This window comes from Novipirellula herctigrandis, assembly GCA_007859835.1.
Taxonomy (GTDB): domain Bacteria; phylum Planctomycetota; class Planctomycetia; order Pirellulales; family Pirellulaceae; genus Novipirellula_A; species Novipirellula_A herctigrandis.
Genome location: SJPJ01000001.1, coordinates 524477 through 582147, shown reverse-complemented (window position 1 = coordinate 582147; position 57671 = coordinate 524477). Strand labels below are relative to the sequence as shown.

General features: G+C 52.7%; 37 protein-coding genes (1 of these 37 cut by a window edge). 21 read left to right on the top strand and 16 right to left on the bottom strand.

Annotation, left to right across the window (positions count from 1 at the left end):
- Positions 1-41 precede the first annotated feature (41 nt).
- Together CA13_RS01995 and CA13_RS01990 are read right to left on the bottom strand one after the other, a co-directional pair.
- Positions 42-1016 (bottom strand): NAD-dependent epimerase/dehydratase family protein, encoded by a 975-nt coding sequence (locus CA13_RS01995; protein ID WP_146394308.1) that lies wholly within the window; start codon positions 1014-1016, stop codon positions 42-44.
- Between the two features lie 4 nt (positions 1017-1020).
- A complete protein-coding gene (locus CA13_RS01990) occupies positions 1021-2322 on the bottom strand; it encodes a nucleotide sugar dehydrogenase (RefSeq protein WP_146394306.1) in 1302 nt (433 codons plus the stop codon).
- A gap of 324 nt (positions 2323-2646) precedes the next feature.
- Between CA13_RS01990 and CA13_RS01985 the strand changes: the two genes are divergently transcribed.
- The 5 genes from CA13_RS01985 (at position 2647) to CA13_RS01965 (ending at position 10282) form a co-directional block, all read left to right on the top strand.
- On the top strand, positions 2647-3099 hold the full coding sequence (locus CA13_RS01985; RefSeq protein ID WP_146394304.1) for an RrF2 family transcriptional regulator: 453 nt from the start codon (positions 2647-2649) through the stop codon (positions 3097-3099).
- A 154-nt stretch (positions 3100-3253) separates the two neighbouring features.
- Complete coding sequence (locus CA13_RS01980) at positions 3254-4636, top strand: RidA family protein (RefSeq protein ID WP_146394302.1); 1383 nt, start codon at positions 3254-3256, stop codon at positions 4634-4636.
- Between the two features lie 83 nt (positions 4637-4719).
- Entirely contained in the window at positions 4720-6510 is a 1791-nt protein-coding gene (locus CA13_RS01975; RefSeq protein ID WP_146394300.1) for a DUF1553 domain-containing protein, read from the top strand.
- Positions 6511-6596: 86 nt separating this feature from the next.
- A complete protein-coding gene (locus CA13_RS01970) occupies positions 6597-7979 on the top strand; it encodes a DUF1501 domain-containing protein (protein WP_146394298.1) in 1383 nt (460 codons plus the stop codon).
- Positions 7980-7987: 8 nt separating this feature from the next.
- Entirely contained in the window at positions 7988-10282 is a 2295-nt protein-coding gene (locus CA13_RS01965; protein WP_146394295.1) for a peptidase, read from the top strand.
- 147 nt (positions 10283-10429) lie between these two features.
- Here CA13_RS01965 and CA13_RS01960 read toward each other — a convergent pair whose 3' ends face one another.
- Positions 10430-12019, bottom strand: coding sequence for an Hsp70 family protein (locus CA13_RS01960; protein WP_419193833.1), 1590 nt, complete (start codon positions 12017-12019; stop codon positions 10430-10432).
- Between the two features lie 38 nt (positions 12020-12057).
- Positions 12058-13830, bottom strand: a complete 1773-nt coding sequence (locus CA13_RS01955; RefSeq protein ID WP_146394291.1) for a DUF4339 domain-containing protein — start codon at positions 13828-13830, stop codon at positions 12058-12060.
- A 136-nt stretch (positions 13831-13966) separates the two neighbouring features.
- Here CA13_RS01955 and cyaB point away from each other — a divergent pair, with 136 nt between their 5' ends.
- Positions 13967-14524: a class IV adenylate cyclase gene (gene cyaB, locus CA13_RS01950; protein ID WP_146394290.1), complete on the top strand. Its 558-nt coding sequence runs from the start codon at positions 13967-13969 to the stop codon at positions 14522-14524.
- A 105-nt stretch (positions 14525-14629) separates the two neighbouring features.
- On the opposite strand, the gene CA13_RS01945 is transcribed toward cyaB, so the two are convergent.
- From CA13_RS01945 to CA13_RS01930, 4 genes are all read right to left on the bottom strand, one after another.
- Positions 14630-24112 (bottom strand): putative Ig domain-containing protein, encoded by a 9483-nt coding sequence (locus CA13_RS01945; protein ID WP_146394288.1) that lies wholly within the window; start codon positions 24110-24112, stop codon positions 14630-14632.
- Positions 24113-24385: 273 nt separating this feature from the next.
- Positions 24386-24847, bottom strand: coding sequence for a flagellar assembly protein FliW (gene fliW / locus CA13_RS01940; protein WP_146394286.1), 462 nt, complete (start codon positions 24845-24847; stop codon positions 24386-24388).
- A gap of 248 nt (positions 24848-25095) precedes the next feature.
- On the bottom strand, positions 25096-27051 hold the full coding sequence (locus CA13_RS01935; protein WP_146394285.1) for a flagellin N-terminal helical domain-containing protein: 1956 nt from the start codon (positions 27049-27051) through the stop codon (positions 25096-25098).
- A gap of 240 nt (positions 27052-27291) precedes the next feature.
- The gene (locus CA13_RS01930) at positions 27292-28404 is read right to left on the bottom strand and encodes a TIGR03032 family protein (RefSeq protein WP_146394283.1); all 1113 of its coding nucleotides are present in this window, start codon (positions 28402-28404) and stop codon (positions 27292-27294) included.
- A gap of 460 nt (positions 28405-28864) precedes the next feature.
- Here CA13_RS01930 and CA13_RS01925 point away from each other — a divergent pair, with 460 nt between their 5' ends.
- The gene (locus CA13_RS01925; protein WP_146394281.1) at positions 28865-29449 is read left to right on the top strand and encodes a hypothetical protein; all 585 of its coding nucleotides are present in this window, start codon (positions 28865-28867) and stop codon (positions 29447-29449) included.
- 159 nt (positions 29450-29608) lie between these two features.
- On the opposite strand, the gene CA13_RS01920 is transcribed toward CA13_RS01925, so the two are convergent.
- Together CA13_RS01920 and CA13_RS01915 are read right to left on the bottom strand one after the other, a co-directional pair.
- Positions 29609-30358 (bottom strand): sulfite exporter TauE/SafE family protein, encoded by a 750-nt coding sequence (locus CA13_RS01920; RefSeq protein WP_146394280.1) that lies wholly within the window; start codon positions 30356-30358, stop codon positions 29609-29611.
- A complete protein-coding gene (locus CA13_RS01915) occupies positions 30348-31160 on the bottom strand; it encodes a 3-keto-disaccharide hydrolase (protein ID WP_146394278.1) in 813 nt (270 codons plus the stop codon). Before CA13_RS01915 ends, CA13_RS01920 begins: the two co-directional genes overlap by 11 nt.
- A 388-nt stretch (positions 31161-31548) precedes the next feature.
- Between CA13_RS01915 and CA13_RS01910 the strand changes: the two genes are divergently transcribed.
- On the top strand, positions 31549-33087 hold the full coding sequence (locus CA13_RS01910; RefSeq protein ID WP_146394276.1) for a Re/Si-specific NAD(P)(+) transhydrogenase subunit alpha: 1539 nt from the start codon (positions 31549-31551) through the stop codon (positions 33085-33087).
- Between the two features lie 12 nt (positions 33088-33099).
- Complete coding sequence (locus tag CA13_RS01905) at positions 33100-34548, top strand: NAD(P)(+) transhydrogenase (Re/Si-specific) subunit beta (RefSeq protein ID WP_473087437.1); 1449 nt, start codon at positions 33100-33102, stop codon at positions 34546-34548.
- Between the two features lie 77 nt (positions 34549-34625).
- On the opposite strand, the gene CA13_RS01900 is transcribed toward CA13_RS01905, so the two are convergent.
- Entirely contained in the window at positions 34626-35831 is a 1206-nt protein-coding gene (locus CA13_RS01900; RefSeq protein WP_419193832.1) for a PEP-CTERM sorting domain-containing protein, read from the bottom strand.
- 174 nt (positions 35832-36005) lie between these two features.
- Entirely contained in the window at positions 36006-37478 is a 1473-nt protein-coding gene (locus CA13_RS01895) for a type VI secretion system contractile sheath domain-containing protein (RefSeq protein WP_146394272.1), read from the bottom strand.
- Between the two features lie 738 nt (positions 37479-38216).
- Here CA13_RS01895 and CA13_RS01890 point away from each other — a divergent pair.
- From CA13_RS01890 to CA13_RS01845, 10 genes are all read left to right on the top strand, one after another.
- Entirely contained in the window at positions 38217-39080 is an 864-nt protein-coding gene (locus tag CA13_RS01890; protein WP_146394270.1) for an RnfABCDGE type electron transport complex subunit B, read from the top strand.
- An 81-nt stretch (positions 39081-39161) separates the two neighbouring features.
- Positions 39162-44129: a 2-oxoacid:acceptor oxidoreductase family protein gene (locus CA13_RS01885; RefSeq protein WP_419193831.1), complete on the top strand. Its 4968-nt coding sequence runs from the start codon at positions 39162-39164 to the stop codon at positions 44127-44129.
- Positions 44129-45490 carry an electron transport complex subunit RsxC gene (rsxC, locus tag CA13_RS01880; protein ID WP_419193830.1) on the top strand — a complete coding sequence of 454 codons (1362 nt, stop codon included), beginning with the start codon at positions 44129-44131 and terminating at the stop codon, positions 45488-45490. Before CA13_RS01885 ends, rsxC begins: the two co-directional genes overlap by 1 nt.
- Positions 45388-46509, top strand: a complete 1122-nt coding sequence (locus tag CA13_RS01875) for an RnfABCDGE type electron transport complex subunit D (protein WP_473087436.1) — start codon at positions 45388-45390, stop codon at positions 46507-46509. The genes rsxC and CA13_RS01875 overlap by 103 nt, the downstream gene beginning before the upstream one ends.
- Positions 46506-47189: an RnfABCDGE type electron transport complex subunit G gene (locus CA13_RS01870; RefSeq protein ID WP_146394266.1), complete on the top strand. Its 684-nt coding sequence runs from the start codon at positions 46506-46508 to the stop codon at positions 47187-47189. The genes CA13_RS01875 and CA13_RS01870 overlap by 4 nt, the downstream gene beginning before the upstream one ends.
- A 3-nt stretch (positions 47190-47192) precedes the next feature.
- Complete coding sequence (gene rsxE, locus CA13_RS01865) at positions 47193-47843, top strand: electron transport complex subunit RsxE (protein ID WP_146394264.1); 651 nt, start codon at positions 47193-47195, stop codon at positions 47841-47843.
- The gene (locus CA13_RS01860) at positions 47840-48421 is read left to right on the top strand and encodes an electron transport complex protein RnfA (protein ID WP_146394263.1); all 582 of its coding nucleotides are present in this window, start codon (positions 47840-47842) and stop codon (positions 48419-48421) included. Before rsxE ends, CA13_RS01860 begins: the two co-directional genes overlap by 4 nt.
- 123 nt (positions 48422-48544) lie before the next feature.
- Positions 48545-48742 carry a hypothetical protein gene (locus CA13_RS01855; protein ID WP_146394262.1) on the top strand — a complete coding sequence of 66 codons (198 nt, stop codon included), beginning with the start codon at positions 48545-48547 and terminating at the stop codon, positions 48740-48742.
- Between the two features lie 90 nt (positions 48743-48832).
- Positions 48833-49693: a ferredoxin reductase domain-containing protein gene (locus CA13_RS01850; protein ID WP_146394261.1), complete on the top strand. Its 861-nt coding sequence runs from the start codon at positions 48833-48835 to the stop codon at positions 49691-49693.
- A 5-nt stretch (positions 49694-49698) separates the two neighbouring features.
- Positions 49699-50991 carry a sodium:calcium antiporter gene (locus tag CA13_RS01845; RefSeq protein ID WP_146394260.1) on the top strand — a complete coding sequence of 431 codons (1293 nt, stop codon included), beginning with the start codon at positions 49699-49701 and terminating at the stop codon, positions 50989-50991.
- Between the two features lie 60 nt (positions 50992-51051).
- Here the strand turns inward: CA13_RS01845 and CA13_RS01840 are convergent, their stop codons facing one another.
- From CA13_RS01840 to CA13_RS01830, 3 genes are all read right to left on the bottom strand, one after another.
- Entirely contained in the window at positions 51052-52368 is a 1317-nt protein-coding gene (locus CA13_RS01840; RefSeq protein ID WP_146394259.1) for a Gfo/Idh/MocA family protein, read from the bottom strand.
- Positions 52369-52405: 37 nt separating this feature from the next.
- On the bottom strand, positions 52406-53233 hold the full coding sequence (locus CA13_RS01835) for a sugar phosphate isomerase/epimerase family protein (protein WP_146394258.1): 828 nt from the start codon (positions 53231-53233) through the stop codon (positions 52406-52408).
- 286 nt (positions 53234-53519) lie between these two features.
- Positions 53520-54389 carry a homocysteine S-methyltransferase family protein gene (locus CA13_RS01830; protein WP_146394257.1) on the bottom strand — a complete coding sequence of 290 codons (870 nt, stop codon included), beginning with the start codon at positions 54387-54389 and terminating at the stop codon, positions 53520-53522.
- Between the two features lie 207 nt (positions 54390-54596).
- On the opposite strand from CA13_RS01830, the gene CA13_RS01825 reads away from it, so the two are divergent.
- Complete coding sequence (locus CA13_RS01825; protein ID WP_146394256.1) at positions 54597-55796, top strand: uroporphyrinogen decarboxylase family protein; 1200 nt, start codon at positions 54597-54599, stop codon at positions 55794-55796.
- Between the two features lie 322 nt (positions 55797-56118).
- Here the strand turns inward: CA13_RS01825 and CA13_RS01820 are convergent, their stop codons facing one another.
- On the bottom strand, positions 56119-56298 hold the full coding sequence (locus CA13_RS01820; protein ID WP_146394255.1) for a hypothetical protein: 180 nt from the start codon (positions 56296-56298) through the stop codon (positions 56119-56121).
- Positions 56299-56630: 332 nt separating this feature from the next.
- On the opposite strand from CA13_RS01820, the gene CA13_RS01815 reads away from it, so the two are divergent.
- Positions 56631-57671, top strand: the 5' portion of a protein-coding gene (locus tag CA13_RS01815; protein WP_146394254.1) for a prenyltransferase/squalene oxidase repeat-containing protein. It continues 615 nt past the right edge of the window; 1041 of the gene's 1656 nt are visible here — the first part of the coding sequence; its start codon is at positions 56631-56633; the stop codon falls past the right edge of the window.

Genomic DNA, 57671 nt, shown 5'->3' with positions numbered 1-57671 from the left:
CAACCTAGAAGTTCGGTTCATAGCCGAGCGGGGCAACCCGCTTACGGTAACACTAGCTCGCTTGACCAAGGCTTGTTCTGCAAGTGCCAATCGACGCATTTTTGCAGTCCCTCGTCGAGACTGATTTGGGGATGCCAACCGAGCATCGCCTTCGCTTTCTCGATGTTCGCTTGCGTCGTGACGATGTCCGCTTTGTGGAATGTTTTGTGCGTCAGTTCGGCTTTTTTGCCAAGTCGCTCTTCCAAACTCGCAATCACCGTGTTCAGCGAGACTGGCTCGCCACCGCCACCCAAGTTGAACACTTCGTATCCAACCGGTTTGACGGCAAGGATTGTTCCGTTGGCAATATCGTCGACATAGGTAAAGTCGCGTGATTGTTCCCCGTCGCCGAACAATTCGATCGGCGTCCCTTCGTCGATCCACTTGATAAACCGAAAGATACACATATCGGGCCGGCCCGCGGGCCCATAGACAGTGAAATAGCGGCAAACGGAAACGTCAATGTCGTAAAGGTGGTGGTAAGAATATGCCATTGCCTCCGCCGCTTTCTTGCTCGCGGCGTACGGCGAGATCGGCGTGTTGACGCTCAGCGTTTCAAGAAACGGCATCGGTTGGCCCGCATACAGCGATGACGTTGATGCCAGAACGTACTTCTTCACTCCGGTCCGCTGCATTTCGTCAAGTAAGTTCAGCGACCCCATTGCGTTGGTGGTCATGTAGACATGCGGGTTGGCCATGCTGTATCGCACACCCGCGCGAGCTGCCAAATTCAGCACGGCCGCGAACGAGTGGTCGTCAAAGACTTTCCTAAGCAATGCACGGTCTTCGATGTCACCTTTGATGAACGTGAAATTCGGGTGCGAGAGCTTGTCGAGACGGTGTTGCTTTAACCGCACATCATAATAGTCGTTAAGGTTGTCAATACCGACGACCGTGTGGCCCTGTTCGATAAGCTTTGCGGCGACACGGTTGGCGATAAAGCCGGCGACGCCGGTGACGAGATAGGTTTCAGGCATCGAATTAGGCTTTCACGACGTGTTGGCGGTTGCTGCAATTGGCGGTAGCGTTGCGGGTGTCGATCACCAATTGCGACCAATCGACTAGTTCTTGGTGATCTACGTTGGCGTGCGCAGTGGAGATGATTGCTACATCAAAACTACCCACCGTCTCGTTGTCCCAAGCGATGCTCGGAGTACCAGCCCAATGGCCATGTTCTCGACTGGGCCGGATGACGGGGACATAGGGGTCGTAGTAGCTTACCTCAGCCCCAGACGCTTTCAATAGATCCATTAATACATACGTCGGCGATTCGCGATCGTCATCAACATTCGCTTTGTAGGCGAGTCCGACAAGGAGGATCTTGCTGCCATTGATTGGCTTTTTCACTCCGTTTAGTGCTTCGGCAACCCTGTTCACGACGTGCTGGGGCATTGAAGTATTGATTTCGCCCGCCAACTCGATGAACCGAGTCGCTTGACCGTATTCGCGTGCTTTCCATGTCAGGTAAAACGGATCGATCGGAATACAATGACCGCCAAGACCGGGACCGGGGTAGAAGGGCATGTAGCCGAAAGGTTTCGTCTTGGCTGCTTCAATTACTTCCCAAACATCGATTCCCATTGCGGCGTATACGATTTTCAACTCATTGACCAACGCAATGTTGACGCTGCGGAAAATATTCTCAAGCAGTTTCGTCGCTTCGGCTGCTCGGCAACTGCTCACCGGTACGATTCGCTCGATCGCTTGCCCATACAACGCCGTCGCCTTTTCCAGGCACGCGGGACTCAATCCGCCAACCACCTTGGGGATCTTGGCGACTCGGCTATCCGGGTTGCCTGGGTCTTCGCGTTCGGGCGAAAAAGCCAAATGAAAGTCTTTGCCGGCAACCAATCCTGAACCCTTTTCAAGGACACCAAGCAAATCTTCGTCGGTGGTTCCTGGGTAGGTGGTCGATTCGAGGACGACAAGCATTCCCGGATGCAGGTAGGGGGCAATTGCCTCGCCTGTTTTCAAAATGTACGAAATGTCCGGTTCACGGTTCTTGTTGAGTGGACTTGGGACACAAATGATCACCGCGCCGCAATCACCCACTCGCGAAAAATCGGTGCTCGCAGATAGTCGCCCCGAGTCAATTTGTTCCCTGATCGAATCGGAATCGATATGATGGATGTAGGATTGTCCCGCATTGATCGAGTCCACCTTCGCGGAATCGATATCCAATCCTAGAACCGATACACCGCTTCGAGCGAATTGCAGCCCTAGGGGCAGACCGACGTAGCCGAGACCAACGATTCCAACGAGAGAGGGGGTTGGGGTGGACATGGAAGGTTTTTCGTCGGGTTAGAGGCTAAGAATGTCTATTTAAGTCTTAGTGAATGCGATCTGGTTGCGTTACCAGGGGGTAGCCGTTCAGGCCTGAATTGCCTGCAATTTATCCAAAGCGGGTCCACTGACAAGGGAGAGTGCCACTGCCGAGCGAGAGGGATAGGAGGGTTGTCCCAATCAAGGGCGGCAGCGGGAAAACGTCGCTTCTGGAAAATACTCTGATTATGTCAATATCAAGTATCAACGCATTAATGCACGCTTGCATTCTTTCAGCGGATCAATTAGACTCCTTATTAGCTAATTTAGGGAGATCAAATACTCATGAAATTGCTTTCCGAGGCGTGTGATTACGGGCTTCGAGCTGTTATCTGGATGGCTCAGCGACCTCGTAACCCGCACAAGGTTAAGGAGATCGCCCAAGGGATCAAAGCCGCACCGGGCTACTTAATCAAAGTACTTCAGGAATTGACTAAAGCCGGCATTTTGAGTGCACACCGTGGCAGCCATGGTGGCTTCATGCTGCGTGCTGATCCGGCCGTATTGACGGCTCTCGATGTGATCAATGCTATCGATCCACTCGAGCGTATTGAGGCCTGTCCGGTCGACATTGAATCGCATGTCGATGGACTGTGCCCGATGCACAAATGTATTGACGATGCGATGGGGACAATCGAAGATACTTTTCGTAAAACAACCATTGCGGAAGTGCTGAAGAGTTTCAGCGATTCGCAATCAGAGGCATTGTGCAAAGTACTTGGACCATCGTCTTGCTAACGAAACGGAGACATTTGTTTGGCTTACCCTTCGATAGAGTCGCGTTCTTCGCGCGAATCTAATTCAATTTCCCACCGACTAACTATCCCACCCAATTCACTATCCCACCCTTTAAATTCCTACCTACTTTCTATTTCCCAACCGAGGATGACCGATGAGCGAGGCAATCAAAGCGACGAAGGAAACGAAACAGCGAGCCGAACAAGTGAGTGCGTCGGCCTCGGAGGCGATATGCAGTCGCATGGAACCGATGAAGCAAATGCTTGGTGCCGAGGGCGACTCATGTAGCAACGGTTGTCGGCTAGAAAAGATGATCGGCGAATCGTCGGCACCGGCTTGTTTACTTAGCGACCAACAACACAGTGTCGTAACGCTTGACCGTGTTTGTCGGATTGCCTTGATGGTCACTCCGCAAGCGATTGGTTCAGCAATCGATCAGGCTTGGGAAGCGGTTTCGACGATCCGCGTGATTTTAAAACAGCAAGCCGTTCCGATGACCGTTTCGATGCAAACGGTGTTCGTACGATCGGCCGACGATATTCCTGCGTTTGAAAAATTATTCGCGGCGTACTTTGGTGACCGCGTCCCGGCGACGAGCTTTATTGTCCAACCGCCATGTGGTGGCCAAGCTTTGGCGATAGAAGCATGGGCGCTCGGTGGTGACGATGTTTCGGTCGAATTTCCGCTGCCGGATGTGGTCACGATCACTTATGATTCGTTGCGTTGGATCTACTTAGCCGGCATTCGTCCTGCGAAAGGTTCCGAGACAGCCTACGATGAATCCAAGAGCGTATTCGAACAATTGAACCAGCGTTTGGAGATGGCAGGGGCGAAGTTCCGCGATGTGCCACGCGTGTGGTTGTATCAAGGTGGCATTACGGAACTCGAAGACGGGACCGAGCGTTACCGCGAATTGAACCGAGCACGAACCGATTTCTTTGATGTGCAAGAGTCGCTCGGTCAAATGTCGGTTTCAGCCGATGGCCAGGTGATCTATCCGGCTAGCACGGGGATCGGAATGGTTGGGGGTAGTTTGACGCTTAGCGGGATGGCGCTGCAAACCGATCGATCCGATGTCGAATTACGGTCGCTTGAAAACCCACAACAAACTTCCGCGTTCGATTATGCCAAACGGTTCTCTGCCAAGAGTCCCAAGTTTGCTCGCGCGATGGCGGTCCGAGTGGGGAATTATCTAACGACTTGGGTCTCGGGAACCGCCAGTATTCTGGATTCCGAGAGTGTTCACATCGACGATATCGAAAAGCAGACGCATCAAACGATCGACAATATTGAACAACTGATTGCTCCGTCGAATTTCGAGCGTCATTCCATGCCAGGCTGTGGGGCGCAGCTGAGCGATTTGGCGAAAGTTCGCGTTTATGTGAAACGTCAAGAAGACTACGAAAAGTGCCGCGCGGTTTGTGAAAGTCGCTTTGGTGCTTTGCCTACGATCTACGCGATTGCGGATGTCTGTCGACCCGAATTGCTCGTCGAAATCGAAGGCGTTGCGTTTTCGAGCGTGAAGCAGCCGGGTTAAGTCAATGTGAAAGGTGATCGATTTCCAACCGTGTGAACGCGCCGGCCAACGGCGACGCTATTCACGCCCGATCGAGTCCAACGATGAAGCGAAAACGACGAAAAAATCCGATTTGGATACTGTTGCTTTTTGCATCAGCAATGTTCAGCATGATTGCGTTGGCGGTATGGTTGGTTGCCGAAAACAAAGCTCGCCAAACCATGCCGTCCCAATCGGCGGCGTCCAACACGCTTGCGACGTCAGCCAGCGCAGGCAGTAAGCGGCTGAGCGATCCTCAGAACATCATGCCTTCATTTCCTTCGTCTCATTCCGGAGAGTCGTTGGCATTGGATATGCCCAAAGGCTTGCAGACGTTGCCTGAGTATGAAGAGGATTGGATGGATCGACCGTTCCAGAGCGATTCCCCAGTGCACGCTCACAATTCGATCGATGATATCGTGTTCGCAAACTTGATCAAGTTAAAGATCGAGCCTGCCAAACTCTGTTCCGATGAAGCGTTTGTGCGACGCATCTATATCGATGCGCTTGGAACATTGCCCAAGGCAGACGAGGCGAAACGTTTCCTCGATGCCACGGATCCGGACAAACGCGTCAAACTGATTGACGAGGTATTGCAGCGGCCCGAATACGTCGACTACATGACGATGAAGTGGTGTGACATTTTGCGGGTGAAGGCGGAATTTCCGATTAATCTTTGGCCCAATGCCGCGCAAGCCTATCATCATTGGATACACGAATCGATCAAGACGAATCGTCCGTATGACGAGTTCGCGTTTGAGTTGCTGACGTCGTCGGGAAGTAATTTCCGCACGCCGCAAGTCAACTTTTACCGGGCGATGCAAAGCAAGGAACCCGAAGCGATCGCTCAAACCGTGGCTCTGACCTTCTTGTGTGAACGGGCCCAAAAATGGCCCCAAGAGCGATTGGCGGGGATGGCGGCGTTCTTTGAAAAAGTGGGTTACAAGCCGACCGGCGAATGGAAAGAAGAAATCATTTTCTTTGACCCGCGTCGAGGCGAGAACGTATCACCAAACGAACCTGTCAATGCTGTCTACCCAAATGGAGTGAAGGTCGTCGTCCCGGCAGGTGAAGATCCGCGGCGAGTGTTCGCAAAATGGCTCACTCATGAGAAGAACCCTTGGTTCGCCCGTGCGGCTGCGAATCGGATGTGGTATTGGTTGATGGGGCATGGCATCGTTGACCCGCCAGACGACGTTGGTGCTGAGAATCCAGCATCAAATTTGGAATTGCTAAATCATTTGGCGTCCGAGTTGATTGCTTCCGACTTCAACATGAGACATTTGCATAAGTTGATTTTTAATAGCAGCGCGTACCAATTGTCCTGTATTCCACAAAGCGACGACCCGGACGCTGGAAAGCATTTCGCCTACTACCACCCACGTCGCCAAGATGCGGAAGTGTTGATCGATGCAATTTGCCAGCTCACCGGAACGACCGAAACTTACATGAGTATTATCCCGGAGCCGTTCACGTTCTTACCCGATTTTCAACGTGCGATTGCACTGCCGGACGGCAGTATCACGAGCAGTTTTTTAGAAACGTTTGGTCGCCCAGCACGCGATTCGGGGATGGAAATGGAACGCAACAACCGGCTGACGGCCGGGCAAGCATTGCATCTGCTTAATTCCAACCACATTCGCGACAAATTGAAAAAAGGGCCCGGGATCAAAGAATTGTTGAGTCAAGCGACGACTCCGTCGGAAACGGCCGAGTTGTTGTATTTAGCGATCCTGTCGCGGCGACCCTACGAGAATGAAATCACCACGGCGGAACAGTTGTGCCAATCTCATTGGGGGACACGTGATTTGGCATGGGCTTTGGTTAACACAGACGAGTTTTTGTTCCGGCATTAGTTTTGCCTTACGCCTTTCGTTTTGCCTTGCGGCTAACGACTGCACACAATCGAGACATCTCGGCATCCCTTTGGAGTCAACCCATTATGAACCAACACAAACATTCAAGTCTTTTTTGGGGACCATCGCTTAGTCGACGTCAAGCAATGCATGCCGGTGTCCTTACCGGTGCCGGTGCCGCCATCGCGTCGCGAATGTACGCACGTGATTTGGCTGCTGAGGGTGGTGCAAAGCCGTCGGGCGCCCCGATGCCCAAAGCCAACGCCGTGATCCAAGTTTGGCTCGGTGGTGGTCCACCTCACACCGACACGTTTGACCCGAAACCCGAGGCTGGTAGCGATTTCACAGGGCCGTTTAGCGGAGTGTGTGACACGAATGTATCGGGGATTCGGATCGGTCAACTGATGACGGAGCTTGGGAAATGTGCGGACAAGTATTCGTTGATTCGGAGTTTTACGCACGGTCAATTTGGTCACGAAACGGCTTCCTATTTGACGCAAACCGGACGCATGCCGGGACGCTTGGTTTATCCCGCAGCGGGTGCCGTCGTGAGTGCGTTTAAGGGATTCCCCGAAAAGGCGAAAGGCGAGCCCGACAACCTCATTCCTCCCTACGTGGTGTTGACCCAGCCACAAGGACGTTTTTCGGAAGCGGGTTTTCTAGGGATAAAGTACAAACCCTTTGCGACCGGCGGCGACCCGAATGCCAATCGCTTTGCAGTCGAAGGGATCGTCGCTGCGGATTTGACCGAGAATCAACAGTTACAACGCCGCGATCTGTTGAACGAACTCAATTCGTTGCACCATGCATTGAGGGTCAACCCGGATATTCAAACGGCATCAAAGTCTCGCGGTGACGCATATGACTTGATGCTCGGTGATACCGGGTTAGTGTTCAATTTAGGCGAAGAATCCGAGGAAACGCGAACTCGGTATGGGCGAACGCGGTTCGGTCAATCCTGTTTAGCGGCGCGTCGTTTGGTCGAAGCCGGTTCGAAATTTGTCACGGTCAATGATGGTGGATGGGATACACACAAAGATCACTTCCCAGCGATGCGGCGGAAACTGCCCGACTTGGATCGCGGTTTGGCTGCATTGATCACGGACTTAGATGAACGTGGATTGCTTGACAGTACGATCGTATGGTGCATTGGCGAATTTGGCAGATCGCCAAAGGTGGCGATGGAATCGCCGTGGAATGGCGGGCGACACCATTTTGGAGCGGTCTTTTCAACCCTTGTCGCCGGAGGCGGGTTCAAAGGAGGACAAGTGGTTGGCCAATCCGATGATCGTGGCGAAACCGTCAAGGATCGCCCCGTCTATCCAGGCGATTTGATTGGTACGATGTATGAGCTACTCGGCATCGACCCGGAAGCAAGTTTGCCGCACCCGATGGGCGAATTTGTAAGAGCCACACCAGGGCCTGATGATGGGATGGAAACAGGCGGCAGGTTGCACGAACTTACATGAGCATTTTGATGAATTGTCGCTTTTTTGTTTTTCTCTTTTTCGTTGCTTCGATTGCGGTCAATCAATCCGGTGCGCGCGAACCGCATTTGGCTTACGGCTACCCGGCGGGTTGCCAACGGGGGACCGAGTGCGAAATCGTCATTGGCGGCCAGCACCTGAAGGATGCCAAGGATATCTATTTGGCCGGCGAGGGGGTCGAGATCGAAATTTTGGATTGGTATCGGCCGATGACTCAGGGCGAATACACCGGTCTACGCCGGAAGATGGATGAAGTCAAAGAAGCGATGATGGCAAAGTTGGAGGCCGAGGGGAAATTTGGCGAACCCACTTTCGACGAGATCGTCAAACAGGCCGGTATCACCGAAGACCAGCTAAAAGAGATGGAAATCTATCGCCAAAGGGATCGAGATCCGAAACGGCAACCCAATGATCAACTTGAGGAACAGGTAACCGTCCGAATCAAGGTCGCTGGCGATGCAGAGCTTGGTAAACGTGAGTTGCGTTTTTTGACCGACGATGCGATTTCCAACCCACTTTGGCTGCACATCGGCCGCTGGCATGAAGTGCGTGAAACGGAGCCGAATAACAATGAGCCCGACCAAGCGATCGACTCGATTCCGGTCGTCGTCAACGGCCAGATTATGCCAGGTGATGTTGACCGTTTTGTATTCGATGCTCGCAAGGGTCAAAAAATCGTGATCGAAGCGGGAGCGAGGGCCGTGATTCCGTTCCTTGCTGACGCTGTCCCAGGATGGTTTCAAGCAATCATGAAGTTAACCGACTCCTCGGGTAGGGAACTCAGTTACGCCGATTCAATGTATTATCGTCAAGACCCCGTGATGTACTTTGAAGTCCCCAAAGATGATCGTTATGTTTTTGAAATTCGTGATACGTTGTACCGCGGCCGCGAAGATTTTGTTTACCGAGTAACGGTGGGCGAGATTCCGTTTGTAACGAGTATTTATCCGCTTGGGGGACGGGTCGATTCGGAAGTGAACGTGACACTCAATGGATGGAATTTGACTCAGACGCAAGTGCCGGTCAAAACCATGTCGCGTAAGAAATACCGGCCAACCATGTTGTGCGAATCCGAACAGGGCAGCGGCGTTTCGGTGAAGTTCCCGGTGCAGGTTAATTATTGGCCGGAAGTCTTTGATGAAGAACCGAATAACGATTATGCCACCGCTCAACCGATCTCGACGCGTGTGACCATCAATGGGCATATTGACTACCCGGGTGACGAAGATGTTTACAAGATTAACGGCGGCGGAAGGTTGATCATGGAAGTGGAAGCACGTCGCTTAGGTTCGCCGATGGATTCCAGTTTGCGTGTGACCGATGACACCGGTAAGGAACTCGGTTTTAACGACGATTTCAAAGATCTTTCCCAGGCATTGCAAACCCATCATGCGGATTCGCATTTGTCGGTCACGGTACCAGGGACCGGTAATCATTACTTGCACGTGACGGACTCTCAAAATAGCGGGGGAAAAGATTTTAGTTACCGTTTGACAATGCGAGCCCCCGATTCGGATTACGAGTTGCGGGTAACCCCGGCCAGCATCATCGCTCGAGCCGGCGCGGTGGTGCCGATTACCGTTTTCGCACTTCGCAAAGACGGATTTGACCAACCGATTCACCTGAGATTGGTTGATCCGCCAGCTGGTTTTCAGCTGGATGGCAATGTGATTCCGGGGGATGCGGATAGTATCCGGATGACATTGAAGATTCCTCGCAAGCAAGCAGACGATGCATCGGGCCAGCCGATTGCAATGGAGATGGAAGGGGTGTCGATGCCGGCGCGGCGAAGCCGTGCTCGGGACCAAATCATTCGGCCTGCGGTACCCGCTGAAAATATGATGCAAGCGTTTATCTGGTACCACTTGGTGACGGTGGAAAAGTGGAATGTCGTTATCAGCGGAAGAGCACGTAGTGCGATGCCATTCTCGGCGATCATGCCCGCACCGCGCGTGGTGCTACCTCAAACGGGTGAATTCTATGTTGGGCTCAATTTGACGGATAAGAAACTAAAGGCAGACGACCTTGGGTTAGAGATAAGTGCGGGACCGCCCGGGGTGTCGGCTGAATTCTTCCAAGCACCCAACGGTGCGATGGCGATCAAATTCACCATGGAAGAGAAAGAAATCGAACCGGGCTTGGAAGGTAACTTGATCATCAGTGTCTACAAAGATGTCATGCCAAAGCCGACCGAAGAAAACCCCGAACCAAAAGAATATCGAGTCGATTACGGGTACATGCCCGCGATCCCATTTGGGATTGCTGAGAAGAAGCCGCGCCGGTAAGTGGGCTGGGTGCTGATTTTCCCCAGTGAAAACTTTCTCAGTGAAAACTTCCCCAGTGAAAACTTCCCCAGTGTGACCTGCCCCAGTGTGACCTGCCCCAGTGTGACCTGCCCACGCGAGAGTTTCCCGCGTGAAAGCTGACTTGGTTTAATCAAGTCCCAATGCTTCGTAAATCTCGCTCGAAATGTCTTGCCACTCGTCGATCTCTGTCTCGGTGAGTCCGGCGTCGCGTTTGATTTCGATGCGATTCTTTTTGCCGGTTGCCAAGACGATTGCTTCGGCTTGGATGATGCCGTCGACGTTGTATTGCAAAATAACCTCGACGGGCGAACCGGCGGGCAAACCGGCTGGCAAATCGCGAACCGAAAACGTCCCGATCGTTGTCGCGTTATGACCTCGCATGTCGCCACCTTCGATCACTTTGACAACCACGCTTCGTTGGTTGGGTTTGACCGTCTTGAATCGCGCGACGTTCATCGCCGGCAACGGAGAGTTCTTAGGGATGATCACTTGGCCTTGGGGCCGACCTGTACTCAATTCAACGCCGAGCACTCCAAGGTGATGCGCGTTAACATCGGTAACGTCGACTGACCGAAGCGGTTGTTTACCCGACGATTCGCCACCATTGGCACGCTGGCTAAGAATGTTCGCGTAGACAGCCGCGCCGAGGGCGACCGCTTGATCGGGCGAAACGGATTGGTCGATCGTGATGTCGGTTTCGCGCTGAAGCATCTCAACAATTTGCGGCATGCGAGTCGCACCGCCGACAAGCAATACTCGATCAATACCGCTCCAAGTCAATTTGGCTGCTTCGAGTGCTTTCTTAATGGTAAACCGAGTCCGGTCCAACAAGTGAGCGGTCAATTCATCAAACAGACTCCGCGTTAGTTGTGTTTGCAGGACGGCATCACCCAAGCGGATTTTGACGTTGGTTTGTTTGCGGGCCGTTAGGCTGTGTTTAATTTCTTCGGCTTCACGTTGCAAAATCCCTTTGTTAGCTTCCAGCTTTTTGCGGTCGATGTCGCAGTTGTTTTCGAATTCGTCGATCAACCAATCGACGATACAGGCATCCCAATCGAGCCCACCAAGTCGCGCGTTGCCGTCGATGCCGAGGACATTGATTGCGTCCCCTTCGATTCGCAAAATGCAAACGTCGAATGTGCCGCCGCCGAGATCATAGACGAGCAAGGTTTCCGGTTTCTTGAAGACGCCATCCGGATCCATGAAGCCGTGTTCGATGCCGTACGCAAGTGCTGCGGCGGTCGGCTCGTTGATGATGGCTTCAACACTAAAACCCGCCAACAAGCCTGCGTCCATTGTGGCCCGGCGCTTTGGTTCGTTGAAAAATGCAGGGACGGTAATCACAACGCTTTGGGCGGTATCGCCAAAATGACGCTCGGCGTCACGGCGCAGACGTCCGAGAATAAACGATTGGATCAATTCCGCTGGGTAGTCGTAGCCGTCAATCGAAATCATGTGGCCGTCATTGCCCATTTCACGTTTGGCAAACTGAACAACCTGGTCGGGAGTGATCGCCAGCGACTTGATGGCTTCTTTTCCAATCAAGACATCCCCATCTTCGAACGCCACAGCACTTGGCGTTGTCATGTCGCCGTCGGCGTTTAGGATTGTTTGTGGGCGACCATGGTCGTCGAGATAGGAAACGACGCTGCGGGTTGTCCCAAGATCAATACCAAGGATCGGAGTCGAGCTGGGTTCCGGGGTTGGAGAGGTCACGTTTGTCGTGCTACTTTCAGGTGGAATGCGGATCGTGGTTATGGTTCGGGAATCTCGGTGGGGGCAACGTCAATGGTGTCCGTGTCAACGACGACGGATGGTATAGAGGATGGGACGCAGTGGAGGACCAAGTTCCCTTTTTCGTGCAGAATAATCACTCTCTTCTTGATGTTGTCGAGCAAAACTACATTTTGGTTTTGAGATTGCAATCGAGTCAGTTGAGTGTTCACCAACCTGAGACGCTGCCTTGCGTTGGCGAGCATCTCGGGAGTCTTGAACTCATTTGGTTCGAGAAAGGCGGTCAGATCAGTTTGTTCTTTCGTCAGAAGACTGAGTTGCTTGTTGTATAGATTAATTTGATTTGACATCGGAGCCATGAATTTTTCGAGTCGTCGAATCGAAAAAGGGCCTTCTTTGGTCCCCTCAACCCTACAAACCCACTTTCCTTTGATCGCGATCGATTCATGGTTTTCTGGCTTCTCGAGGCGAAGGTCGATTGCTAGGCCGGACACCGGGTCAAGCGTGACGCGAGTGGTCGAGTCGAAGGAAAGCTCACCCGACTCGGGGGTGAGTTGAATCTTTGTAGGTATCTCGGTCATCGAATCGACACGTACTTGATAGGTTTCATCGATCCCTGGGATGTCGGTGTACCAAGTGGACGAGTCGAGCTCGATTTTTAATTCCACCATGCGGCCTGTTTCGTCAGGAACAATTGGCTGCGTTGGCGTTAAACCGGTGAACTCGGCGGGATCAAATTGGTCACGAAGGACCGGCTTGTTGACGGCTGACGAGGCTGTGGCCGTGTCCTCGGCCCGTGAGTCTGTTTCAATGATTGTGGGGGGGGACATCTCCTCCACAACTGCAACGATAGTATGTGGCTTTTCGACGCGAGGCGGAATCGGTTCTTGAGACGTCTCGAGAGGTTCATTTACCGATGGGGCTGGTTGAAAATCGTTAGACGGGATATCGGCATCGGCAGGGCTATGGTTGGGTGTCGACTGTTGAATTGGCGCCGCCACGACCTTCTTTTTGTCTGCTTCGGTCCATCGCGAGAACAACTCGGATTTACTGGCGACGAAGTAGATCGGAATCGCAAAAACCAACGTCGGGATAAAAACTTGAGCGAGCGTTTTGACTAGCGCAAGTGGGTCGGATGGTTGTGCCGTTTGTGTCCTTACAGAAAACGACTTATCCGATAACGGCGAGGCTCCTTTTGACGGTGTCTGGGAGGGTAACGACGGGTTTTGGCTGTTTACCGATCCTTTGACGCAATACTGGGCGATCACCGGAACCGAGATCGCCGGTATCCAATCGTTTCCGGTCGCATTGACATGATGCAATTCGGTTTGCGATGTAATCTTGCCCTCACGAGCTGCTTCGATGAGGGCGGTCAAGGTGAATGGGCCGTGCTGCGTTTGCGAGTCATGCCGCAGATGCCAACTGTTCGCGTTTGAAATAGGTTGATCGGCGTTCGCGGTGGCGGGGCCGGGTGGTTTCGCCGACGCGTGTTTTTGCTCAAGACTTTTCTGATCATCACGCTTCTGCTTGCGACGCAGCGACTTATCGTAGGCCTCTTTGCGATCTGGGCTGAGTAGTTGCAGCCGCGCTTTTGCGATTCGGTTGGACAAGTCCTCGGAAAGTGCCGAATGTTCGCCGTTGGCAAATTCATGCAGATAGCTCAGATGCTTATCGGCAGCCGCATCGATTACTTCAGGGTCGGATTCGAACAGCGAAATACCCAGCAATCGGTAGTGATTCGGGGGCTGTTCGCTGGGGGGAATTCCGAGCCATTTATGAAGTGGGTCGAACATGAATGGGGGGCCTCTGCGGTGCTTGCGAGGTGTGTGTCATCCTTACACCTTCCATGCCACTATGATAACGATGATATTGCAATTTTTGAAGATCTGACGAATCACCACACCTTAATCGCCAAAGGGAGCGTCAATCATGTTTGAGGTTGAACAGAAGTTCCATGTCCCAGACGTTGAAGAGCTGCGTTCTTCGATGGATCAAATGGGATTAACGCCGGTTTCGACCGAGCAGCATGTTGACGCCTACTACAACCACCCCAGCCGAGACTTTGCCCAAACGCAAGAAGCATTGCGAGTGCGAAGGGTTAACGGGGTTCCGTATGTCACTTATAAGGGAAAGAAATTGCCCGGTGACGTCAAGGCTCGCCGTGAGTTGGAGTGGCATCTAAGCCCTGGGGATCCAGAAGGCGAGAATATGGAATCGCTGCTGAAATTGCTCGGTTTTACAAATGTTGCCCAAGTCAAAAAACGTCGAGATGTGTTTCAGTCACCAGCGGGACAATGGGAGGCTTTGACCGCTGTAATCGATCAAGTGGAGGGACTTGGCACGTTTGCGGAATTAGAATGGGTCGTCGCGGACGAAAGTGGCGTGGAGGCGGCACGAACTCAGATTCGTGATTTTGCAGCGGAATTGGGGCTCGACCACACCGAGCATCGAAGCTATTTGCGAATGTTGCTTGAGCTGCATGGCTAGGTTGTGCCGAACTGTCGGCACGACGGACGCCCGATGACACGGACGCCTGATGACACGGACGCCTGATGATACGGACGCCCGTTCACGCAGGCGTTTGCGTCGGAACTATTGCCAATCGGAAAAGGCTTTGTCTAGCAGACCAAATTTGCTTGCCTCGGACGGTTGGTCTTGGTTTTCCAGGCGTTCACTTGGATCCGCAATCTCCATTTCCTTAGGGTAATCAAACGACGAGTGATCAAAGCCACCATACTTCACCTGCGCCGACGAAAGGTCGCTTGCGATGGCCTCGCGAATTGGGTCTGAATTTTCGATCGAGCTTATGCCTTCAATCATCCATTGTCCAATTGGTTCCCCTTCGCCCGAAACACGTGTTTGACTCAAAAAGTTGATGACCTGCAAAGCGTCAAGTGGCGTTGCTTCACCATCACCGGTGACATCGAAATAGCTGTCCACCGGCGACTGCTCGCTGGGGGTCGGCAGCAGCGTGGGAATTTTCTCGCTTAGTCGGTTGATCACTCGAAGTGCATCGGCAGCGGAAATCTCGCCACTGCGGTCCACGTCGAGTGGATTCATCGGATTTGTCCAAGCCAAATCGTTCGACAATAGAATCGTAAATCGATCGCCCCCAATTTGGTGCCAAACGACATCGCCGTTCATTGTCGGCGTATTGAGCATCCAACCCTCGCTCGGCCCGCCTAGGTCGATTGCATCAGCCGAATCCGCCCAAACGGCCAACACCGAATCATCGCCAAACACTTGCCGCAGCGATGCGTTGGATCCGACGAGCAATTGACTGCCGACGGCTCGGAGGTCAATTTGTTCGATGCTTGTCAATGTGAGCTTGGCTTCCAGCAAGTTTAGGATAGATCCTTGCCCTTGGACCACCGCCGTATCGGTCCCCTCGCCACCATCAATTGCCGTAACATTTAGAGGCGAAAACGCGATGGTGTCATCGCCTGCGGCACTGGAAACTACCAGCGGTGATTGCGTTTCGGTTGGCATCACCTGTATCACATCATCCAGTCCACCGGTGACAATTTCCGTTGGCTCCCCTTCAATGATGATCCATTCGCCAACCAATCCGCTTGTGGTTGCATCGTAAACCTTGAACAATCCGTCTTCGGAAACGATTTCGAATTGATCTACGGGATGATCCAAGTTGGTAATCGTTAGCACGATCGGGTCAAGACTACCGTATGGGTTGCCTTCGCCGTCGGAAGTGATTTCCATCGTTAGCAATAGCGATTGGTCGCCGTCATCAATCAAATCGGGATTGCCGACGATCGTGACTTCCTGCGGTATGTTCCAATTGAGTGGGGTGAATTGGAACGTCGATGTTACGATTGTGACTTCATCGCCGGAGTCAACCGTTATGGCGACCAAAACATCAGCGATCGGTTCACTTTGTAGAACCATCGTGAACGAATCGCCGCTGCCTTGTTCGCTGACAATGGTGTTGTTGTCGATCTGGGAAATTTCGATTTCCGCGTGATCATCATCCTCGAATTGAAGCGTAATGACATCGGTTTCAAATCCATCCGCAGTCGCCGTGATTTCATTGAACGTCGTTCCGCTAGCGATTGCGTTATCGACGGGTGTTACAAAAAACGATACTGAGCTTTGCCCGGACCGGAGCGTAACGGATTCAGGAAGTGTCGCGGAACCGGGTTGGTTGGAATCGATTGTGACGACCAACGTATCCGCAATACCAACGTTGCGCCCGACGGTCACACGTGATCTGCCGCCGTTTTCGCTGATCGTGGTTTGATCGACTGACAATGACAATCGCGGCGTGTCGCCCACATGAACCGTAATGGTCTCTGAATCGGAACTGGTGGTATCGGACGCGACCACATCAAAGGTGTACGTCCCGGGACCCTGATCGTTTGTAGGAATCCAGCTGAATTCGCCGGTGGTCTCGTCGATCGTCGCACCTTGCGGAATCGTGCCGGCCAAATGATAGGTGACCACATCCGCAGGGTGATCGGTATCGGTGGCCACTGCGGTGAAGCTCAGCAAGTTGTTTTCCACCAGCGTTCGATCGCCGATTTCCTCAAGGACCGGAATCGCGTTAACCTCCGCGACCGTGATCGTCACCGTTTCAGCGACTGTTGCGATGCCATCGGAGACAACAAGGTCGAATACGAACGTGCCGGGGCCTTGCTCCTCAGCGGGCATCCAGTGGAAATCGCCCGTGGTTTCGTTCAAGGTTGCCCCGGTTGGGAAGTTGCCCGACCCATTTTCGACAAGATGGAAAGTGAGCGTGTTTTCCGGCGTGTCGCCATCGCTTGCCCTCGCTTTGAATAGCAGCGAAGTTAGCTCGGCAACCGATTTGTCGCCGATCTCGTCCAGTGTGGGTGATTGGTTTACTTCATCGACCGTCACCGTAATCGTTTCGGAATCAGACAATTCCCCATCGCCGACCTGGATGTCGAAGGTGAAACTTGCGGGGCCCTGTGCTTCGTTTGGTGTCCACGAAAACTCGCCAGTGGTCTTGTCAATTCGTGCGCCAAATGGAACGTCACCCGAAAGACTAAATTCAAGGTTGTCCGACGGTACATCAGTATCGGTTGCGGTCACTGCGAACGATAGCAACGTTTCTTCGTCAATGGTTTTATCGCCGATCGAATCGAGTATTGGTTGGACGTTGACTTCGCCGACGGTGATGGTGATCGTTTCGGAATCAGAGAACTCTCCGTCGCTGACGATCACATCGACTTTATAGATTCCTGGGCCTTGATCCTCGCTGGGGGTCCATGTGAATTCGCCCGTGGTTTCGTTGATCGATGAACCAGCGGGGATTTCCGGCGACCCATTCGGAGCGAGTCGATATGTCATTGCGTTGCCAGGTAAATCGGCATCAGTTGTCGTTGCAGTGAATGCGAGCAGTGTTCCTTCATCAACCGTTTGGTTACCAATTTGGTCAAGGCTTGGAGCCACATTCACTTCGCCAACGGTTACCACAATCGTCTCGGAATCGGTCAATTCACCATCACTGACAACGACATCAAACGTGAACACGCCGGGCCCTTGTGCTTCGGAGGGAATCCATGAGAAGACGCCCGTGTTTGGATCCATTGTGGCACCGGCGGGCACGTCGCCCGACTCATCGGCGGCAAGGCTATACGAAAGTGTGCCAGCAGGAATATCGCCGTCGGTTGCAGCGGCCGTAAATAGTAACCGGGTTCGTTCGTCGACGGATCGGTTGCCAATCGGTTCAAGTACCGGTGGCTTGCCATGTTCGTTGACCGTAATTGTAAAGGTCGCCGCAGCGTCTAGCTCTAACACGCCATTGTCGGTGACACGGACGGTCACGTCGAATTCGCCAGGCCCTTGGGTCTCGGTCGGCGTCCAAGTGAACTCGCCAGTATCCGCATTGATTGCCGCGCCGGTCGGTGCACCGGGATCAAGGCTGAAAAGTAATGCATCGCCCGGCAAATCGATGTCCGTCGCTGTGATGAAGAGACTTAGCAAACTCTCTTCGTCGATCGTTTGGTCGGGGATTTCATCCAGTACCGGTGCTGCGTTGCCAAGCACATCGATTGAATCAGAGCTGTCAATGTAGCCGCCGGCGGTGGCAGTGATGACCACCGATTTTGTGCCGTCGCGAACTTCATCGTCAACGCCGCGAATCGTGAACGTCGCTTGTGACCGCCCAACGGGGATTGTGACAGTCGTGGGAACCGTCGCTTCGCTAACCAGATTACTGTCGAGCGAGACAACGAGTTCATTGGCGAGATCGATATTCATTCGCCGCACGGTTCCTGTGGCAACGCCATCGGCTTCATGCACCGCTTCATCGTCGATCGTCAACGATAATGTCTCGTAATCCGTGACGTTGACGTCGACCGAAGTGGATTCGGTAAACCCAGTGGCGGTGCCTGTAATGGTCACGGTTTTCGTTCCATCGAGAACGACATCGTCGACCGATGAGATCAAGAACGTAGCCGATGGTGCATTTGCAGGTATTGTCACCGTTGTGGGAACGGTAGCCTCGGTCAAATCACTACTCACCAACGAAACAGAAATCAACTCGTTGAGATTGGTTTGACCGCGAGAAATCGTGGCGGTCGCGAAGGCTCCATTTTCGCTGAGGGAGTTGATGTCAACAGTCATACTAAGCGATTCATGATCGGTGACCAATAAACCGGCTTGGTCGCCGATATAACCGTTCGCATCGACGGCGACGGAAATTGCCACGGATCCATCAATGATGTCGTCGTCAACACCCGTTAGCGAAAATGTGAATGAAGACTGATTCGCGGGTATCGTCACTCGATTGGGAACCGAGGCTTCGGTTGGGTCGCTGATTGAAAGTGTCACATCGAGCGGTTCGCTAATGTCGGTGTTATTGCGTGTGACGGTGGCGTTGGTCACTCCTGCATTTTCGCGGATCTCCGCGGCATCGATCGTCACCGACAATGTTTCGTGGTCGGTGACAAAAACGTTTGTTTCGTCAGTGATTAGCGTTGTTTCTGTTGCCGAAACATGTTCAGCCGTGGCGGTGATCGTCACGGTTTGCGATCCGTCGAGTAGTCGATCGTCGACGGCGGATAGTGAAACCGAAGCGGACGAGGCACCCGCCGCAATGGTAACGGTTGCTGGTAAAGTCAGTTCGCTTGTGTCGCTCGATGTTAACGTGACGATCATCGGGTCGGTTGTGTCGGCGTTGATCCGCCGAACGGTAAGCGAAGCGGACGGCGAGGTCGCGTTCTCAGAAAAACTGGTTGCTGATGTTGTGATTTCGAGCGCTGGCAACCCAATGGTCAGTGTCGATCGATAGTCACCCCCAGGAATCCCGTTGCCTGACGGAGTGTTTTTCCATAGCAGCGAATTGGTGTTGCCTTGGATGGCACTGCTAAGGAATTCTCCATCGAGCAGGTGACCCGCTTCGTTGGTAATTCCGCCCGGGTCACCATTGGCTTCGAATAGGTAATAGCCATTGGGCAGTGAGTCGAACTGCATCGTTGCAACCAAATGCACTGGATCCCAGTCGATCACTCCATCGTTGTCTTCGACAAAAAGATCGTCGTCGTCAAAGAAATCGGGGTTTGGGCTATAGCGCAAAACCAAGTTTTCGGTCGACAACGTCGTAAGGTCTACGTTGGCGCTAAACGTGATCTCAATTTGATCTAAAACGGAACTGGATGTTCCCGATTGACTCGAAAGATCCAAGTTTGTGATTGCTGGACCATGGACGAAACCATCCGTTGCAATCATTTGGCCGGGCAATATCCAATCGAGATAGGCGGTGTTGCCGCCGCCGCCCTCTTCATACTGCATGCGAATTTGGTACGCACCGGCGGCGAGTGGACCCGTTGGCGTTCCCGGTGTGGTGCCTTGGCCACTGCCCCAATGGTTATCGAACAATTCGGATGTTGTATCAAACGTTCCATCGCCGTTTAGGTCGACCCATAAACGACTGCTATCATCACTACGCGTGAACAACTGGACGCCGTCTTGGGGAATCGAAACCCATCCATCCCATTGGACCGAAAAGTCGTCCCAATTTTCATCGTCTGCGCCACCCGTGATTCCAACATCTGAACGAGTGCCAAAAGTGTCCGTTGAGAACGAAATTTGCGAATCGATCCGTGTTCCCGATATCGTTTGCGTCGTTCGCCAATCATCTTGTGCCGAATAGCTTCGCAGACTCGTATTGACAAAGCTGCCGGTGATACCGGGTGTGGTCAATTCGGAGTCGGTAAAGAGTGCACTTTCCGGGACCGCTTGAGAAACGAGAATGTTCTCGGCAACCGTGATCGAATGCCCTGCCGCGTCTAATACTTGGCCGTCAATTCGATAGCTACCCGAGTCGGGAACGCCACGACTATAAAGAAACAGCGTGGGATTGCGGACTTGGTTTACGGTGTCATAGATTGCATCGAGCGGTTGAAGCGTATCGTCGGAAGTCCCAAATTCGCCATCGGGACCAACGCCACGCAAAGTGAATTCGGTCGCGTGAACATCGACGACGGATAATTGCGAACTGAGCCCCAATCGGAACTGACCGCGGTTGTATGGATCACGCCAATAGGACACACCGTTGATTGTTGCCGGTGTCGTATCGACCCTGTCCACGGTCAAGTGCGTTACAAAGGATCCGCCCGGCGTATCATCACCACTGATTGTGGGGAATTGGAAATCGGTGGCGATTTCTCCGTCAAGGCGGTTGCCGACCATGTCCGTGACGCCGCCTACGTCCCCATTCAATGTGATCGTATACGTATCGACGGGAAGAGGCGTGTCGGCCGTCCAAATAATAGTGGATTCGAGTGGGTGGACCACAGCGGTGCCCGATATTGGGCCACTGACCGCTCCGACGATCGTCAAATTATCGCCCGTGATTGAATCGGGATCGACAATATCATTCATCAGAAATAGCAATTGACTCGTGCTTTCAATCACGGATTCGTTGTCGGGAACCACCGCGAGCACTTGCGGACCTTCGTCGTCCATCGCACGCGACGGCGTGACCTTAAACCGGTAGTCGCCGATGGAGGCATCGCTTCCCGACACAACAATGGTGACTTGCTCCGATACCGAGAAAGTGATGTCGATGAATGGATCGACCGAAGCAATGGCACTGTTGCGATCCATTGCATCGTCACTGGACGCCAAAACGGTTCCGTCCGCACGGAGGACTTGCAACGTCGCGTCGAGCGGGTATTGGAACTCGGCCGAGTCGATGTCGAACCAGTATCGTTCGCCCGCGAGTACACTCAAAGTGAATTGATCCGAATCGTCGCGATCATCAATTGCACTGTAAACGACGATGCGGTCGTTCTTGTCATTCACGTTCTCTGAATCCAGCACCACCATGTTTGCACCTCGGTGGTTTGGAACTGCGATTTCGTTAACATCGTCATTGTCGAAGTCGCCCACCGACGCCATCGCTTCGGAATTGCCAGCTTCGAGGCTGATTTCGCGAGTGAATTGGCCATCGCCGGTCCCTAACATCACCTTTAGCGATCGACCATAATTCGAAAGCAACAAGTCCATGTTGCCGTCATTGTCGATATCCGCCGAACGCACAAAGCGAGGGTTTTGGGTAAGTGGAATCGTTGCCTGGGAAACCAATTCCCCTTCAACGCTCAAGAACACTTCGAGCGTACTTGCTTGATGATCACCAAGCACCACATCGGCGATGCCGTCGCCATTGAAGTCTTCGCTAACGATGCTTTGACCGTCTCCGCCAGCGGTGTCGATATCCGTGCGAACGAATTGGCCCGTTCCATCCCCGGTCAATACGGTCATTGTTGAGACGTCGCCATTGGCCGTTGCCAAGTCGATATGGCCATCGTTATTAAAGTCACCTGCCGCGATCGAATGAGGGTTGCGATCGGTTGCAAATCGATCGCTGACGGTGAACGAGCCACTGGCGCTGCCAAGCAAAACCTCTGCATAGCTCCATGTCGCGGCGACTAAATCCAACGCTCCATCATTATTGACGTCCGCCGTGGTAATCCCAAGCGGACGATTGCCCAATGCATACGTAACGCCGTTCGCAAAAGACCCGTTCCCCGAACTGAGGAATACGACCACGCGACTTTCATCACTAGCGATCGCGGCGATATCGTCATTTCCGTCCGCATTGAAGTCGCCGACCGTTAGCGTCTCGGCGTACCAAAGCATGGCATCACCGACACTCAGAACCACAGGGTTTGCAAAGGTGCCATCTGGGTTACTGAGGAAGACGTCGACTTGATCGGTCGTGTCGCTCGATACCGCCACATCGTCTCGACCATCACCATTGAAATCGCCGCTGACGGAAAATATCGGCCGGTCGCCTGTGGCGTAGGAGGCGACAGGTTTCGGATCCAATGTCATTTCGCTCAAGTAAGGGCCTAGGTTGGTTCCCTCGGCTGAATCCATTTGTTCGGAAATGTAAACTTGGGCGCCCGGTTGCAAGGACCAATCCAGGTAATTGCGAACGTTGTAAAGGCCATTGCCCGGTCGACGCGAGTCGGTTCCTTGGAACGAGTAGGTGTCGCCTACAGGCAAGTATTCGGTGTTTCCCACATACGACATCAAGCCTTGTGTGTCACGTGCGTGTGGTAAACCGACGGCGTGGCCGAATTCATGCATCACGGTAGCAGAGGTGTAGTACCTGATTTGGTCGATGGCCGTTTCACCGGCCGCATTGACGGTTCCGCCTTTACTAGCCCGATATCCGTGAGATCCGCCGCCCCATCCGCCAGCGCCAATGTCACCAAAGTCTCCGATCCCTGAACCGACGTACTCACTGCCTTCGATTGGTTTGGTTCGCGTTACCTCGACGTCAAAGCCTTTGTAACGAGAATCAAAAAGCCCCATGAAATAGGGGATCCCTTCGGTTGCCGCGTAGGCATTGACGCGGTCGTATCCGAGGTACGATTCGTCCGAATCAAAATCCATGAAATGAACCGAATGGTCGCGTTGTAACGAGATTCCGTTGTTTGAATTTGCCGTCAACGCGTAGACGCCAAGTCCTACCGGTGCGGTTGCAAAGACCTCGACATAATAGGTCCCAGGGGTCAATGCCGTGGTTTGTTCGGTGGACATGTAACCGTTGTCGGCGAATCTCAAAATTTGGCCGCGATCATTGAATAGTCGCATCTCTTTCCCACTGTCGACAATTTTCTCTTGCCAAGAAAATTGAAGATCGAAACCGAGGAATTGGACTGCGTCGACTTCAAAGCGATAGATGTCGCGGTCTTCTGCAATGTCTAGTTCTCCGAGCAAGGTGTTGGCATCGCTCGCGAAAGCATGGTCAAATCCATTGCCAAGTTCGCTTGCCAAACGAGCGTCCGACTTACGGTCAACCACAGCAACGTAGTCACCGGTGACGGCACCGGCGGCGTTGTCCGACGAGAACGTGATATAAACAGTCTCGTCAACACTGGTTTCAATTGCGATACCGAGTCCACTTTGGGTTTGGCCGAGTATATCGCCCGCGACATTGGTGATCGTGACCGCTGGGTTGCTTTCTGCTAAACCCGCAAACGCAACCATGACCGATCCATTGGCTGTTGCATCGAGTTGAAAAACATCGACATCCGTTGCCGAACCGAGCGAGCCGGTGAACGCACGACCGAGCGGAACATTGCCCGCATCGGCTACGGCGTCGTTGGGTTCCGATTCTGAATCCGTGGGCGCGTCGGTGATAGACGAATTCATCGCGTATTCACCAACAAACGTGCCGAAAGCATTGTTCGCAAAAATGCCAATGACATAGTCGCCCGTGCTCGCGGCGGTGATCGACAAATCGCGTCCATCAAACGACGCTGCAATCAAACTGCCGTCCGCGTCATAGATTTCCAAGCCTGGCGGCAAGGTGGGGCTGAACCTTGGTGCGTTGACGTTAAAGGTATCGACTGTGAATCGTTGCCCTTGGGTCAGCTGAGTGGAGAAATAGTCGATGTCGGTGACGCGACTCAATTGGCCTTCGAGGATCTCTCCGGCAACGTGCGAAGTCGCTGTGGCAACGGTATCATTCGGCTCAATTTCGGCTGCCAGCAGGCGGCGAGCTTCAAGTGATTCGCAGGACAAACGCCGGCGCGAAAGCTGGGGACGACGAGATCTCGATTTGCGTGGGAAGAATCGCATCAGTTTTGTCTCACTTTTTGCGACTGTCAGTCGAGCAACTGCCGCAAATCAGGGGTAGGGGGGCGCCAAGGAGGCACCTTCCAAGAAGTAGACAAAAGCATAGCAACTTTCAGCGTGAAATGTTGCTGGGAGCAAAAGAATCGATCGTTGTAAATCGTGCCGCGACGATGTAGCTGGAATTATTTCGCGGGAATCGATTTCAGTCGGTTTGCCGATGATCGAGAGCGGTGAGAGGTTCACCGCAGAAGGTAGGATTGCATTGCGGAGCCGCGACTACGCCGCTCGGCACTTGACGAGCGAGCCTACGACGACTGCTTTAGCGAAAACAGGCAAGGTGTGTTGGATCGATAGCTCGTTATCCGCGATGATCTGGCATCCTAATCGTCGCTCTAGGTTCAGCAGAATCGGTGCTCGTAGGTTGGTCGTCACTTTGCCTTCACGGCCCGATACTGTTGTCATCACATACAACTCGGTGCTCGGTTGCAAATGTAAACTGCCGAGTTCGCGGCGGCTCAGGTGGACGCGGTAGTCCTCAAAGAAGGCACGCGGGCTGATCAGTGGTATTGCCCGATCGCCTCGTGTCACACTTTGTAGCCATGCGACGCTTTCCGTATGAGGATCGGGCAACAACGCCCATTGGCGAAGTGTCTCCATGCCGATCAAGCCCTGCGGGAACAAGAACAACTCGTCTGAGTTGATGTTCAATGCACCAAAGCGATTCGTGTCGATTTTCATAACGCTTTTCTTTCTAAGCAGGCGTGATTTCGGCAGGCCCGAACAATAGGTAGTCACCGAGTGTGTTGACGTTCTGTCAAGTTACCTACATCAGTCATCGCTGAATTGGGTGTTGCTATGGCACGATTCCAGCGACCAACGGGAGCGGGCGAACGTGAGGCGAGCGGTAGCTCGCTTCGCTTGCGGTTGTACCGCACTACGGTCTTGTATCCTTATCGGACGCATTACCATCAAAATCGACAAAATCGCTACAAGAAATTTAATAGCGTCAATTGTGACATTTGGCCAATGATTCGCATCGATGCTTCCATCGCAATTTGGCGCCGATTTACTTCGCTAATCACCGTTGCTAAATCGGCGTCGACCTCGTCGGATAATTGAGACTTCATTTGGACGACTTGATCTCCGGTTGCATCTCTCATGTCTTCTAGGTTTCGCGACCAAATACCGACTCGCGATCGAGCCGACGTGGATCGGTCGAAATCCTCATCGATTCGTTGTTGAAGTCGTTCGATCTCGGGGATGTCCCCGTCGAGAATCGCTTTTTCGAGTCGCGTCAATGTATCAAGCGCGCCACCGGCATCGAGCGGCATGTAATCGATACCGGCGATTTTATTCACCGGTCCGACGGTGACACCCTGTGCTTCGTTTTGACCGTTCGGAATCAAACCGAGACGAGTTCCCGCATTACTGATTTCACTTTGGCGGACGGTTAGCGGTGCCGCGCCGGGCGGCGCCTGTAATTCGATCCCGTTACCGACTAAGTTCAAGCTGACCAATACCTTCTGGGCGTCTTGGTTGTCCGGGTGATCGCGAATCATCGTCATTACATCGTCGACGGTAATCGCGCTTTCCAAGTCGAATTCCAGTGTTTGGCCATCGGGGCGAACAATCGTGAGGTCAATTGTGTCACTGTTAAGCACCATGCCGCGACCACGGCCAAGCGAATCGAGTGTGGTTTGCTCGGTCGCCGAGCGGATGCCCAGTGATCGGGCGGCATTACCGTTGTTTTCGCCTATCGAATAATCCACCCCACTACGGAGTGATCGCAATTGGATCCGTCCCTCCGATTCGTTAAGGGACGCTTGAATGTCCGCTTCGCTGCGGTTGATCGCGATTAGCACATCGCCCATTGTCTCGGCTTCCGAGAGATCAACCGTGAAGGTTTGCGAGCCTTGGTTGATCGTGATCCCGCTACTGAGATCGAGCCCAACGCCGTGGGCGAGGTCTTCGATCTTTGTGTTGGTCGTTACACGCGGACTGAGCGAGTCGCCAATGATGGGCGGCGCGGACATGCCTCCCGTGTTTTGGATCGACAAATCGCTTGCTAACGAACTGCCGGGCATATCCTCGATCGCCAATGTCCCGGGCAATCCATCGGCGTAATCGATTTGAATGGAGTCGTCAAACACTTTGACGTCCAATTTGCGTCCATCAATTTCTAATGCATTCAAGACATCAGCGACGTCACCAATGCTGGCTGCGGTTCGCAAGTCGACTTCGGTGTATTCCGTACCGCCAGAAATGCGAATCACACCCGTTTCAACTCCTTTGCCGCTACGCATATCGACCAATCGGGTTGAATGGTCCAAGGCGGCATTGAGAGGTTCTCCTTCGAGGATCATCGCGAACGCCCCGAGTGTTTCCGATGCGGTGACGTTGATTGCCGTCGGAGTGCCGGCCCCAACTTCGCTATGCCCTACCGCACCGTGTCCAGTGAATACGATATCGCTTTCGTCATACTGAAACGCATTCCCAGCGTCGAGAATGCCGCCAAGCAATTGTTGATCGCGGAACATTGAATTTCCGGCGGCAAATATTGTTTGAATCGATTCGCGGACGCTCATCGCGATTGCTTCTCGCTCGTCATCCGAAATGATCGTACCGACCCCTTCCACGGCAGCCGCGCGAGCATTGATTAGGGCGGTGTTGACTCGTGATAGTGCATCGTCGGACGCTTGGTAGAATCCCGATACCGCGTTTGCATTGCGAACCAATTGTTCACCGCGGTCAATACCACGGTTCAATCCAAGGGCCCGGTTGGCAGCGGCCGGATCGTCCGAAAGCCGCAGCACTCGGCGGCCTGACGATAATTGGTCATATTGTCTTTGCACTGCCAATTGATCGGATGTCAATTGATACAGCAGTCGTTGTGACGTTAGCGATGAGCTTGTCCGCGTGGCCGAGACGGGCAATAGCGACATGGTCCTTCTCAGCCTCCTTGGTGGTTGTTGGCTTTGCTTCTAAATGGTCTCGGTTTCGCCAGGATATTTTTTGGCAAATCCGCATGCAGAGCCAGACTACAGATGAAGTTTCTATCGGCTTGAAGTCTGAGTCGTAACCAGCAAAACCACTACAATTGGCTTGAAGTCGCGCCCGAATCCGATCCATCCCAGCGGTATTGGCATTGCGAATACGTGCTGCATATGTGGCTTTGGGCAAACTCAGTTGGTGCTGGGCAAATCGGCTAAGACCCAATCGGGCAACGAGTACGAGTTGGCTAATAACTCGCGGTCTTCGTTAACTAATTCCGGAAACCTTGCTCCACTCAAAACCTCTACGCTGAAGATTTCCTGAACAGCGCCTTCAAATTTGACGAAGGCAACAATCTGACCGGAATGGATATTCACCACCCAGATTCCGCAGATTCGCTCGTTTAAGTTTCGCTGAGCGATCGGGACGCCACCAAATACGGCGGTTTCGCGTACTTGAGATAGTCCAATGAAAGCAAACGGCCCACAAAATGACAATCCACGAGTGAACCCAGGCAACTCCACAACGGATTGATAGGTTCCATTTGCCAAGTCGATGAAACCGAACCCCCCCGTACCTGATTGTAGGACCCACAACTTGCCATCGTACCAGCGAGGCGAATGTGGCATCGAAAGGTCTGCGGCGATCGTTTGGTTGGTTTGCACATCGATCATCACGCCACCATCATTCTTTTTCGCACGCCATCCACTGGGATCATTCGTTGCACCGAATGCAGTTACGTAGCAAACCGTTCCGTCGCGGGTTGCCAAGCCGTTTAGATGGCAGCAATCGGTGGGGGCGAAATGCGAAACGAATGGAGGTCGCCAAACCGGTTCAAAATGGAAATCCGTGCTGCGCCGTGCCAAGCAAGAAAAACGGGTGTTAACAAAAATCAGTTCTTCGCCGGCCCACGCCATCTCGTGAATTTGAACATCTCCTGTCCAATGAACCACCCGCGGCAAAAAACAAGCGTCATGCCTTTGGCCGCTCGAATTGGGTTGCTGATCCAAACGGGTGCATGCCGCAGGAAGATTATGAAACTCCCAAATTTGCATCGCAGTGCCGACCGCGATTCGGTTTTTTTGGACAGCTAAGCCCATAGGTTGATCGAAGACGCGAAAATGGGTGTTGAGAACATCGTTGTCGGCCCGCACGACGATGAGCTTTCCCGCTTGGTAAGTCGTCAAAAGAAGCGAGATGCCGAGTTGGTTCAAAATCTCGGGAAAATTTGACGTATGGACGGATCCCAGCGGTTCGCCCGGAGGTAGCGGTTCGCCCCGTGATAGCGGTGATTCAATCGTCATACGTGATGGTTTCCTGTGGTCGTAACGTTTTCCACCGGCGATCGCCCGAGATAAAAAATAGCAAAGGACGGGGTGCCGCGAGCATGTCGAAGTCACGGCGAAGGTGGGTGAGTTGATAAGAATTGGGGAAATGGTTAGCTCGTGATGAACTCGCTTGTATCGGTATGGTGCTCAGGTCAATGGTACTTTCCCGTGCCGGTTGTGCCGAAAAAGACGAATTTTCACTTGCAGGCCAGTGAGCGCAAAGTGGCGAACTTCCGCCTGATTTCTTCGAATTCTAACGGTAATGATGCGAAGCTGGGCGGTTTCGGTATTTTGGGAGGCAATTTTATTGATTCGCAATACTTGCGATGTAGACTTGAACGAGGTTTAAATTGGTGGTGATACCATGTCGATGGGTCAGCGCTATGACTGAAAAACTAAACAGACAAAAAGAACGATTACTTAGTTAGGCTGAACGATGCATATCACACGAATCCTTTCACTCTCGCTTGCGACCGCTTTGGTTGCGACCGTTTGTGCTCCCGCTCACGCGTTTATGTTGGTTTCCACCACTTCAGCCGTTGCTGAGGGATCCGTGGATTTTGACACCATGATCGGCGACTTAAACATTGTCGCTGCGGATGAAACGCTTACATGCACGCAGAAGACGGCACAGTTTGACGCGGCAATCGCGAAACTCGATGCAATGCTTGACGCTGGGACGAACGTGGAAGCGGACGTTTTGGCTGTACGCGATGCGATCGCAGAACTTCGCCGAACCCTGAAATGCTCCGAACGACATCTCGCCAATTGCCCTCACTGCTCGGGTGCAACGGCTATGGATGGTGGCTTCGTGGACGGTGGCTTTGGCAATCCTGTAATGGGCGGCGGTTTCGTCTCGACAGGCGGTGGCGGCGGTGGTGGCGGAATCGCTAGCAGTATCGGTGGCGGTGGCGGACCGCGTCTTGGCTTGCTCCTAGGCGGAACGGCTGCAGCAATCGCAATCCCATTGGCAACCTCGGGCGACGACGACCCTGGCACACCGGCTTCGCCTTCTAATTAATCGCGACGCTTTCGCTAAGCAATCAATATTGATCAAAAGCCCACTCGGTATTCGAGTGGGCTTTTTCTATTTAGAGTTGCCGATCGCATCGCCAGGACAGGTCCTGGCCTACGGTGCGCCCAGTCAATAACGATGCGCCCAGTCAATGATGAGAGTGCTTTAGAACCACCCCAGCAACCGAGCTGCAGCGATGGCTGTAAACGCTAGTAGAATGACGTTGAACCAGAACTGGGGGACGCGGTGAACCAGCCATCGACCTGCTAACATCCCCATCGGCACGGCGGCTGCGAATGTTACATTGACAGCCAACGTGGATGGCGTGATCAGACCCAGGTTGAAGCTCAAGGGCAATTTGATCAGATTCAATACCAGGAACAACCAAGCGCTGGTTCCGATCAATTCCCACTTTGGCAAACTGACGGCTAACAAATACAGCGCGACCACCGGTCCCGCAGCGTTAGCCAGCATGGTCGTCATCCCGGCCAGCAATCCCAAAACGAGTGCGAACCAACGGGAATGGGGAATCGAATCGAACGCCTCCGGTCGCCACATTCGCAATCCTTGGATCACCGTCAGCACCATGATGATGACTCCGACAACGATTCGGAAGATGTCTTCGTCGAGCGATCCCATCATTTTCCAGCCGATGAGAATCCCCGTCAGGGTTGGTGGCAACAGTCGACGTACGTGAGTCCAGTCAGCAACTTGGCCAAACAACCGAATTGCAAATAGATCGCCAACCACCAGCAGCGGTAGCAGCACACCGGTGGATTCTTTGGGACCAAACACAATCGCGAACAGTACCACATGCAGCATGCTGACGCCGGGAAACCCAGCTTTGCTGAATCCGATCCCGCCGGCGCCGAGCACGACCATGGCAATTTCGAGAGCCGACAGGCTACTTAGCATCGGCGTTAGCTTGATCCGACTCGGGAAGTACCATGATTTCAACCTTGCGGAAATCTACCGGGTGACTCTCGGATTGCAGCGAAATCGAGCCGCCTGAGAGTGCGATGGTGCCATGCTTGTCTGCCAACGCTTTTGCATGAGCGTCTCGCGGATCTAACTGAGCCTCGCTGTATTCAATGACCGTTTTGCCATCGATGATATGTTTAATGACTTGGTTCCCGTGGACTTCGATTTCAACGGTCACCCATTGTTCACCGTGGTAGGTTTCCGATGTCGAACTCGTACAGTGAGGCATAAACAAATCGCCCTTGAGAACCACATTTGTTCCGGGCGTACACAAATTGGCGGTACTTCGGTCGTGGGTGCCATCGCCTCCGAGCAGTTGGACTTCGATCGACGTGGGAAACCGTTGGTCAACATCCATTTCGGCGGGTGATTCGCCGTGGATCATGACCCCGCTATTGCGAGTTGCCCATCCAGCACCACCTTTGCACTGATCGCCCACAAAGCGGTATTCGACGCGAAATCGGTAGTTTGAATAGGGCGTGTCACAGAAAAGATGCCCAAACGTTTCGTTGAACGAGTCATATTGGTCATATCGGACCTTCAACAAGCCATCCTCGACACGAAACGTATTGCCAAAGTTGTCACCTGCTTCGTGGAAGCGAATTTTAGGCGTCCATCCTTCTAAGCTCTTGCCGTTGAACAAAGAAACCCATTCGCCCGGAGCTTCGGCGTGAAGTTGGCTCGTTAGTGAGAGCAGAAAGAACAATGAAAGAAGCGAACAGGAAAGTCGGCGCATGTGATTGGTCGTGGTAGGAGGGTAGCGGATTCAAAGCAAGGCTTCGATTCTACACCAATCGCCTGCGGTTGTGGCCTATGGGTTGTTGGGACCTACAGGGTTTACATGGCAAAAGTTTTTTCGTCCTGTGGCGATCGGCGTGTCGCCATCAGCTTGTGGGGACAACCTGCTTGACCTACCATCGAAAGGTAGCCCGAGAGCTAGGCCCGTGAGGTAGCCCATCGTTCAAGCAGGCTATCGCGAAACAAGCAGGCTATCGCGAAACAAGCAGGCTATCGCGAAACAAGCAGGCTATCGCGAAAACGGGTTACCAGGAACGAGGCCCTTTGTGAAGACGCATCCCGATTCTCTGAAGGCACGAATCTCTCTCTGAAGGTACGAATCGAAAATGAAAGTCGGTATCACGAAAGAGATTTTCGCGCGCGAGTGTCGTGTCGCCGCGACACCCGAGACAGTTCGTCGGTTGAAAGAAAAGCTCGGTTTCGATGTTGTTGTTGAAACCAACGCAGGTACTGCGGCCAGTTTTCATGACGACGCCTATCGCGCCGTGGGCTGCGAAATCAGCGGCGACGCAAACCACGTTTGGTCAACAGCCGACATTATCTTAAAGGTACGCTCGCCTGAGGACCACGAAATTGCCCAAATGCACCAAGGGCAAACGTTGATCAGCTTTATTGCGCCGGCAACCAATCGGTCCCTCCTTGAAAAGTTGTCTGCAAAGAACGTCAATGCGTTAGCGATTGATGCGATCCCGCGGATCAGTCGTGCGCAGAAGATGGATGCACTGAGTTCCACCGCTAACATCGCCGGTTATCGAGCGGTCGTTGAAGCGGCTGGTTTGTTCGGACGATTCTTTACGGGCCAAATCACGGCAGCTGGTAAAGTGCCGCCAGCGAAAGTACTCGTCATTGGTGCGGGCGTGGCCGGTTTGTCGGCGATCGGGACGGCTCGCGGACTCGGAGCAATCGTTCGCGCGTTCGATGTACGCCCCGAAGTGGCCGAGCAAGTGCAAAGCATGGGGGCCGAGTTTTTGACGGTACAAATCGACACCGAGGAAGAAGCCGGTACCGCTGGCGGTTACGCGAAAACGATGAGCAAGGAGTTCATCGAAGCGGAAATGGCATTGTTCGCGGCTCAGGCGAAAGAGGTCGATATCATCATCACCACGGCGCTGATCCCCGGAAAAACGGCACCCACTTTGATCACGCGCGAAATGGTCGAATCGATGCGCCGAGGGAGCATTGTCGTTGACTTGGCTGCCGAACAGGGAGGTAATTGTGAATGCACCGTTGCAGATCAAGTGACGATGCATGCGGGGGTGCATATTGTTGGCTTCAGCGATTTGGCGAGCCGGTTGGCTCATACATCAAGCCAGTTGTACGGAACCAATTTGTATCATTTACTCGAAGAAATGGGCGGTGCCGAGAACTTGCACATCGACATGGACAACGTGGTGATTCGCAGTGCCACGGTTGTTCACAATGGCGTCATCACTTGGCCTCCGCCACCGGTCGCTGTTTCAGCAGCCCAACGCGCCACTGCACCGGAACCACTGGCGTCGCCGGCAACGGTTGTGCAAAAGCGAATTGGAATGGTCGACCTTTTGATCTTGGTTGCCGCAGGTTTGGTGCTCGTTGGTATTGGAATGACGGGGAACCGAGAATTTATCACCGATATGACAGTTTTCGCTTTGGCGTGTTTGATCGGTTGGCAAGTGATTTGGAATGTGAGTGCATCGCTACATACACCACTGATGAGTGTGACCAATGCGATCAGTGGCATTATTATTGTCGGCGGAATGGTCCAGGTCGGTACACAAAGTATCGCTGCGATAATCCTTGGTGCGGTGGCAATCTTCTTTGCCACGATCAATATCGCTGGTGGTTTTCTGGTGACGCATCGCATGTTGAAGATGTTTCGAAAATAGGCCTCGCAAACCATGGTGGACAACTTGAGTTACTCTTCCGTCGGCTTGTTAGCCAATGACAGCTTTCCCCTGAGCCAATCGCTTGCAACGGTTGCCTATGTCGTCGCCGCCGTATTGTTCATTTTCAGTCTAGCGGGGTTGTCGCACCAAACGACTGCCAAGCGGGGCAATGTGCTTGGCATTGTCGGAATGATCGTGGCGATCGTTGCGACTGCGTTTGGCGTGATGACGGGCGGATTTTCGGTCGTCGCTTTCGCCATCCTTCCGGCTGTGGTGATTGGTGCCGTTTTGGCTGCTCGAGTGCCCATGACGGGGATGCCCGAGTTGGTGGCACTCTTGCATAGCTTTGTCGGCTTAGCAGCGGTGTTGGTTGGAATATCGAGTCACATTGAACCTGGCGTCGAGGTGATTCCTTCCGAGGAACTGATTCACGCGATTGAGATTTTCGCAGGCGTTTTTATTGGAGCCGTTACCTTCACTGGTTCGATTTTGGCGTTTTTGAAGTTGCGCGGATCCGTGTCAGGCAAAGCGATCACGCTGCCGGGGCGGCATGCGCTGAACATTGTGATGCTTGTCGCGAGTGGTGCTCTTGGTGTCTGGTTCGTTCGAGCCGACACAAACGCTGCGATGGTGCCGCTGCTGATCATGACGGCAATCGCATCGGTACTCGGCATCCATATTGTCGCTGCGATTGGCGGTGCCGATATGCCGGTGGTGGTATCGATGTTGAACTCGTATTCCGGGTGGGCAGCTGCGTCGGCCGGTTTCATGCTCAAGAATCACGCGTTGATTATTACTGGTGCATTGGTCGGCAGCTCGGGAGCGATTCTTTCCTACATCATGTGCGAAGCGATGAACCGGAGCTTCTTCAGCGTCATTATGGGCGGTTTTGGCGGTGGATGGAGCGGGCCGGCAGCCGAGATTGAAGGGGAGGTGACAGAGTATTCGGTGAACGACACGGTGGAATTACTCGAGGAGTCGCAGAGCATCGTGATCGTTCCAGGCTATGGGATGGCGGTTGCCCAGGCCCAACATTCCCTCGCCGAAGTGGTCAAAGAATTGACGAACCGAGGGAAAGAGGTTCGCTTCGCAATCCATCCGGTCGCCGGTCGATTGCCCGGCCATATGAACGTGCTTTTGGCCGAAGCGAATGTGCCCTATGACATTGTGTTGGAGATGGACGAGATCAACGAGGACATGAGCGGCACCGACGCTATTCTCGTGATCGGAGCCAACGATATCGTGAATCCAGCGGCGCTGGACGACCCTAACAGTCCGATCGCGGGAATGCCTGTGATTGAAGTTTGGACCGCGAAAACGTGTGTGGTCATGAAACGCGGGATGGCGACTGGCTATGCGGGTGTTGAGAATCCATTGTTCTATAAACCGAACACACACATGTTGTTCGGTGACGCAAAGGCCAACGTCGATTCAATCTTAATGGCGCTCAAAGGGAGTTAACCGAGTCATGCGAAAGCGCGCCATGCGTCTCCGTTTTGTGTCGATTCGGTTTCTTCCGGAATCCGCTCCTTCGGGAATCAGCGGCGTCGTTTTCGCTTAACAAAAACAAATGCCGTCATTGCGAATAACGCCAACGATGAAGGCTCCGGAACAGCGGTTGCACTGGCAAAGAAGACTGCGTTCCGATCGGCGGTCCCATCCATGTTGTCATCGAGGTACGCCGTAAAGACGAAGTTTCCTGCATCGTTCAACATCCCCTCGCGAACCAGTAGACTGGTGGCGACTCCGCCATCCAACGTCGCTCCCACGCTCAGCACGCGATCGGTCGCTGGATTCCCACCGATAAACAATCCTGCTACTCCGCCGGCAGTGGCGTTGAATAGTACATCGCCATGATTGTTAATCACCATCCCGGCTTCCGAGATCGAATTAAAGTCGGAATGATCTGCGATGATGCTGCTTCCGACACCACTGGTGTAGAGGTATAGATCTCGCACCGCGGAGCTGATTTGGTCATCCGGAGTGCCGTAATAGGCGACGTCACCGGAATCGTTGATGTCAACGATGTTCCCGAATCGCCGTAGCGGTCCTAAAGTATCGTCAACCGTAATGATCCCCGAAGATGTGTGAATGTGAATTCCATCTCGAAACGTCTCGCGAAGCGTCCCACGTGCCACCACGTCCCCCGAGGCGTTGATATCGGGCGATGGTGGTCCGCCGCTGCCGTATGTCAAGTACTCGCTGTTTGACGCGTCTGAGAAAATCCGACGTGATGACCCGCCGGCACGCCGTGTCCTTACCTCATAGTTGCCCGACGAATTTTCCAATGCAGCAACGACATCGCCCGAAGCATTGATGCCATAGACGTCAACGCCTCGTGAGCTGCTGAATAGTTCCACAACGCCTGTGTCATCAGCAACGTATCCTTTCGATCCGTTGTCGAAGGCTATCGCCCCAGCGTCATTGATAGGGACCTGGGTAATGAACGAGCCCGTTCCTAAATTGACCGAGGCGCCGGAATCCCAACGCATGATGTCACCCGTCGTCAGGCTGCTGCGGACAACGTAGGAAACTTGGTTGTTGTTATTCAGCCCAGGGAAAAGGCCTAGGTTTCCTGCATTTCCGATTGGTCGATCGGCAACCTTGGTGAATTCGTAGGCGACCTCTCCACGAACAAAACTAGCACCCCAGCCAGCGAAAACTATGCAAAATGCAAACGCGAGAATTGATTTACCGCGGCGTGTCGGGAATTGTGTCATCTGGTTATTCGCTATTCGGGTCATGAGTCCCATCTTTTCGAGATGATAAGTTGGACCATTCGGATTTCGCTTCGGAGCCATTCGTTTCAGGTAATATAGGATAATCTCCAACCGCACGCAGGTAAACGCTCGGCCAAATAACACTATTGTTAAAGGGCGGTTGCAGCGGCTCAAGCGGCAATTTGGGGCGATGTACGATTACCAGCGTCCGCTTAGCGGCCCGCCGTTAATCGAGCACCAGCCCCGAATTTGAACCTGGTCTCGGTTGCGGAACGATACGCACGGCATCACGCCAAAGGACTTAACCGCATCGATCATTTCGTCGGTAAGCAAACATTCGGCGCATGGGTGTGCCACCGATTCACCCTGTTCGCGATAAATCCATACCGGAAGATCGCCTACGGTATGGATCTCTCCGGGGGTTAACGCCGATCCAGACTGACCGAACGATTGTCCAAGCAGCATCGCTACCAAGAAAGCAGAATTTCCCCAAAGCAGTTCACGTGGATTCGAGTCGTCGCTCATCTCTTCGAAGTCAAAGGATTCAATCGAACGCGTGTTTGCACCATAGGGCAACCGCAATGTGAATCGGGGCCAAACAAGTCCAACGTGTGACGACGCTGGCATTTCTCGCAGCGTTTGCCACTGATTCGTTGCCTCTCGAGACGCGCTTTCCTGTTCGGACGATTGGTTGGTGTTGGGAGTACCGAAAAAATTCGAGCTGGCTCCGGCAACGTAGGCTGCCCCAGCGGCTTTCGCAACGGCTGCCATTTTAGAAAGTGCAACCGCGTCACCGGTTGTCAAACCGTATCGATAGTTTCCCAAAATCAGCGACCAGGGTTCGCCACCAGGCGTCTCGACCGAGCGTTCCACTAGCAATCGATAGATTCCCGTCGAACGCAATTTTTCGTTTGATTCCAGGTCCTCCGCAAGCTCTTGTTTCGATATGTCGATCAGGTAGATTTTTAGTTGAGCATCCGTTTCGAGTCCGTAGACAAGCTGTTTCATCGCGAGCCAGGCAGATTCGAGCTCACGAAAACTTGGATGTTTGATTAACGCTTGCATCGTCGTCTGGATCGCTTGATCGACACAGCGTACTAGTTCGGGTTGTCGCGGATCGCTTTTGGCTTCACGGTAGGGGGCAACGATTTCGTCGACCAAGCGGTTCCAATCATATGCCTTCGAGACGACCGATTTGGATTGGCTTGATTCGCCAAGGATTTGACTTATTGCGTCCGCCCCATCGACCACGACGGGTTTGCTCGACTCATCGGTTGGCGGAGATGGCTTTTGTGTCGTATCGGCAGAATTGATTTGGACTCCCCAACCAAGCACCTCGGTCGCAGCTTGGTCGAACGTGTCCGCCTTTAGCAAACGTCGACGCAAGCTTCGAAGCGAAGCAAACATGTCCAATTCGTTAAACAGTGTGTCTGGATGGAAATCGTCGAGATTGCAGAACCGAAGCGAAATGGGGTCCTGGTCCGGCATCTCAATCGTATGGTCCAACTCGACGCCAAGTCGCTCCATGCAGTCTTCTAGATTGTCCCTGTCAATCGAAAGTGGACGGCGACGAGCCAGGGCGTCACCGATTTCATGAACACCTCGATTTTGGCGACCGCTGAAATCACCAAGGACAGCAATGCGAAACAGTGGGTTTGGTTCAACAGGCATTGCGACAACTCACGATCGAGAAGGACGTAGTCAGAAACGCTTGGAGATCTTTCGAAACAAAACATGGTCAGTCGACTCTCATAGCCTTAGTCTACCCGATTGGGGGACTTGTTAGGCAAATCAAGCGATGAATTCCTAAGCCAAACAACCTCGCGGGTGAGGACGCGGCGATCGTCAACGCAGTCTGGGGCAGGGGCACCAGCGCTGGTGTAAAGCCTTTAGTCGACTGGGCAGGGGCGATTTGAGTGTCTCCTTCGACAGAAAGTGTGTCTTTTCGTCAGAACCGGATAGGTCGAGGAATTGGATGCCCTCGCATGGGACGGACTTCCCTGCAGCAGCGTTTTGAAGTACCGCCATGATAGGGCGGTATATCGTCGCGGTTTCGCCATTCAGAGCGCGAAAACATTTTTGCAATTGCTTCGATCGACTTCTTCTGTGCGGTTCGATGCACAAACGCAAATTCGCATTTGCACCGAATACAACGGGACTTTGTGCAGATTCACGATGCCAAACCGTTGTTTTTCACAGCGTTGGGTGCGAAAAAAGCTGCACTTGTCGTTGTCGTTGTAATCCATGTATTTCCGGTTTTCATTCAACAAGAACCTCAAAACGCTTATTGCCTAATCAAAAAAAATCGGCAAGGATAAGGCCGCGTTGATTGGTTGGCGAAGCGATGTTTTATCGTGTACGTCATCTTCAACACCAAAGAAGTGAGCGAGAAGCTAGCTTAGGATAACCATGCTTATTTTGAATGCGGTTGCGACGATCGGTGGACTGACGTTTGTGTTGGCTTCGCTGCTTGTGGTTGCCAACCGCTATCTCCACGTCATCGAAGACCCTCGGATCGGAACGGTCGAGGATATGTTACCTCACACCAATTGTGGTGCGTGCGGGTATCCTGGGTGTCGCGCTTTTGCCGAAGCACTCGTTAGCGGCGAAACCTCGCCAGCGAAATGTTCCGTTGGCGGCCCCAGTGATCACGAACGTGTTGCAACCTACCTTGGTGTGGACGTCGGTGCACAGGAAAAGCGAGTCGCCCGGTTATCGTGTGCTGGGGGAAGCAACGTCGCTCGCGACCGCGCTGTCTACCAGGGGCATCAATCGTGTGCGGCTGCCGCCTTGGTCGCCGGTGGTGGCAAGGCCTGCTTTTGGGGTTGTCTGGGAGTTGGGGATTGTGAAGTCGCTTGCGATTTTGACGCGATCACGATGAATGCCAACGAACTTCCCGTGGTCAACGAAGACCTCTGCACTGCGTGCGGCGATTGTGTTGAGGCTTGCCCGAAAGATCTATTCTCGATCCATCCTGCTAAGGACCGGTTATGGGTCGCCTGTTCGTCACTTGAACAAGGTGACGAAGTCTTAGCAGAATGCGAAGTTGCATGCACCGGTTGCACACGATGTGCGATGGATGCACCGGACCAAATTCAAATGAGAAACAGTTTACCTGTAATAGACTATACCAAAGGCCCGCTGACGGCCGAGCCCACACAGCGTTGTCCTACCGGGGCAATCGTTTGGCTCGACAAAGATGTTGGCCCGGTCAAAGGCCAAGCGGCCAAAAAAGTGATCCGCCAAGGCGGCATCCACAATGCAATAACCTAGTACGTAAAGCCTAGCGCTAGTGTCCAAGTCTTAGCCGCCCAAACGTCGGATTGCTCGACGCCCGGTACGGTTGAAAGTTGGATGCAATCTAAACCACTCATCACCACCATTCCTGATAAAATCATGGCAAAACCAGCAACTGAATTTAAATTTCCTGGCAAACGCGGCGCGGTCGATGGCAACACGGCTGTGATCCTTTGTGAACGTGAAGGAACCGACGCGGCGGGAGCCTACCCCATCACGCCATCGACTCAGATGGGTGAGTACTGGGCCGAAGCGGCCGCACAAGGTTATGTCAACACCTCCGGTCGACCACTGATCTTTATCGAACCCGAAGGTGAACATGCCGCTGCGGCAGTAACCGCCGGATTGTCGATGACCGGGTTGCGTGCGAGTAACTTCTCGTCCGGCCAAGGAATCGCTTACATGCACGAGTCGCTCTATGCGGCTGTGGGCAAACGGCTCACCTATGTCCTCAACGTCGGTGCACGGGCGATGACGAAGTCGACATTGAACGTCCATGCCGGTCATGATGATTATCACTGTATGGACGACACCGGATTCTTCCAGATGTTCGCCAAGGACGCACAAGCGGCCGCTGACCTGAACATCATCTCGCACCGAATTGCTGAGTTAGCACTGACGCCCGGTGCGATTGCACAAGACGGCTTTTTGACCACTCACTTGATCGAATCGATCCAGATTCCTGAGCGTGACTTGATCGCCGAATACCTTGGTAATCCTGAAGACATTATCGAGTCGCCGACCGGAGCTCAGCAAATTTTGTATGGCGACAAACGCCGACGCATTCCGGAGGTTTGGACGGTTGACGATCCGATGATGACCGGCACGGTGCAAAATCAAGATTCGTACATGCAGAGTGTCGCGGCACAACGCCCCTACTTCTTTGATCATATTCCTGAGCTGACTAAGCAAGCCCTGGACGAATACTTCGAGCTTACCGGACGCCGTTATGATCGCGTGATGACGTATCGCGTCGAGGACGCCGACTACTTGATTCTCGGTCAAGGCAGTATGGTTCCTACCGCAGAAGTCGTCGCGGACTATTTGCGTGAAAGCCGCGGCATCAAAGTCGGCGTGGTCAACTTGGTCATGTTCCGGCCTTTCCCTGCGGATATGCTTGGCAAAATTTTGAAAGGCAAAAAGGGCGTTGCTGTTCTAGAACGTCTGGACCAACCTTTGGCTGTCGACTTGCCTTTGATTCGTGAAGTCCGTGCGACGCTGAGCCGTTGTATGGAAAACGGTCGCGACAAGAAAGAAATGCCGTATCCCGAATTGGAAACCTACACGTCGCTTGCTGATGCACCATCGTTGTATTCCGGTTCGTTCGGAATGGGCAGCCGCGACTTGCAACCCGAAGGGATCATTGCAGCGATCGAAAACATGCTGCCTGGCGCGGCGAAGCGAAAGTTCTTCTACTTGTCGATCGACTTCCTGCGTGAGACGCCGGTAAGTCCAAAGCAGAAGATTCACCAAGAGACGATCGAAGACAAATATCCGAAAATCCGTGAGCTGGCGATTCGCGGATCGGAAAATCCAAATCTGATGCCCGATAGCAGTATCACCGTCCGAATGCACTCGGTCGGCGGTTGGGGGGCGATCACCACGGGCAAAAACTTGGCAATGACGTTGTACGATTTGCTTGATTACCACATCAAAGCGAATCCGAAATACGGTAGCGAAAAGAAGGGTCAACCGACGACCTATTATTTGTCGGCTTCGCCGGAACCGATTCGCGTCAACAGCGAGTACTTTTACGTCGACGTGGTCTTGTCGCCTGACCCGAACGTGTTTAACCACACCAACGCGTTGGCAGGTTTGAAAGAAGGCGGTGTCTTTATCATCCAAAGCGATGCCAAGAGCCCTGCGGAAATGTGGGCCAGCATCCCTGAGCCTTATCGGCGAATTATCGTTGACAAGAAGATCAAACTGTTTTACCTCGATGCCTTCCAAGTCGCACGCGAAGTCGCTAGCGATTCGGACTTGCAACTGCGGATGCAAGGGATTGCCTTCCAAGGTGCGTTCTTTGCTGCATCACCAGTGGCCGAGAAAGCGGGTTTGTCCGAACAACGGTTGCTCGATTCAATCCATGCCCAATTGCAGAAGAAATTCGGTGGCAAGGGTGCTCGTATCGTTGACGAGAACATGCAGGTTGTGAAACGGGGTTACGACGAAGTACAACCTGTTCCACACGGCGAAGTTGCACAGCCCGGTTCGAACGGCCATGCGGGATCGTCGGAACCATCGCTGCCGATGGTGCTCAAGTCGACGCCACGAAGTCAATCGCCGACCACCGATATCCATCGGTTCTGGGAACAAACCGGTTCCTTCTATGCTCGCGGGATGGGCACCGACACGATCACGGATCCGTTTGTGGGGCTCGGTACGATTCCGGCTGTGACAACGTTGTTCCGTGACATGAGCGGTATTCGTTTTGAGTACCCTGAGTGGGTCGCTGAGAACTGTACCGCTTGCGGAAAGTGCTATACGGTTTGTCCCGATACGGCGATTCCCGGGTTGGTGAACGAAGTCAATCAAGTCTTTGAAACGATTGTCGACCGAGTGCGAAAGCACCACGGCGATCTAAAACACTTGCCTCGACAAGCTCGCAAGGTGGAGAAGCGGTTGCGAGAATTCTTGAGCGATTCGGAAGAGACTGACAACGTCGGCAAGATGATTGACGGTGCGATCGCCCAAACGATTCGTGACTTGAAGTATGAACCGGAAAAGAACGAAGAAGTGAAAAAGGAACTGGCTTTGTTCCGCGAAGAACTCGGCGATTTCCAATTCTCGCTGTCACGTCCTTACTTCACTAACAAAGAAAAAGAAGCGGTTGGTGAAGGCGGACTTCTCAGTATCACCGTCAATCCGTATACCTGCAAAGGTTGTATGGAATGCGTCCAAGTTTGCGACGACGACGCTCTTCGCCCCGCGAAACAGACCGATGAAGCAGTCGCGAAGCTGCGACGCAATTGGGACGTTTGGCAAGACTTGCCAACCACGCCACAGAAGTACAGTCGGGTTCAAGACCTAGAAGAAGGCATCGGTGCCCTCGAAACGATGCTGCTCGATAAGCGAAACTATTCGGCTTTGGCCAGTGGTGATGGTGCCTGCCTCGGCTGCGGTGAAAAGAGCATCGTGCATATCTTTACCGCTACGGTCGAAGCTCTGATGCAATCGCGAGTGGTCAAGCATGTCGAGTATCTCGATGGTTTGATCGCCAAGATGGAAAGCCACATCCACCGTAAGCTGATTCAAGAAATCGACGTTAGCGATCCTAATGCATTGGCAGCGATCATCGAAGAAATCGGATCGGGCGACGTAACGCTCGGCGGAATCGCAGGCATGGTCGAGCAAAAGAGTGGTGGCCAACCAATCGACCAAGAATGGTTGTCGAAGATCACCAGCATGTTGGCTGATCTTAAAAAATTGAAGTGGCGTTACACCGATGGAACCACTGGCAAAGGTCGCGCTAACGCAGGCATGGTCAACTCGACCGGTTGCTCTTCGGTTTGGGGCAGCACGTTCCCATTCAACCCGTACCCATTCCCATGGGCGAACCATTTGTTCCAAGACGCAACGTCCGTTGCTTTGGGATTGTTCGAAGGTCACATGAGCAAGATGGCCGAAGGGTTCAAAGCGGTCCGTATGGTTGAAAACGAATTGGCCGGCGGCAAACCGCTTGACGATTCGATGACCTACTTCAATTGGGAACAATTTACTGACGAAGAGTGGGAATTGTGTCCGCCAGTGGTTGCGATGGGCGGTGACGGTGCGATGTACGACATCGGTTTCCAGAACCTTTCCCGAGCGATGATGTCGGGTAAACCGATCAAGGTGGTCGTGCTCGACACCCAAGTCTATTCGAATACGGGTGGCCAAGCCTGTACGTCAGGCTTCTTTGGCCAGATTTCGGACATGGCCCAGTACGGCAAGGCGACCAAGGGCAAGCCCGAAATTCGCAAGGAAATCGGCTTGATCGGAATGGCACACCGAACGACCTACGTGATGCAAAGTTCGATTAGTAATCCGAATCACTTGATCGAAGGGTTTATCGAAGGCTTGAAGACTCGTCGCCCAGCGCTGTTCAATCTCTACACATCATGCCAGCCAGAACACGGCATCGGTGACGATATGAGTGCGAATCAAGCGAAGATGGCAGTTGAATCGCGAGCCTACCCGTTGTTTAAGTACAACCCCGACCATGGTGTATTGCCTGAGGATTGTTTCAATCTTGACGGCAACCCGTCGATGGATGATACCTGGCCAACGTACGAATTGAACTACATCGACAATGGTCGCAAGAAGTCAATGGAAATCCCGATGACGTTCGCTGATTTTGCTGCGACCGAAATTCGGTTCCGCAAACATTACCGCGTCGCACCGATCGAAACATGGAGCGACAAGATGGTGCCGGTTGCTGAGTTCTTGGATCTGTCCGAAGAAGATCGTGAAGGGAAATTCCCGTTCATTTGGAGTGTCGGACGGGATCAGGAATTGATGCGATTGTTGATCGCCGAACCCATTGTCCGGTCGTGCGAAGATCGCCGAGACTTCTGGGCGATGTTGCGTTCGATCGCGAAGGTCGGTGAACCAACAATCGACCGTGGTGCGATCGAGAACGAAGTTCGCCAAGAGATGACTCAACAAATTGCGGCCGGTATCGCCAATATGATGTCCGGTGGAACCGCCGGTGCAGCGGCAATACTCGCCGCACCTGTTGCCCCGGGCACGGATGGCGAAGCGTCCGCAAATGGGTCGGCAGCCGCGAGTGGAGACTCGATGTCGCCTTGGATTGATACGCCCGAGTGCACGTCCTGTGACGAGTGTATCAACATCAACAAGAAGATCTTCAAGTACAACGACAAGAAGCAAGCTGTGATCATTGATGCAAACGGTGGTCCGTATTCTGATTTGGTGAAAGCGGCCGAGAAATGCACCGCTAGGATTATTCATCCTGGCTTACCGAAAGATCGCAGTGCGAAGGATGTCGACAAGTGGATCGCTCGGGGTGAAAAGTTTAACTGATGATGATTGACGCAGTGAAACATCTCTTTGGCGTGAAAACGTTCGCGCACGGGATTCATCCACCAGACTCGAAAGAGGGTACGCGCGAATTACCGATTCGCCAATTCCCTTTTTCTCCCCTGCTGGTCGTCCCATTGTCCCAGCATATTGGGAAGCCGGCGATTCCCATCGTCGGCGAGGGTGCCGAAGTGACACGCGGCCAAATGTTGGCTAAACCCGATGGGTTCATGTCGGTCGCAATTCACGCGCCAGCGACCGGCGTGATTAGTCGGATTGGGTTAACACCTGCGATCAATGGAAAAATGACTCCCGGTTTTTTTCTGGAGCCGTACGAAGCGTCGACACAAGAGGTCCTTGAAGGACCGCCGGTGAACGCTGAAACGGCGACTCCCGAAGAGATCTTAGAGGCGATCCAATCGGCTGGTGTCGTTGGTCTTGGCGGTGCTGGGTTTCCAACGCATGCGAAATTGAAGGTGCCCGAAGGCCGCAAGGTCGACGTGTTGATTATCAACGGTGCCGAATGCGAGCCTTATTTGACAACCGATCATCGCGTGATGCTTGAGCATGCCGACGATGTTATGCGAGGCATTCCGTATCTGTTGCGTGCGACCGGTGCCGAGCGTGTCATTATCGCTGTCGAATCAAATAAGCAAGACGCGGCCGAGTCGCTACGCAAAGCGATTCCTCCGAATTCGCCGATCTCGGTGGAAGTGTTGCCGGTGAAGTACCCGCAAGGCGCCGAGAAAATGTTGACCTCCGCATTGGTTGGTCGCCAAATTCCATCCGGCGGGTTGCCGCTCGATGTGGGGGTGATTTGCACCAATATCGGGACGACCGCAGAGATTGGTCATTTGTTGCCGCAAGGAATGGGGCTCTACGAACGAGTGATCACGGTGGGCGGACCGGCGGTTAAAAAGAAGGGGAACTATCGCATCCCGATCGGCACACCGCTGCGATATATTCTCGAACATGTGGGCGTTGAAGATGATATCACGACCGTGGTGATGGGTGGCCCGATGATGGGTGCGGCTGCATCGAGTTTAGATATTTCGATTACAAAAGGTTCCACTGGTGTGATCGCGTTTACCGAACGCGAGACGGGGCGAGTGAACAACCTAACCGAATACCCTTGTATCAAATGTGGTGCGTGTGTCGATGCGTGCCCGATTTTCTTGAATCCGTCTCAAATGGGACTGCTTGCCAATAAAGGTCAGTATGACGTCATGGTAGACGACTTCCACTTGCGAGATTGTTTCGAGTGTGGCTGTTGCACATTCGTTTGTCCTTCCCACATTCCCTTGGTCCAAAAGTTTCGCGTTGCCAAAGCAGCGGTTCGGAAAGCGTCGCAGGTGGCGAAGTGACCCGGTTAGCAAAAACACTCACCATCCGAAGCTCACCGCATATTCGAGCCAATTCGGGTGTTGATACAATTATGTTCAACGTCGTGCTTGCGATGTTGCCCGTCTGCTTTTACTCCGTTTATGTGTTTGGTTTGGCGTCCCTATTGGTGCTGGTTACCGCAACGGTTAGTTGTGTATTGACGGAACACGTCTTGTGTCGCATCAATGGCAAACCGACCACAATAGGTGATTGGTCAGTCACGATCACTGGGATTTTATACGGCTTGACGTTGCCTCCTTCGTTGCCACTTTGGATGGTGTTCGCTGGCGGAGTGATTGCAGTGGCCGTCGCAAAGTACTTGTTCGGTGGGCTTGGCTATAACACGTTTAATCCGGCATTGGTTGGACGGGCGATCTTGCAAGCGGCGTTTCCCGCAGCGATGACGACTTGGCCCGACGCTCCGGTGAATCGATACGGTTCGCTGCCATCATCAACCTTGGCTCTGCCACTGACCAAACCTGTCTATGACGGTGTTTCTGGTGCGACGCCGCTTTCCGATTGGAAATTCAATCGTGTTGCATCCGACACCGGCGATTTGTTCATGGGAACCATCACGGGATCGACTGGTGAAACATGTGCTTTGCTGATTTTGATTGGCGGCATTTATTTGGTCGCCCGCAAGATGATGAATTGGCGAATTCCGGTTTCAATTCTTGCAACCGTTGCGATCTTTACCGGCATTTTGCATTTGATCGATCCTGAGAAATTCGCTGGACCATTCTTCATGTTATTCTCGGGCGGTCTGATGCTCGGGGCTGTGTTTATGGCCACGGATATGGTTGGCTCACCAATAACGCATACTGGCACGGTCATCTATGGCGTGCTGATCGGGGTATTGGTGGTATTGATTCGCGTTTGGGGTGGTATGCCCGAAGGCGTGATGTACGCGATTCTGATCGGTAATGCCGTTACGCCTCAAATCGATAGTTGGATTCAGCCTCGTGTGTATGGAACCGTCAAGCAGAGGCCGGCATCATGAGTGATACAGAAACAAAGGCACCTGAGGGCGATAGTTCAGCAGGGAAGATTTACGGCGTCGTATTGAGCGTCGGTGTGGTGTGCAGTTTGCTGATCGTCAGCACCTATGAATTCACCAAACCGATTATCCAACGCAACAAAATAGCAGCACGCGAATTGGCGATTCTAGACGTGATTCCCGCGGCCGTATCAAGTGAAGCTTATCTGCTTGATGAAGCGTCTGGCGAATTCCAGGCAGCCGGGGAGGGCGTTGAGGATGCCAATTTGGTTTTCGCCGGCTACAACGCAGAAGGCGAATTGGTCGGGCTGGCCTTGGGCGCACGCGGGATGGGATACCAAGATTACATCCAAGTGCTTTACGGCTACTCGCCCCAGCAGCAAGCGATTGTCGGAATGAGCGTTTTAGAAAGCCGGGAAACGCCTGGACTCGGCGACCGCATTCAAACGGATGCAAATTTCACGGCGAACTTTGAAAAGTTGGACGTTACGGTTGAGGGCGACAAGTTGGCGCATCCGATTGAATTCGTCAAACCAGGGGAAAAAAGCGAGCCGTGGCAGATCGACGGGATCAGCGGAGCGACGATTTCATCGCGAGCCACCGCAGACATGCTACATGAAAGCACCGGCGAATGGATTCCCAAGGTACACAAACGGACCAACGATTTTCGAGGGGAAGAGTAAACGATGGCGGTTGGCCTTGAAAAGGACGTCCCTTTGGGGACTAACGATTTCCTCGATGGTGTGCTTAAACGCAATCCAGTGTTTGTACAGGTATTGGGGATGTGTCCGGTATTGGCGGTGACCAATACTGGCATCAATGCGCTCGCCATGGGAATGGCGACGGCATTTGTGTTGCTGTGTTCCAACATAGCGGTATCGTTGCTGCGGAAAATCATTCCGCCGCAAGTGCGTATTGTCACATACATTTTGGTGATCGCCACATTTGTGACGATCGTCGACTACTTGATCCAAGCCATCAGTTTGGATCTTCACAAGGCGCTCGGTGCCTTTATCTCGTTGATTGTTGTTAACTGTTTGATTCTCGGGCGTGCCGAAGCGTTTGCTTCGAAGAACGGAATTCGTCGTTCAGTGTTTGATGCGCTCGGCATGGGGCTTGGCTTTTTGCTCGGACTTCTCTGCTTAGGCGTTGTCCGCGAGATCATGGGGAACGGAAGTTTGTTCGGGTTTCGCATCTTTGGCGAGTCGTACCAAGAGTGGACGATCATGATGTTGCCGCCTGGTGGATTTTTTACTCTCGGTGCTTGGTTGCTGTTCATTAATTGGATGAACCAACGGCGAGCAGCGAAGGCGGAAATGGAAGGAGCATCGAAATGAGCGACGCATCGCTTTGGTCAATATTTATTAACGCGTGCTTGATCAATAATTTTGTGTTGGCGTACTTCCTTGGGATTTGTCCGTTCTTAGGCGTTTCAAACAAGCGAGACACTGCGTTACGGATGGGCGCGGCGGTGACGTTTGTGATGGTAGTCAGTTCGATGGCGGCGTTTGGTATTCACTTGCTATTGCAAGCCGTTGACGCGCCCTACCTTGAATTGATCTCGTTCATCGCGGTCATCGCATCGACTGTTCAATTGGTCGAGATGTTCATCAAGAAGATGAGTCCGGCGTTGTTCAAGGCGCTCGGTATTTTTTTACCGTTGATCACAACGAACTGTGCGATTTTGGCTGTCGCTTTGTTTCAAACCAATCGTGGTTATGGGTTTCTGCAATCGATTGTGTTTGCAATTGGAGCCGGAGTCGGATTTACATTGGCCCTCGTTTTAATGGCGGGATTGAGAGAGAAATTGGAGCTCGCGAAGACGCCTGAAATGGTCAAAGGAACGGCGATCACGTTGATCCTGGCTGGGCTGCTGTCGGTCTGTTTTATGGGATTTGCGGGGTTGTTTAATTAGACACTCGGTAAAATGAGGGCGTTTTTGGTAGCTAGGATTTGGCTGTAGGAAGTGGCGGGACGCCAACACAGTGCATCCACAGAAACTTTGATGCGTAAGTATCGCAGCGTACAGGAATCAACGATGATCGAATCTTTTCTCAAACCGGTAATCGGAATTACGCTAATCATGGGCGGATGGCTAGTGGTCCAGGCGATATGGCGTCGGTTTTCGGAATTGCCCGCGGGAGCGGATGCCTTGGGTGGACGCGTTGGGTGCCATAGTTGCAAATGTAGCGAGCCATGCGACAATTCGAAAATGCAAGAAAATAGCGTGCGTTAGCCTTTCAAGACTGACATTCCTGCGTTGAGTGTCAGACTTGAAAGCCCAACGTACTTTTAGATTGGAACTTAATCGAACGAGAGCAAGAGAATGCGTTTACAAGAATACGATACGAAAACACAGGTCAAGGCCAAGGTACTCCGGAGCGAGCGTTTGACTCCACCGGACTCGCGCCATGAAGTGCGTGATATTTCGATTGAGATCGAGGATCCCGATTTTGATGTTGAAGTGGGACGCAATATCGGTGTGCTGGCACCCGGTTCAAAGGAACTTGGTCAAGATTTCCACTTGCGACTATACGGTGTTGCTGATTTGCCGCAAACGTCCACCGACGGAAACAAACAGATTACGATTTGTGTTCGTCGGTGTACTTTCATTGACCAATACAGTGGCGAAGAGTACCCCGGAATAGCATCGAACTATTTGTGCGATCTCAAGGAAGGGGATTCGCTGACGGTGACGGGACCTTATGGTCAACCTTTCGATGTTCCCGATGAGAACGATGCGAATTTGATTCTCATTTGTGCCGGTACCGGTATTGCTCCATTCCGTGCTTTCGTCAAACATATCTACAAAGATTGTCCTGAGTTTACCGGTCGCATTAAGCTGTTCCACGGTGGGCAAACAGGGCTCGATTTATTGTATCGAAACGACGAAAAAGATGATTTTGCGATGTACTATGATCGCGACACTTTCGAAGCGATCGATGCACTGAGCAAACGACCAGGTTGGACCGAGAAAAGCGGGTGGGGTACCGCGATGCTTCAACGAGCCGACGAACTTAAAAATTTGCTTAGCGACCCCAAAACGTATGTTTATGTCGCAGGCGTGGAACGTATTCGCGACGAACTAGACGAAGTCTTGTCGACAGTGGTTGGCGCTACGAAAGATTGGCCAAAGCAAAAGGCTGAATTGGAGTCGGAAGGACGCTGGGTCGAGTTGCTATACTAGAGTGTATGGGAATCGTTGTTCCGCTTGCTCTGATTATTTTCACTTGCTTGCTAATTCGGCGAGCCTGTGATGGGTTCGAAGTAGCCTCCGAGTATATCGGGCGGAACCTTTCGGAAGGGGTCCGGGGCGGATCGATCAATGCGATTTCCAGCTCCATGCCAGAGCTGTTGACGACGCTCATTGCACTCTTTGTTCTATCGGATCGAGATGGTTTTTCGGTGGGCATTGGCACCACCGCCGGTAGTGCGCTGTTTAACACGATGATCATTCCCGCAGTATGCATTCTAACCGTGGTGGGAACGGTGGTCTGTAGTTCGCATGTCAGTTGCGTACGTGTTTCGACCAAAGTCTTATTGCGTGATGGTATCTCGCTTATCTTTTGCGAGTGCGTCTTGATCCTGCTGATCAATGGCAAACAATTGCATTGGTGGCAAGGACTGGTCTTAATGACTCTGTACCTTTGTTACTTCGCCTACATGCTGACTTCGATGAAGAGTCAGAGCGAACGGGTGGCTATAGCAAGACAGCAAAACCGCAAGACCGAAGAAGTGGCGAAGCGGTCAAGGTGGGCTCTAATGGCTAGCCGATTGGTTTACTGGATATCACTGGGGCCAATCATCGACTTAGAGCGATGGTTCGTTCGAGAACACCACTTGGAACAAATTGAAAATGGGAAGTGGAACGGTTGGCCTTTGCTGGTTACCTCGACTACGGTGATGGGGATTGCATGTTGGTTTTTGGTGATCGCATGCGAGTGGCTCGGGACAGGCAATGTCGAGCATCCTTCCTATTCCCTGTTTGGGTATGAGCTCCATGGCGTGGGCATGCCCCCAATGTTTGTCGCGGTTATTTTTGCGTCGATGGCAACGAGCGTTCCAGACATGGTGATGTCGCTTCGCGACGCGCGAGACGGTGACTATGACGACGCGGTCGCTAATGCGCTGAGCAGCAATCTGTTCGATATCTGCATTGCCTTAGGTTTTCCGCTGTTCCTGTTCACGTTGATTCACGGACCGATTGATATGTCGGAAGAAGTGGTAAATCAAAGTGGCGAACTGCGACTCATCCTACTGGGGTTAACGATCGTCGCCTTGTCGATTTACTACACCGGAAAACGCCACGTAACAGCCACCGGGGCGAAGGTCGTGGAGATGCGCCGCGGAAAAGCAGTGGCCCTTTTAACAATCTATTCTCTATTCGTGTGTTACATCATTGGCGTCAGCCAGAACTCTCCGGTCGTTCAAATCATCTCGACCTTCCTGCGAGGTATCCTCGATACACTTCCCCATTTAGGATAGGTCGATGATTGCCGATTCTAACGGTTGCGGCAAATTTGAAGAACGTTTGATAGAGTTTCGTTAGACCTGCGGCCATTCGTAGCCTTTTCGGACAGGCCGCGTGAGCATCGCGTTGGCTTCTTGATCACCTACAAATTGTTCCGCATCCGGATCCCACTTAAGATTGCGTCCCAACAGTCGACCGATGTTAAGCAAGTGACAAATCGTTGCACTGCGATGTCCAATTTCGACGTCTGCTATCGGTAATTCGCCCGAATAGCAACAATCAAGCCAGTTACCGACATGGCTTTCGTTTTTTCGTGGATGTTTGTCTAGCAATTCTTTTGCCATTTCTCGCGGATTGGTACCTAAACGCTGCCGAAAGATTTCCATCTTGCCCTTTGTACCGATGAAAATTCCACCACCGCGGTTGCCGCTTTCTAACCGTACGGTCAGTCCATCGGCGTATCGATAGCGAAGACGTGGTTGTGAGCAGAGTGTGTTGCCACGTTTGGAAACTTCGGGTTCCGTATAGGTCGGCAATTCTAATGCAGGACCGTCCACTAGGATTTCGGTCGGCCCCGTTAAATCCTTACCGAGCGCACATTGAATTTGGTCAAACCCGTGAGCGCCCCAACCGGTCATTTCGCCACCACTGTAGGGCATAAATGATAACCACCCTGGTTTGCCGCGCGGAATATAGAGCTCGGGGTGATAGGGAACCAGTTCCGTTGGTCCACACCACATATCCCAGTCGAGTCCTGCGGGGACAGGCTGTGCGGGCAACGCACCATGCCACGGGCTTTCATAGTTCGCCGAGATCACTTCTTGGATCTTGCCCAAACCTCCTTGGCGTACAAATTCACAGCCAATAAAGTTTTCTCTCATCGACCTTTGCATTGAACCGGTTTGAAAAGCGATGCCTGTGCGACGTGCCGCCTTTACCATCAACCGTCCTTCAGGGATTGTTAGCGTCAAGGGCTTTTCGGCATAGACATGCTTTCCGGCCAACGCGGCTGAGATGCAAACATTGGCTCGCCAATGCTCGGGTGTTGCCGTCGTAATTGCATCGACATCGTCACGATCAAGCACTTTTCGATAGTCTTGATAGACGGCTTTCGCGCCAACCCCTTTGGCGATTCCCTCGGCACGTGGTTTGTTGACATCACAAACACAAACGACCTCCGTACGAGGGTCCTTGATAGCTTGCTGAAAGATGGATCTTCCTTGGCGGCCAACGCCAATCCCCGCAACCGTGATCCGATCATTCGCTCCAGGACGATCACCCTGTGCCAACGCCGTTCGTGGGATGATCGTTGGAAATGCGAATGCTGTCGCCGTTGTCAGCGTTGCTTTTTGGAGGAAATTGCGACGTGTCGTTTTCGAGGTGGGATGCATAGCGAGCTTTATTCAGTGGTGAGGTGGGAAGGATGCGTTAGCCAATAATGGACTTTAGGTGGGTGAAACTGCGTTCGGCTTGGTCCAACGTGCCGCATTCGACACTGAGCACGATGTCTTGAGGGACGCTGCGACAAATCGAAACGATTCGTTCCCAGTCGATGACTCCTTCGCCGCACGCACAACCGACAGCCGTTCCCATGACTTTGCCTCGTTCGGCATCGGATTGTTCGACCGAAATATCTTTGGCATGAATGTGGATCACGCGGTCTCTGACTCGGTTGAGCCACTCGTGCGGGTCCTCTCCGCCAAGGTAAGCATTGCCGGTGTCAAAGTTGGCACCAAGGTTGGGCGAATCGACCAAGTTAAGGCAGCGATCATAAAGCTCAGGAATCAGTGAGTACGTTTGGTGCATCTCAAATCCAATCTTGATGCCGCGTCGCTCACAAACTTTCAGAGCTTCCATTAACGAGTAACGGATCAACACAAAGTCTTCTTCTTTGGTTGTCCAAGGTTGTTTGTGTCCCTCGTGCGTGTTGATGATTGGCGCGCCCGCTTCTTTGGCAAATCGAGCAGCTTGTTTCAAGTACTCCACCGCAATTTCAGGTTTGGATGCCTGGGAATGCGATGAAAGCGCCGACAATTTCAAACCATGCTTTTCCACTTCGTCACGAACGCGGAACGGATCGTCAAGCATCGAAACGCTGTGGAAGTATCTCGCTTCACTGAGCAGTTCGCGTCCCCAATGCACCATCGGTTCGATGTATTCGTACCCAATCTCGGCAGCAAACTGAACACCCCATTCAAACGATTTATGTGATGTTCGAACTGCTTCCAAGTTCAATCCAATTCCGACTTTACCCATCTATATTCCTAGCTCTATATTTATTTCATTTGTAGTACTTTTTGAAACAACAAGCATCAGAACGAAAGAAACGTTCTGAGCGTGTCTCCACGACGGCCATTCTAGCGGGCTCGACTGTCGATACCACCGCGCCATATTGCCAAAATAATGGTCGGGTTTTGTCAGTTGGCTTTTGACCGTGCGAGCGATAGCGAACGCACCCTTGAGCTCAGCGAGCCATTGTGGAAACAGAGAGAGACTGTTTGAATATCAGGTGGTTGATAGAAAGTCGAAGGGCGCGGTTGAGTTAGCCAATCGATCTTTTCAACTCGCGTATGAAATCAGGGCTAGTACCACAGCAACCGCCGACGAATCGGGCACCAGCGTCAACGAGGGCCGGTGCGAAATGGCCAAATTGTTCGGCGGAGGTGCGATAAACGACTTCGCCGTTTTCCATCTGCGGCAGCCCGGCGTTTGCTTTGATCCAAATTGGCAAATCGGTAGCGGCGGCAAGTTGACTGCAGACTCCAATATAAGATTCGATACCCTGACCACAATTCGCTCCGATAACATCGGCCCCCGCATCGGTCAGCTCCTTTGCGAGCTTCTCTGCCGTATCGCCCATCATCGTGCGATCGAGGTCTTTCCCTGAATCGAACACCATGCTAACGGCCACGGGCAAGCCAGTCCTTTTAGCAGCCGTCAATGCGATCTTGGCTTCGGCCAAATCCGACATTGTCTCGACCAACAATGCATGGACGCCGGCGCTACAAAGCGCCTCGGCTTGTTCGGTGAACACGTCATTCAGTTCCGCCTCGCTCACTTCACCGGTCATGAGCATTTTGCCACTTGGGCCGATCGATGCGAACACGGAGGCTGCATCGGCTGCGGCACGTAGTGATACTTCGGCACCGGCACGGTTGATTGCCTCGACTTGACCGGACAACTCGTAGCCTTGCAGTGCGATGCGGTTCGCACGAAAGGTGTTGGTCAAAACAACTTGGCTGCCGGCTTGAACGTATGCTCGCGGAACTTCTTCGACTTTGTCTGGACAACTTAAATTCAATGAATCGGGGCATTCGCCGTCATTGAGCCCGAGTTGTTGCAGCTGAGTTCCCCAAGCGCCGTCAAGGATCACAGTTCCGTGGGAGAGCAAACGCTCGATGAGTGGGGCCATATTAGTCGATTCCTATTTGTTTGGTCTCAAAAATCATTGGCGTTCGTTTTAGACTGCTGCAGCCTACAATGCAATGAACCGAGTGCAACCTTATGCGACAGAATGACCAAGCTGGTATTGAAACAACTTGTCAGTCAAAATGGCAGGATAAAACACATTTATCCACACTCGTTCACCCTCCATTTTATCGCGCCGGTGTAAATAACGATGACTCCTCGACAACGTGTTCTTGCGGCGATCAATCATCAACAAACCGATCAGGTACCTATCGATTTAGGCGGGACGCGGCAATCGGGGATTGCTGCCTCAACTTACCACGAACTGAAGCAGCCAATAGACCTGCGAACGCCGACTCGCGTTTACGATTGTTATCAAATGTTAGCGGAAGTGGAGCGTCCGGTGATGGAACGATTTGGTGCGGACGTGGTCGGATTGAATCGTCCGCAAGTCGCTTTTGGAATTGACAATAAGGACTGGAAGTCATGGCAGATGTTCGATGGGACGCCAGTGGAAGTACCCGGTGGATTCAATCCTGTAACCGACGAGAGTGGCGATTTGGTTTTGCTACGCGAGGGGATTGCAATCGCGCGGATGCCCAAAGATGGCTACTATTTCGATCGGCTTGAAAAATATCCAGGCGCAGCGCATTTGCCCGTGGATCAAGTCAATCCGCCAACGATGAGTAGCGCATTGGCTGAACACTACCGAGTCCAGGCCGAGGCGCTTTGGCAAAACACCGACTTTGCGATCGTTGCACCGATGGGGCCTCCGTATGAATTGTTCTTTGGATTGGGAACCGGTGACTTTTCCGCATGGATGATGACGATGGCAACCGAACCAGACTATGTCGACGAGTTGTTGGGGAAACTCACTGATATTTGGATTGAGAACCTGAAACGGTTCTCCGATGCAGTATCTGATCGCGTTCAAATCATTCAAATTTGCGACGACTTTGGAATGCAGCACGCGCCGTTTTTGTCGCCAAAGATGTTTCGCAATCGGATTATGCCGTTCTACAAACGCGGCATCGAATGGATTCACCAGAACACGTCGATGAAATTATTGCTACATAGCGACGGTGCGCTGCGAACGTTGATCCCATCCCTAATCGAAATGGGAGTCGACATCTTGAATCCGGTGCAAACGAGCGCTGACGGTATGGACGCCGCCGAGTTAAAGGCGGAGTTTGGAGATCAGTTAGTCTTTTGGGGTGGATCGTTAGATTGTCAACACACATTGCCATTTGGCACGGTGGAAGAAGTGATCCAAGAGGTGACCGAGCACATGCAGGTATTTGCACCCGGCGGCGGGTATGTCTTTGCGCCGGTTCACAATATTCAAGCCAAAGTACCAGTCGAAAACGTGATCGCGATGTATGACACCGCGAAAGCATTCTCATTCGTTTAGAGATTGTTGCCCAACGCTCTTATTGCTGATTGCGTTGGTTGGCTAGGCTGCGACTCGACCGTCGGACACTTTGGAGGGGTAGGGTGTGAGATCAACTCAAAATGTACCTGCAAGCTGTATGCATCAAATATCTGATATTTGGTTACAGCACTTGAACCGATCCCAACGGAGGGCTGGGGACCTAGGCATCTGGGTGTCTTGGAACCGTGTCTTGGAACCGTGTCTTGGAAACTGACGTAAATGCGTCAGACTCTTTGGTCTGACGCGTGTGCCTAGCCGTCAACCAGGAACGTCCATCGAACTTTTCTATGGAGTTCGTGTTCTAGGTCTTTGCTGCTTGTCGCAGTTCTTCAAGTTCCACCGTCAGTCGATGACGCAGTGGGCTTTCCGCGCGAAGCTCATCTTCGAGAAGCTCTTCGGCTTTGTCAAAGGTTTCTTCATTTCGGTTTGGGTCATTCATCAACTGACGAAACATCTTTTCGATGGTTCTTTCTGTAAGCAAATTAGTCTCCTTGAGTGACGTGCGGAACGACAGCCTCTGATTTGGCCGGGTTATGTCAGCCGCTCTAACAACCCGATCGCCATTTACCAAAACCAGTCCATCGCTTCTTCTAACCTTGATTCTATGCGTTCTGAAACCGGTCGCAAGTCCAAACTTCTTTGGATCTTCTTCGGTTACGATTCTTTTCATGTCGCAAATCCGACATCGGTTTTTCGGATTGATGTGTGCGAAGCAAGCGAACGGAGTCTAGATCAATGACGTTTCCAACGTTGTGAAGGTTAACATGTCTATAAGAATTCTCCCAAAAACACGTCCTTTCGTGCTATAGTCCAGTGAGAGGAAATTTCCATTTGGCAAGCGAAATCGACACGACCGGTATGACTGGCACGAATTCGGCTGCGCCTCCACTTCAGCTCCCCGGGGCAACCTCAAGTTCTCATTTTGACGCCACACGCGACTCGAGTTTGCAACTTCAAACTAGTCCGTTGCAGTCGTCACAAGTGGAAACACCGCTGCGACCGGAGCAAGAGTCGGGCGGGCGTCGCACCGCTATCGTTGCGTTCTTAATCAGCACAATCGTTCATACGACGCTGTTAATTCTGTTGGCCCTTTACACACTAGCGGTTGTCGTACCGGTTCGTTTACAAATTAAGGCGGCACAAGGTCCGCCTGTGGAAGACGTTGTCCTTGAACAGGCTGCGCCCATGGACGCGCAATCCATGACGGATATGCCTTCGCTGGCCGAACGCCCCGAAACGGTCACTATCGCAGTGGCGGAACCAACGCAAATTCAGTCACCGATTAGCGAGGTAGCTCAATCGGACCGAGTTCCCAGCGCAGTGGGGCTGAAACAGGCCGTCGTTGGCGCATCTTCAAACGTTGCTAGTCGCTTACAGCTACCTAGCGGTGGTGGATTGGGAGGACGAACCCCCGAGGGGCGTAGTCGTTTGGGCCAACAATTTGGGGCGACAGCCGCCAGCGAACAAGCGGTCGAGAATGCGTTGACTTGGTTAGCCAATCATCAACGCCGCGACGGATCGTGGTCATTCAATTTGGAGCTTGAGCCATGCAATGGCCGTTGCGGCAACAGTCGCAATGCAGGGGAAACGCCCACTCCAGCCACAGGGGCGACGGGCTTAGCCTTATTGGCATTTATGGGGGCAGGCTACACACAACATGAAGGCAAATACGATACGGTGATCCGCGACGGATTGTATTATTTACGCTCGGCAGGTGCCGAATCGGAATATGGGATCGATTGGCAACAAGGCAGCATGTACGGCCATGGCATCGCACTCTTAGCCGTTGCGGAATCACTTTCGATGTCTCGCCGCGAAGGTTTCGAAGAAGGTGATTCGGATTTGCGTGACCTG

Coding starts and splice junctions, on each gene's coding strand:
- CA13_RS01995 (WP_146394308.1), bottom strand. CDS start 1,016: ATGCCTGAAACCTATCTCGTCACCGGCGTCGCCGGCTTTATCGCCAAC.
- CA13_RS01990 (WP_146394306.1), bottom strand. CDS start 2,322: ATGTCCACCCCAACCCCCTCTCTCGTTGGAATCGTTGGTCTCGGCTAC.
- CA13_RS01985 (WP_146394304.1), top strand. CDS start 2,647: ATGAAATTGCTTTCCGAGGCGTGTGATTACGGGCTTCGAGCTGTTATC.
- CA13_RS01980 (WP_146394302.1), top strand. CDS start 3,254: ATGAGCGAGGCAATCAAAGCGACGAAGGAAACGAAACAGCGAGCCGAA.
- CA13_RS01975 (WP_146394300.1), top strand. CDS start 4,720: ATGAAGCGAAAACGACGAAAAAATCCGATTTGGATACTGTTGCTTTTT.
- CA13_RS01970 (WP_146394298.1), top strand. CDS start 6,597: ATGAACCAACACAAACATTCAAGTCTTTTTTGGGGACCATCGCTTAGT.
- CA13_RS01965 (WP_146394295.1), top strand. CDS start 7,988: ATGAATTGTCGCTTTTTTGTTTTTCTCTTTTTCGTTGCTTCGATTGCG.
- CA13_RS01955 (WP_146394291.1), bottom strand. CDS start 13,830: ATGTTCGACCCACTTCATAAATGGCTCGGAATTCCCCCCAGCGAACAG.
- cyaB (WP_146394290.1), top strand. CDS start 13,967: ATGTTTGAGGTTGAACAGAAGTTCCATGTCCCAGACGTTGAAGAGCTG.
- CA13_RS01945 (WP_146394288.1), bottom strand. CDS start 24,112: ATGCGATTCTTCCCACGCAAATCGAGATCTCGTCGTCCCCAGCTTTCG.
- fliW (WP_146394286.1), bottom strand. CDS start 24,847: ATGAAAATCGACACGAATCGCTTTGGTGCATTGAACATCAACTCAGAC.
- CA13_RS01935 (WP_146394285.1), bottom strand. CDS start 27,051: ATGTCGCTATTGCCCGTCTCGGCCACGCGGACAAGCTCATCGCTAACG.
- CA13_RS01930 (WP_146394283.1), bottom strand. CDS start 28,404: ATGACGATTGAATCACCGCTATCACGGGGCGAACCGCTACCTCCGGGC.
- CA13_RS01925 (WP_146394281.1), top strand. CDS start 28,865: ATGCATATCACACGAATCCTTTCACTCTCGCTTGCGACCGCTTTGGTT.
- CA13_RS01920 (WP_146394280.1), bottom strand. CDS start 30,358: ATGCTAAGTAGCCTGTCGGCTCTCGAAATTGCCATGGTCGTGCTCGGC.
- CA13_RS01915 (WP_146394278.1), bottom strand. CDS start 31,160: ATGCGCCGACTTTCCTGTTCGCTTCTTTCATTGTTCTTTCTGCTCTCA.
- CA13_RS01910 (WP_146394276.1), top strand. CDS start 31,549: ATGAAAGTCGGTATCACGAAAGAGATTTTCGCGCGCGAGTGTCGTGTC.
- CA13_RS01905 (WP_473087437.1), top strand. CDS start 33,100: ATGGTGGACAACTTGAGTTACTCTTCCGTCGGCTTGTTAGCCAATGAC.
- CA13_RS01900 (WP_419193832.1), bottom strand. CDS start 35,831: ATGACCCGAATAGCGAATAACCAGATGACACAATTCCCGACACGCCGC.
- CA13_RS01895 (WP_146394272.1), bottom strand. CDS start 37,478: ATGCCTGTTGAACCAAACCCACTGTTTCGCATTGCTGTCCTTGGTGAT.
- CA13_RS01890 (WP_146394270.1), top strand. CDS start 38,217: ATGCTTATTTTGAATGCGGTTGCGACGATCGGTGGACTGACGTTTGTG.
- CA13_RS01885 (WP_419193831.1), top strand. CDS start 39,162: ATGCAATCTAAACCACTCATCACCACCATTCCTGATAAAATCATGGCA.
- rsxC (WP_419193830.1), top strand. CDS start 44,129: ATGATGATTGACGCAGTGAAACATCTCTTTGGCGTGAAAACGTTCGCG.
- CA13_RS01870 (WP_146394266.1), top strand. CDS start 46,506: ATGAGTGATACAGAAACAAAGGCACCTGAGGGCGATAGTTCAGCAGGG.
- rsxE (WP_146394264.1), top strand. CDS start 47,193: ATGGCGGTTGGCCTTGAAAAGGACGTCCCTTTGGGGACTAACGATTTC.
- CA13_RS01860 (WP_146394263.1), top strand. CDS start 47,840: ATGAGCGACGCATCGCTTTGGTCAATATTTATTAACGCGTGCTTGATC.
- CA13_RS01855 (WP_146394262.1), top strand. CDS start 48,545: ATGATCGAATCTTTTCTCAAACCGGTAATCGGAATTACGCTAATCATG.
- CA13_RS01850 (WP_146394261.1), top strand. CDS start 48,833: ATGCGTTTACAAGAATACGATACGAAAACACAGGTCAAGGCCAAGGTA.
- CA13_RS01845 (WP_146394260.1), top strand. CDS start 49,699: ATGGGAATCGTTGTTCCGCTTGCTCTGATTATTTTCACTTGCTTGCTA.
- CA13_RS01840 (WP_146394259.1), bottom strand. CDS start 52,368: ATGCATCCCACCTCGAAAACGACACGTCGCAATTTCCTCCAAAAAGCA.
- CA13_RS01835 (WP_146394258.1), bottom strand. CDS start 53,233: ATGGGTAAAGTCGGAATTGGATTGAACTTGGAAGCAGTTCGAACATCA.
- CA13_RS01830 (WP_146394257.1), bottom strand. CDS start 54,389: ATGGCCCCACTCATCGAGCGTTTGCTCTCCCACGGAACTGTGATCCTT.
- CA13_RS01825 (WP_146394256.1), top strand. CDS start 54,597: ATGACTCCTCGACAACGTGTTCTTGCGGCGATCAATCATCAACAAACC.